We start from the raw sequence: 57,671 nt of genomic DNA, 5'->3' as shown, positions 1-57,671 counted from the left end.
TCGGCGCCGATGCTCTTGCCGTCCTCTTTCGCCAGGTGGCGGTTGGGGGCAAAACCTTCGAGACCGTAGGGCAACTGAACGATGGCGCCCTTGTCGTCCTTCTTCACAACGGTACCTTCGTGGATGGTGCCGATGGCAAAAGTATCTTCGAGGGCATTCCAGGGATCTTCTTCCAGTTGTTTGTGACCCAGTTGGAGTTTCCGGTTGTCCTTGTCGATCGACAGGATCACCACGTCGATGCGGTTACCCGTGCGGGTATACTCGCTGGGGTGGTTAAAGCGCTTCAGCCAGCTCAGGTCGCTGATGTGGATCATGCCACCGATACCGGGTTCCAGCTCCACGAATACGCCATAGGGGGTGATGTTCTTCACCATGCCGTTGTGACGGCTGCCCTGCGGGTATTTGATCTCGATCGTCGCCCAGGGATCTTCGCTGAGTTGCTTGATGGACAAGCTCATCTTGCGTTCGTCCTTGTTCAGCGTCACGATCTTCGCGCTGTGCTCGTCGCCCAGCTTGAAGAATTCCTTCGCATTGATGGGGTTGTTTGCCCAGGTGATCTCGGATACGTGCACCAGGCCTTCCACACCGGGGAGGATTTCCAGGAATGCACCGTAGTCTTCGATATTCACTACGCGGCCCTTGACGATTTCGCCTTCGCGGATGTGCTCAGGCAGCGTATCCCAGGGATGCGGGGTGAGTTGTTTGAGACCGAGGCTGATGCGCTTCTTCTCGTCGTCGAAGTCCAGGACCACCACGTTGAGCTTCTGGTCCAGTTTGAGGACTTCGCTCGGGTGAGAGATACGGCCCCAGCTGATATCGGTGATGTACAGGAGACCGTCCAGGCCACCGAGGTCCAGGAATGCCCCGAAATCGGTGATGTTTTTGATGGTCCCTTCGAGTACCTGTCCTTTTTCGAGTTTGCTGATGATCTCGGCGCGTTGTGCTTCGATATCGCTTTCGATAAGGGCTTTGTGGGAAACCACGGCGTTCTTGATCGCTTCGTTGATCTTAACGACCTTGAACTCCATCGTCTTGCCCACGAACTGGTCGTAGTCGGTGACGGGTTTGACGTCGATCTGCGAGCCCGGCAGGAAGGTTTCCATACCGTACACGTCGACGATCAGACCGCCCTTCGTTTTGGAAGTCACCACGCCGGTAACCACTTCGCCGGTGCGGTGCATTTCCACGATCTTTTCCCAGGCGCGGGTGATGCGGGCTTGTTTGCGGCTCAGGTGCAGGTGACCGTCCCGGTCTTCTTTTTCAACAACCATGACTTCCACGTCGTCCCCGATCTTCAGGTTCGACAGGTCACGGAATTCGTTGAGGGAAACCAGGCCGTCGCTTTTGAAACCGATGTTGATGACGACGTCCGTCTTGGTCATGCCTACCACGTTCCCGGTGATCATTTCACCGTCGTTGATGACCTTGAAGGTGCTGTCATACACGCCATCGTACCTTTGGCGATCTTCCTTAGGATAGGTCGACACGTTGCGTTTGTCGATGCTCCAGTCGAAATCGTCGTGTGCGGTATCGAACTGGGTCGGTACGGGTACTTTTTTTGTCGCTGTAGCCTCCTGGACGGGAGCCTCCTGTACATCAGCGTTTACGGGGTTTACAATTTGTTCTTCTGACATAAATTTTTATTTCGGACTGCAAAAGTACGAATAATTGGGGGAAAAAGAAAGGGCCCTTCCGGGCCGGGCAGGCGTTCGCCGTTCAAGGTACATTGTAAAAAAATGTAGCCGTTCTGAAGAATCAGAACGGCTTGTTGCAATCATAACCCTCAGCTAACATAATGATTAGCTAAAAAGTTGAAATAAGTTTACTAATCAGAGCCTTGACTGGGAAATTACCCCTGGAACATACATACGTATAAATACCTGGTTTGGATTTCGGGGAATAAAAAAAGTTCACCTATGGCTAAGTGGCTGCAAATCAGCGATGGCGCGGGCGGCCACGAAACCGCTTGTCCAGGCGTGTTGAAAATTATAGCCACCGGTGATGCCATCTACGTCCAGAATTTCTCCGGCAAAATACAGCCCCGGCACCCGCCGGCTTGCCATGGTCTGGGGATCTACCTCCGCCAGGCGGATGCCACCGCAGGTGACAAACTCTTCTTTAAAGGTGGTCTTCCCCTTTACCGTCAGCTCCAGCGCGCAAAGATGTCGGATAAACACGTTTTGGGCCGCTGCGGGCAGGTCTCCCCAGCGCATCCCGTCGGGTATCCCGCCCGACGCCGCCAGGAACTGCCAAAGCCGTTGCGGAAGCCCCCACAGGCTTCGTTTGGTCACCGCCTGGCTGCCCTGCTCTGCACGCATTTGCTGAAAAAGCGACCGTACCTCGTCCTGCGTATGGGCCGGCACCCAGTTGATCAACAATGTAAAGTCATACGCTTTGTCCGCCAGCTCGCGGGCACCCCAGGCACTCAGCCGCAGGACCGCCGGGCCGCTGCAACCCCAGTGCGTGATAAGGACGGGGCCGCGTTCCACGAGCTTGCTCCCCGCGATCTTCACTTGCGCATCCGGCACGCTGACGCCCATCAGCTCTGTAATGGGATGCCCCGGCATATTGAACGTAAACAGCGAGGGGAGCGGCGCCTCGATCGTGTGGCCGAGGGCCTCCAGCCAGGCAAACGACGCGGCCTTCGGATAGCCGCCGCATGCGATGAGGACGGCGTCGGCGTCCAGGGGGCCGCCGGAAGTGTCGAGAAGAAAGCGCCGGTCTTCGCGTCGCATCCCCCGCACCTCGCGGTTCAGCAGGATCTGCACGCCATACCGGTTCGCCTCGTGCACGAGGCAATCGACGATGGTTTCGGAGCGGTCGGACACGGGAAACATCCGCCCGTCGTCTTCCGTTTTCAGGGCGACGCCCCGCTCCCGAAACCACTCGATCGTATCTGAAGTAAAAAAATGAGCGAACGCCTTTTTGAGAAAGTTCCCGCCTCGCGGATAGCGGCGGATCATATCGGGAATGGAGAAACAGGCATGGGTGACATTACACCGGCCGCCCCCGGACACCCGGACCTTGGACAGCACCTTGGCGCTTTTTTCCAGGAGGACGACCTCCAGCCCCGGTGACAACCGGGCGGCGTTGACCGCCCCGAAAAAGCCCGCGGCGCCGCCGCCCACGACGACCAGGCGCTTATGAGAGACCGGCGCACCGCCGCTATGCGGTAACGGCCGCAGCATGCTGGTAATAAGCGGAAGCTAAGTGTGGATTCGCGGTTTCGGCCGCCTCGATCTTTGCAAAAGAAGACAGGACGTCCGCCTTGCCCCTGCGGACGCAGACGGTATGCTCGAAGTGGGCGGAGGGTTTGTTGTCCGCCGTAAGGACCGTCCAGCCGTCGTCGCTATACGTGACTTCCTTGACACCCAGGTTGATCATCGGCTCGATGGCGATCACCATCCCTTCTTTCAATTTTGCGCCCGTCCCGCGTTTCCCATAGTTGGGCACCTGGGGATCTTCGTGCAGCTGGCGGCCCACGCCGTGACCCACCAGCTCGCGGACAACGCCATACCCCCTTTGTTTTTCCGTATAATCCTGGATCGCAAAGGAAATATCTCCGACGCGGTTACCGACGTGGGCCTTTTCGATCCCTTTGTACAAAGACTGACGGGTGGCCGCCAGCAATTTCAGGATGGCTTCACCGGGGTCACCGATGGCAAATGTATAGGCGCTGTCGCCGTGAAAACCGTTTTTGTATACCCCCACATCCACCGATACGATGTCGCCATCCTTCAGCGGTATATCATTGGGAAAACCATGCACCACCGCGGCATTGACCGACATACAGGTGGCGAAGGGGAAACCCCGGTATCCTTTAAAGGAGGGTTTGGCGTCCTGGGAAAGTATAAACTGCTCTGCAATCTTGTCCAGCTCCAACGTCGTCACACCCGGGCGGATGGCTTTGGCCACCTCAGCAATCGCGTCTCCCACCAGCAAGGCGCTGACGCGGGCAAGGGCGATTTCGGGCTCCGATTTATAATGAATCATGCTTCAAAAAGTTAGGCCCGGAGGGTTACTCCGAGCCTGCAAATATCGTAAAAAATTTACTCTCCTTAAAATACACCGGTGGCACCGGTGGTCGTGGCCGTCGTGCGGCCCTGTATCCTGCCGGTCTTCATCAGGCCGTCGTACTGGCGCATCAGCAGGTGGGTTTCCACCATCTGCAGGGTGTCCAGGATAACCGCTACTTCGATCAGAAGGGAGGTTCCGCCGTAAAAGGTGGAAAACCCGGCCGTTACGTTCAGGTTCCGGGCAATACCGGGAAGGATCCCGACGATGGCCAGGAAAATGGCGCCGGGGAAAGTGATCCGGTCCATGATCGTACCGATATAGTCCGCGGTGGGTTGACCGGGTTTTACACCGGGGACAAAGCCGTTGTTGCGTTTGAGGTCGTCGGCCACCTGTTTAGGGTTGAAGATCAACGCCGTGTACAGGAAGGTAAACGCGATGACCAGGATGCTGTAGATCAGCATGTACCAGATATTCCCGTGGTCGTTGAATATCCGCGCGATCCCCGCGGTCGGCTGGAAGTTGGAGAGCAGACCGGGGATAAACATGATCGCCTGGGCGAAGATGATCGGCATCACACCGGAGCTGTTCACTTTCAGCGGCAGGAACTGGCGTGCGCCGCCGAACTGCCGGTTACCGATGATCTGTTTGGCATAGTTCACCGCGATCTTGCGGGTCCCTTGTACCAGGACGATCAGCGCCATGATGGTCAGGATCAGCAGGGCGATTTCGATCAGGAAGATCAGCAGACCGCCGCCGCCCCTCGTTTGCTTGCTCGCAAACTCCTGGGCCATGGAGGCCGGGAAACGGGCCATGATGCCCACCATGATGATGATGGACGTACCGTTCCCCAGACCCTTGTCGGTGATTTTTTCACCCAGCCACATCACGAACAGGGTACCCGCCGTCAGGAGGATCACCGTCGTAAAGGGGAAGAAAAAGGCGAAGGAAGGATAGATAGCACCCCCTGCAATCTGGGGGCTTTTCAGGTAGGCCACATAGGCACCGCCCTGGAACAGGGTCACGATGGCGGTGAGGTAACGGGTCCACTGGTTGATCTTTTTACGGCCGCTTTCCCCTTCCTTTTGGATCTTCTGGAACTGGGGCACCAGGATGGAGACCAGCTGCATGAAGATGGAAGCGGAGATATAGGGCATGATACCCAGGGCAAAAATAGATGCGTTGGAAAAGGCGCCCCCGGCAAACGAATCGAAGATACCGAGCATCCCCTTGCTGGCGTTCTGACTCAGACCGGCCAACCCTTTCGGGTCGATACCCGGCAACACGATGTAGGAACCTACCCGGAAAACAAGCAACAGCAGTAAGGTGAGGATGATCTTATCACGCAGCTCGTCAATACTCCAAATATTTTTCAGGTTCTGTATGAACTTCTTCACTGAGATGGAAATTTAAGACCAAAATAAAAAAGACGCTGGAGAGGGCGGTCACAGCGTCTAACAAATATCCGAAAATTATTTGACAATCTCCACCGTGCCGCCGGCCGCTTCGATCGAAGTTTTGGCCTTTTCGCTGACGGCATTCACCTTGAAGGTCAGCTTGGCGGACAGTTCCCCGTGACCCAGGACCTTCACCAGGTCGGTGCGGGTGACGAGACCGTTCATATAGAGATTCTCCAGGGAGAATTCTGTAATACCGTACTTTTCAACCAGTTGGTCGATCTGGCCGAGGTTGAAGACCTTGTATTCGACCCTATGGGGATTTTTGAAACCCCGCTTGGGCAAACGACGCTGGATCGGCATCTGGCCGCCTTCGTGCCCGGTCTTGTTCTGATAACCGGTGCGGGCCTGTTGACCTTTATTACCCTTCGTGGAGGTACCACCCTTGCCGGAGGCTTCCCCGCGACCTAAACGTTTTTCCTTGTGCGTAGCGCCTTCAGCAGGCTTCAGATTGTGCAGTTTCATCTTCTTGTGATTTTTAACTTACGGGGAATCACCCCTCGCTTTTTGAAAAATCGGCCGCGCGAAGCGCGCGCCGGCGGCCTTAGGCCAGTTCTTCCACCTTTACCAGGTGCGTTACCTTGCGGACCATACCCAGGATCTGGGGCGTGGCTTCCACTTCCTTAACGGAGTTCAGCTTGTTGAGGCCAAGGGCTTCGAGGGTCAGCTTCTGACGCTCAGGACGGTCGATGGCGCTCTTTACCAGCGTTATCTTAATTTTTTTCATACTCCAAGTTTAAATCCCAGGCCCGGGGGCCTCGGGGGTGGGTTTACCCGTTAAACACTTTTTTCAGCGCAATCGTACGCGTCTTGGCGACGTTTATCGGCTCACGCAGAAGGCTCAAGGCATGGAAAGTCGCCTTGACCACGTTGTGGGGGTTGGCAGAACCGAGAGACTTGGCCAGGACGTCGGTGATACCTGCGCTTTCCAGTACGGCGCGCATGGAACCCCCGGCGATCACACCGGTACCGTGGGCGGCCGGTTTGATCAGCACCTTGGCGGCGCCTTGCTTGGCCCACTGGTCGTGGGGGATCGTACCCTTCATCACGGGAACCTGGATCAGGTTCTTCTTGGCGTCTTCGATCCCTTTCGTAATGGCTTGCTGGACTTCCTTAGCCTTGCCCAAACCGTGTCCTACAACACCGTTTTCATTGCCGACCACTACCAGGGCGGAAAAGCTGAAAGAACGGCCACCTTTAGTCGTCTTGACGACCCGGTTGATGGCTACGACCTTCTCCTTCAGTTCCAGGTCACCGGCCTTGACTTTATTTAAGTTAACTTTTGCCATTTATAAGATTTTGCTGGTGTGTACAATTAAAAAGCAAGTCCGCCTTCACGAGCGCCTTCCGCGGCAGCCTTGACACGGCCGTGGTAGAGATTCCCACCGCGGTCGAAGATGCAGGCCTTTATCCCCAGTTCCACAGCCCTGCGACCGATGGAGGCACCGGCCAGCTTGGATTTCTCGGTCTTCGTTCCGCTTTGCCCCTTGATGTCCTTGTCCTTGGTGCTGGCAGCAGCCAGGGTCTGACCACTCAGATCGTCGATCAGCTGCAGGTACAGGTCGCTGTTGCTCCGGTAAACGGAGAGACGGGGCCGTTCTGCGGTGCCGGAGATCTTCTTGCGGATGCGGAACTTGATCTTTTGCTTCGTGGATAACTTCGAGTCCATGATATTCTATTTAGCCCCCCGATACTGCCGGGGGGCGATGATTCAAAATTTATTTACCAGCGGCCTTACCTGCCTTGCGACGGATAACTTCACCGACATACTTGACACCCTTACCCTTGTACGGTTCAGGTTTGCGCAGCGAGCGGAGCTTTGCAGCGACCTGGCCGATCAGTTGCTTATCGATGCCTTCCAGGGTGATCATGGGGTTTTGCCCTTTTTCAGTAGCCGTAGCCACCTTGATTTCCTTGGGAATCTCAAAAATGATATTGTGAGAGTACCCCAAAGACAGGTCCAGGAGGTTACCCTGGTTAGCGGCCTTGAAACCTACACCCACCAGTTCGAGCTTACGGGTATAGCCATCGGTAACACCTTTTACCATGTTGGCGACCAGGGCGCGGTACAGGCCGTGCAGGGCACGGTGCCGGATCTGGTCGGTGGGACGGGTGAACGTTACTTCCGCTTCGTTGACCGTAACCGTGATGTCGCGATCGATCGCTTCTTTCAGTTCACCTTTGGGGCCTTTTACCGTAATGCTATTGTCACCGCCCACGGTCAGCGTTACGCCTTTCGGAAGGGTGATCGGTTGTTTACCTATACGGGACATAATCTCTTTGGTTTTATGTAGTATGATTCAATGTATTCCGGACCGTTCAGCCTGTATAGGAGGGCTTAATGTATCCGGAACGTTTCTCTTTTCTAGTGGACGTAACAAAGGACTTCGCCGCCTACGTTCTGGGAGCGGGCATCCTTGTCGGTCATCACCCCTTTGGACGTGCTCAGGATGGCGATACCCAGTCCGTTTTTCACACGGGCGAAGTCGGCGGGTTTCGCGTACTGGCGAAGACCCGGACGGCTGACGCGCTCCATGGACGTAATGGCGGGCACTTTTGCCTGGTCGTACTTGAGGGCGATCTTGATGACGCCTTGTTTCTTGTCGTCTTCAAATTTATATTTCAGGATATACCCCTGGTTATAGAGGATCTCCGTCATGCGTTTCTTCAGGTTCGAGGCCGGGATCTCCACGATGCGGTGGTTGGCCATTTGGGCGTTCCTTATCCGGGTCAGGAAATCTGCTATAGGATCAGTTACCATTTTGTACAGGTGATTTGCAGTGAAAAAATATTACCAGCTCGCTTTCTTAACCCCGGGGATCTTCCCGGCCAGGGCCATCTCACGGAACATGATACGGGAAAGCCCAAAATAGCGGATATACCCGCGGGGGCGACCCGAAATCTGGCAACGGTTCTTCAGGCGAACGGGAGAAGCATTGCGGGGCAACTGGTCGAGCGCCTGGTAGTCACCGGCGGCCTTGAGGGCGGCGCGCTTTTCGGCGTAACGGGCAACCAATGCTTCACGCTTTCTTTGTCTGGCTTTTACTGATTCTTTGGCCATATTATGGTTTGTTTTGGGTGTGGTTCCCCGATGTGGGGCCTACATCCTGTTTACTGATTGTCTTTCTTAATGTTCTTGAAGGGGATACCCAGCTCTTTGAGGAGCTCGTAAGCCTCTTCGTTGTTGGCGGCAGTCGTCACGAATGTGATGTCCATACCGGTGATCTTGTTCACCTTGTCGATGTCGATTTCGGGGAAAATGATCTGCTCCTGGATACCCAGGGTATAGTTACCACGACCGTCGAAAGCCTTGTCGTTCACACCCTTAAAGTCACGAACGCGGGGCAGGGAGACGGCGATCAGGCGATCCAGGAATTCGTACATCCGCTCGCCGCGCAGCGTAACGCGGGCGCCGATGGGCATATTCTTACGGAGCTTGAAGTTGGAGATGTCCTTCTTCGAATAGGTAGGAACTGCTTTCTGACCGGTGATCATCGTCAGTTCTTCCACGGCTACGTCGACCAGCTTCTTGTCGGCAACGGCTCCGTTCACACCCCGGTTCAGGCAGATCTTTTCCAGCTTGGGGACCTGCATGGCGGACTTATAAGCGAACTTCTTCTGCAGGGCGGGCGCCACTTCGTCGCGGTATTTCGTCTGCAGCCTCGGTATATATTTAGTCTGGCTCATTATTTAATAACCCCCTCTGATTTTTTTGCAATGCGGACCAGTTTACCACTCTCGCGGCTGCGCTTTACTTTCGTCGGCGCACCTGCTTTGGCGTCCCAGAGCATTACGTTAGAAATATGGATCGGCGCTTCCTTCTTCACGATGCCGCCTTTGGTATTCTGTGCGGAAGGCTTCGTGTGCTTGGTCACGATGTTGACCCCTTCGACGACAACGCGGCCTTCCTCTACGAGGACTTCCAGCACCTGACGGGGCTTTTTGAGGTCCTTGTCGTCGCCGGTGATCACCACGACGGAGTCACCTTTTTTAATATTGTACTTAGGTTTGAATCTCTTTGTCATATACTATAAATTGTCAAAGGGGGTGCAAAGATACGATCTTTTACAGAACTTCCGGAGCCAGGGAAATGATTTTCATATACCCTTTGTCCCGCAGCTCACGGGCAACCGGCCCGAAAATACGGGTACCCCGGGGCTCGTCGGAATTGTTCAACAGGACCACCGCGTTGTCGTCAAAGCGGATATAGGACCCATCCTTGCGACGGAGCTTGTTCTTTGTCCGCACGATGACCGCTTTGGTCACCGTACCCTTCTTGATGCCACCGGAAGGGAGCGCGTCCTTTACCGTCACCACGATCTTATCGCCGATGTGGGCATAGTCCTGACCGGAGTTGCCTAATACGCGGATCACCAACACTTCCTTAGCGCCGCTGTTGTCAGCCACATTCAGTCTGCTTTCTTGCTGAATCATCTTAAATAATTTGCGGCTCCATGGAGCCTATGAACACATTGTAAAACAGCGGGACGTTCCTATTTGGCGCGTTCCACGACCTCCACGAGCCTCCACCGCTTGGTTTTGCTCAGGGGACGGGTTTCCATGATCCTGACAACGTCGCCAATTTGGCATTCGTTCTTGTCATCGTGGGCATGGAACTTGGTCGTCTTTTTAACGAACTTGCCATAGATGGGGTGCTTCACTTTCCGCTCCACCGCAACCGTGATGGTCTTGTCCATCTTGTTGCCGGCCACGACCCCGATCCTTGTCTTACGTAAATTTCTTTCAACCATTGTACAAATATTTATGGATTAGGAACCCTGTTCGCGCTGGGTCAAAACGGTTTTCAAACGAGCGATGTCCTTGCGCAATTCCCTTATGCTCATCGGGTTTTCCAGGGGTGAGATGGCATGGCCGAATTTCAGCTTCTTCAGCCGGAGCTCGTCCTCCTGGATCCGGGCTTTCAGATCCGTCGTTTCGACGTCTTTCAAGCCCTTTACAAATTCAACTTTCTTAGACATTGTATAAGTTTTAACTACCCTACGTAGTCGTGACGAACAACAAATTTGGTCAAGATCGGTAGCTTGTCCGCAGCGAGTTTGAAGGCTTCTTCCGCCACCTGACGGGATACGCCATCGCATTCGAACAGCATGCGTCCCGGTTCGACCACAGCAGCCCAGTATTCCGGGTTACCCTTACCCTTACCCATACGCACTTCGAGGGGCTTCTTGGTGATGGGTTTGTCAGGGAAAATGCGGATCCAAACGTTCCCTTCCCTTTTCATGTGACGGGTCAAGGCCTGGCGGGCAGACTCGATCTGACGATTGGTCAACCAGATCGGTTCGAGCGCCTTCAAACCGAAGGAACCGAAGGAAATCTCCGTACCGCGCTTGGCAACCTCGCGGATGCGGCCCTTCTGGGCTTTCCTATGTTTTGATCTTTTTGGCTGTAACATCTTATGCTTCTTTTATTTACTCTCGCCTTTCGGCGACGTACAGTTTATAATTGTTGTCTCGCGGGTTGGGAGCGATCAATGCCTGCGACCGCCGCCGCCTTGTTGGCCGCCGCTACGACCGCCACCTTGACCGCCGCTACGGCCGCCACCGTGACCACCGCCGCTGCGTCCACCACCGCCGCCGTGACCACCGCCACCGCGGTTATCGCGGTCGCCGCCACGGGGCCTGTCGCCACCGCCGTGCGGACGATCATGGAAGCCACCTTCCCTACGGTCGCGGCGATCGCTGACGTCGCTCTTGCCGCCGACGAAGTTCGGGTTCAGGTCGCGCTTGGCCAGTACTTCACCTTTACAGATCCATACCTTCACGCCGATCTTCCCGTATACGGTCAGGGCAAAGACGTTGGCATAGTCGATGTCCATACGCAGGGTATGCAGGGGCACCCGGCCTTGTTTGATTTCTTCCGTACGGGCGATTTCAGCACCACCCAGACGGCCGCTGACCTTGATCTTGATCCCCTCGGCACCCATGCGCAGGGCGCTGGCGATGGCCATCTTGATCGCGCGTTTATAGTTGATACGGTTCTCGATCTGCTTTGCGATCGTGTCACCGACGATGTTGGCGTCGAGCTCAGGGCGACGGATCTCCAGGATGTTGATCTGTACGTCTTCCTTCCCGGTCAGTTTCTTCAGCTCCTCTTTGATCCGGTCTACTTCATTACCGCCCTTTCCTATGATGATGCCGGGCTTGGAGGTATGGATCGTGATGATGAGTTTGTTGAGGGTACGCTCGATCACGATCTTGGCGATACCGCCCTTATTGATACGGGCATTCAGGTACGTCCTGATCTTGTTGTCTTCGATCAGCTTGGACGAAAAGTCCTTTTTGTTCCCGTACCAGTTAGACTCCCACCCGCGGATGATTCCTAACCTTGCACCAATAGGATTTGTTTTTTGCCCCATATACGGTTATTAGTTAAGTCGTTGATTAATTTTTGCTGTCTACTATGACGGTTACGTGATTGCTGCGTTTGCGGACGCGGTATCCACGGCCCTGGGGGGCGGGACGCATACGCTTCAGCACCCGCGCGCCGTCCACGAAGATGGTCTTTACGACCAGACCCGCATCAGCTGCGCTCTGCCCATTGTTCTTTTGCTCCCAGTTGCTGATGGCGGAACGTACGAGTTTGTTCAGCGGAGTAGCCGAATGCTGGGGATGATTTTCCAGCATGGCTATCGCCTTTTCGACGTCCATTCCCCGGATCTCGTCCGCCAGCAAGCGCATCTTGCGGGGCGAGGTGGGGTAATTCTTCAACTTAGCTACAGCTTCCATTATAAATAGTTTCTTCTTGTTATTACATTTTTTTGCTAGAGTGACCTTTGAAGTTACGCGTGGGGGCGAACTCACCCAATTTGTGACCGACCATGAATTCGGTAACATAAACCGGGATGAACTTGTTCCCGTTGTGTACCGCGAACGTATGCCCGACGAAATCGGGGGTGATCGTGGAACGGCGGGACCAGGTTTTGAGTACCCCTTTTTTTGCTTTTCCTTCGTTGATCGTAGACACCTTCTTTTCCAGCTTCTGATCTACGTAAGGACCCTTTTTAATTGAACGAGCCATATTGCTTGTTGGTTTGTTGATTTGCCGCGCTTCTCAGCACTGCCATTTTAACAATGGTTTATTTGTTTGCCAGTTTCTTACCGTTGCTGCGCGTGATGATCAGCTTATCGGAACCTTTCTGCTTGCGGGTCTTCAGACCTTTGGCGTACTTGCCGGTCCGGCTGCGCGGGTGACCGCCGCTGGACTTACCTTCACCACCACCCATCGGGTGATCGACAGGGTTCATCGCTACACCGCGGTTGCGGGGACGGATCCCCTTCCAGCGGTTGACACCGGCCTTACCGGCGGTTTCCAGGTTGTGGTCCCCGTTGGATACTACCCCTACGGTGGCGTAACACTGGATCAGTACCTTGCGGATTTCGCCGCTCGGCATTTTCAACACGGCATATTTATCTTCCTTTGACGTCAGCTGGGCGGAAGTACCGGCGCTGCGCACGATCTTCCCACCCTGGCCGGGCTGGAGTTCGATGTTGTGTACGTTGGTACCGAGGGGCATGGCCTTCAGTTGGAGGGCATTCCCGATCTCGGGCGCGATGGCGTCACCGCTCACGACGGTGGAACCGACCTGCAGGCCCTGGGGCGCGATGATATAGCGCTTTTCGCCGTCGACATAGTGCAACAGGGCGATAAAGGCGGTACGGTTCGGATCGTATTCGATGCTGGCAACCTTTGCCTCGATGCCCTTCTTATCCCGTTTGAAATCTACCTTACGGTACATCGTCTTGTTGCCACCACCGATGTAGCGCATGCTCCGGCGACCCTGTACGTTACGCCCGCCGGTACCGCTCTGGTGTTCCAGAAGGGACTTTTCAGGCTGGTCCGTCGTGATCTCCGCATAAGCGTTCCCGATCCTCCAACGAGTACCGGCCGTCATGGGTTTATATTTCTTCAGTGCCATTGTATCTTGTCTTTACTGTTGATAGATTGGGTTTACACGTTCGCGTACAGGTCGATGGTCTCCCCTTCTGCTACGGTGATGGTTGCCTTCTTGTAGGCGGGTTTGCGGCCGTTGATCACACCGGCTTTGGTGAACCGGCTCTTGTTCTTGCCCGGCACGACCAGCGTGTTTACGTCGGTTACCGTCACACCATAAAAGGTTTCCACTGCCTTTTTGATCTCCAGCTTATTGGCAGAGCGGTGTACGCGGAAGGCATAACGGCCCAGCTTTTCCGTTTGCTGGTTGACCTTTTCGGTCAGGATCGGCTTGATTAATACTTCTGCAAGTTTCATCTCTTACTCTTTTATGATGATTAAGCGCCTACTTTTTCTTCTTCACTAAAAACCTTGGCTGCGGATTCCGTCAGGACCAGGACCTCGGCGTTGACGATGTCGTAGGTATTGATGTCGCTCAGCACAGTGCTGGCGGCGTTCGGAATGTTCCTCAGGGACAGGTACAGCGTATCATTGTACTCCGGCAGGACGAACAGCGTCTTTTTATCGGCCACGTTCAGCTTCGACATGACGTCAAAGAACTGGCTGGTCTTGGGCTTGTCGAACTTCAGTTCTTCCACGATGACCAGGGCATTTTCTTTCACCTTGTGGGACAGGGCGGAGATCTTGGCCAGGTCCTTTACCTTACGGTTCAGCTTGAAGCTGTAGCTGTGCGGCTTGGGTCCGAAAACGGTACCACCACCCTTATAAAGCGGGTTGCGGATGTTCCCTTTACGCGAACCACCGGTACCCTTCTGGCGATGGAGCTTGCGGCTGGCCCCGTGCACTTCGGCGCGGGTCTTCACCTTGTGCGTCCCCTGGCGCTGTGCAGCCAGGTATTGCTTCACGGCGAGGTAGATCACGTGGTCGTTCGGTTCGGCACCGAATACTTCCTCGGGGAGTTCAACGGTGCGGCCGGTCTTCTGACCCTGCACATTCAATACGTCTACTTTTATATTCGCTGCCATATTACTTCTGAATTAAAACGATGGAACCATTGTGGCCGGGAATCGCGCCACCAATCAGGATATAATTCTTGTCGGTGAAGATCTTAACGACTTTAAGGCCCTTCAGCTTCACGCGATCACCGCCCATACGGCCGGCCATACGCATGCCTTTGAAGACCCTTGAGGGATAAGAAGAACCGCCCACGGAACCGGGGGCGCGCTGACGGTCGTGCTGACCGTGGGTGGCTTCGCCGACACCACCGAAACCGTGGCGTTTGACGACACCCTGGAAGCCTTTACCCTTGGAGGTACCGACCACATCGACCTTTTCGCCTTCAGCGAAAATGTCTACTGTAATAGCTTCACCGAGTTGTTTATCAATGGAAAAATCGCGGAATTCCTTTACAAAGGATTTGGGGGAGGTTTGGGCTTTGGCGAAGTGATTGATCTCCGCTTTGGTCGTGTTCTTTTCTTTCTTCTCGCCAAAAGCCAGCTGGAGGGCTTTGTAACCGTCGGACTCAGGCGTCTTGACCTGGGTAACGACACAGGGACCTGCTTCAATGATCGTACAGGCAACCTGTTTGCCGGTGGGATCGAAGATGCTGGTCATCCCGATTTTCTTGCCAATAATTCCTTTCATGCGTCTGCAGTTTGTGCCCTGCAAGGTATGGAGGACAGCCGGCCAGGAAATGCCAGGCTTCAATCCCTGTTTGCTGCCGACCTTTTCTCTAGTTTTCCCATCGGGGAAGCGGAAGTACCGGCAGTAAACAAACCCTGAAAGGCTTGTTTATATTTTAATATCTTGAATCCAGCGCTCCTTTGGTCTCCGCCGCCGGCGGTGATTTGGGAGATGGAGTATTATAAAGAACTTTTTACCGTCAGGCCTTGATCTCGACGTCAACCCCGGAAGGCAGGTCGAGCTTGGACAGCGCATCTACCGTACGCGAAGAGGAAGTGTAGATGTCCAGGAGGCGTTTGTGGGTAGCCAGCTGGAACTGCTCACGGCTCTTCTTGTTTACGTGCGGGGAACGCAGTACCGTGAAGATCTTCTTCTTCGTCGGCAGGGGAATGGGCCCCGTTACTACCGCACCCGTGCTACGCACCGTCTTTACGATCTTCTCAGCGGACTTGTCCACCAGATTGTGATCGTAGGATTGCAATTTTATTCTGATTCTCTGAGACATATCCGGTTTTCCCAATTTATGAATTGGGAGTGCAAAGGTAGCAGGGAGAAACCGATTTTACAAGGATTTCGGGAGTTATTTTAAAAAAAAAGCAGCCCGGGTCTGGTGTCCCGGGCTGCCGTTGTTCTAATAGTTGTGTTGTTGCGGGGTCCTACCGGCGCCAGTGGCCCGGAACCCAGTAGTGACCGCGACGCTCGTGCTCCCAGTGACCGGGAACCCAGGCATGATAACGGTCGGGGGGGATGGCCCAATACCCCGGGTGGTGGACATAGGCGCCGTTGGTCCAAACCCATTCACTTTCAACCCATACGTGACGGGGTGACGGACAGGGCGGGTGGACATAAACGGGCACGACGGGTTGAACGCTCACATAAAACCGTTGGGCGTCTGCCTTATGGGCGGCACCAAAAGCCAACCCCAGGGCAAGGAACGATAGTAGGATGATTTTCTTCGATTTCATAAAGCTGGTTTTGTAGTAGGACCATCACCCGGTCCCCAGGTTAAGCCGGGCCGCCGACATTTAACATAAAAAAGACCGCCCTTTTGGGGCGGCCTGTATATAAAAACCATACGATATCCTTTAGTCAGCCTTCACTTTACCCTTCACCTTGGCAACCACTTCCTCGGCGATATTGTTCGGCGCCGGGGCGTAGTGATGGAATTCCATGGTGGAAGAAGCACGGCCGCTGGACAGGGAACGCAGTTGGGTAACATACCCGAACATTTCGCTCAGGGGCACCTTAGCCTTGATCACCTGGAGGTTTCCGCGGCTGTCCATGCCTTCCAGCAAACCACGGCGGCGGTTCAGGTCACCCGTTACGTCACCCATGTACTGGTCGGGGGTTAACACTTCGACACGCATGATGGGCTCCAGCAGAACGGGTTTTGCCTTACGGCCGGCCTCGCGGAAGCCACCCTTTGCACAAAGTTCGAAAGACATCGAGTCGGAGTCGACCGCGTGGAAGCTACCGTCGAATACACGGACCTTCATATTTTCCAGCGGGAAGCTGGCCAGCACGCCGGTACCCATAGAGACTTCGAAGCCTTTCTGGATGGCGGGGACGAATTCGCGGGGAATCGAACCACCAAACAGGTCGTTGACGAACTGGTAGTGCTGGCCCGGGTTTTCCTTCAGCCATTCTTCGTCGGCGGGGCCGATGGCAAATTGGATGTCGGCGAACTTACCACGGCCACCGGTTTGTTTCTTGAGGACCTCGCGGTGCTCGACCGTCTGGGTAAAGGCCTCTTTATAGGCAACCTGGGGGGCACCCTGGTTGACTTCTACCTTGAACTCGCGCTTCATACGGTCCAGGATGATCTCCAGGTGGAGCTCACCCATCCCGCGGAGGATGGTCTGACCGGTTTCCTCATCGGTATTGACACGAAGCGTGGGGTCTTCTTCCACCAGTTTGGCGATGGCCATACCCATCTTGTCCACGTCGGCCTGCGTTTTGGGCTCGACCGCAATCGCGATCACCGGCTCGGGGATGAACATGTTTTCCAACGCAATCGGGTGCTTCTCGTCGCAAAGCGTGTCCCCGGTCTTGATATCCTTGAAACCAACCGCAGCCCCGATGTCACCGGCTTCGATGAAGTCGATGGGGTTTTGCTTGTTGGCAAACATTTTCATGATACGGCTGATGCGTTCGTTCTTACCGCTGCGCACATTCAGGACGTAGCTGCCGGCATCCAGGTGACCGGAATAACACCGGAAGAACGCCAAACGGCCCACGAAGGGGTCGGTCATGATCTTGAAGGCGAGGGCGGCAAAGGGTTCCTTTGCATCCGGCTTGCGGATCTCGGCTTCGCCGGTATCGGGGTTGGTTCCTTCGACCGCGTCGATGTCCACCGGGGAAGGCAGGTAACGGCAAACCGCGTCGAGGGCGGTTTGCACTCCTTTATTCTTAAAGGAAGAGCCGCACATCATCGGGACGATGCTCAGGTCGACGCACGCTTTGCGGATGGCCTCGTGTACTTCGTCATCGGAGATGGAATTGGGATCTTCGAAGAACTTTTCCAGCAACTTGTCGTCGTATTCAGCTACAGCTTCGATCAGGTGACCACGCCATTCCTGGGCTTCTTCCAGCATGTCGGCGGGGATCTCGATCTCTTCGAAGGTCATCCCTTCCGTAGCCATATCCCAAATGATCCCCTTCATGCGGATCAGGTCGACGACACCCTTGAAATCATCTTCTGCCCCGATAGGGAGCTGCAGGGGAACCGCTTTGGCACCCAGCATTTCCTTCACCTGGCGGACGACCATCAGGAAGTCGGCGCCGGAACGGTCCATCTTGTTGACGAAGCCGATCCGGGGAACCTTATAGCGGTTGGCCTGGCGCCAAACGGTTTCGGACTGAGGCTCAACCCCGTCTACCGCGGAGAAAAGGGCGATCAGACCGTCCAGGACGCGCATGGAACGCTCCACCTCGATGGTGAAGTCCACGTGGCCCGGGGTATCGATGATATTGAAGTAGTATTTTTTGGTATTGGCGTCGGCCTTCCCCTTGTTCGTCGGGAAATTCCATTGGCAGCTTACGGCGGCGGAAGTGATGGTGATCCCGCGTTCTTTCTCCTGTTCCATCCAGTCGGTCGTGGCAGCACCGTCATGTACTTCCCCGATTTTGTGGATCATACCTGTATACCGCAGGATACGCTCCGTAGTTGTGGTCTTACCGGCATCGATGTGGGCCGCGATACCAAAGTTTCTCTGAAATTTTAAGTCTGCCATGACAGATTGGTTATTATTAATTGTATGATTTAGAATGACTTCGCCTTAAACACAGGCGTACGGGCGATTTGGTGCGCAAAGGTAAAGAAAAAAACCAAAAATCCCCTCTTTGCGGAGGGGACCTTCGGACAGTTATGTAAAAAAGGAATTAGCCAGGTTAGATACGGAAGTGGGAGAATGCCTTGTTGGCGTCGGCCATACGGTGCGTGTCTTCCTTCTTCTTGAAGGCGGCACCTTCACCCTTGCTGGCGGCTACGATTTCGCCGGCCAGTTTTTCCGCCATGCTTTTCCCGTTTCTTTCCCGGGCATAGCGGATCAACCACTTCATGCTCAGGGAAATTTTACGGTCGGGACGCACTTCGGTCGGGATCTGGAAGGTAGCCCCGCCGATACGACGGCTGCGTACTTCGACGCTGGGGGTTACATTGGCCAGCGCGCGGCGCCAGATTTCATACCCGTCCTCGTTGGTCGTTTTGGCCACCCGGTCAACGGCGTCGTAAAAAATAGTCAGGGCGACGCTCTTTTTGCCTTGCCACATCAGGTTGTTGACGAACCGGGTAACCAGTTTGTCGTTAAACCGCGGATCCGGAGCGAGGGGTAACTTCTTGGCTTGTGCTTTCCTCATTGCTATTAGGAAATTATAATAATTTGATAATGATTACTTCTTCTTGGCAGGAGCGGCAGGAGCACCCTTCTTAGGCAGCTTCGTACCGTACTTGGAACGGCTCTGCTTCCTGTCCTTTACACCCGCAGTATCCAGGGCACCGCGGACAATGTGGTAACGTACACCCGGCAAATCCTTCACACGACCTCCGCGCACCAGGACAATGGAGTGCTCCTGGAGGTTGTGGCCTTCACCCGGAATGTAGGCGATGACTTCCACTTTGTTGGTCAAACGTACTTTCGCTACTTTACGAAGCGCGGAGTTCGGCTTTTTAGGCGTGGTGGTGTACACACGGGTACAAACTCCCCGGCGCTGGGGACAGTTACTCAGGGCCCTGGACTTGCTTTTGGCCCTGATGATTTCTCTACCTTTTCTTACTAACTGTTGTATCGTAGGCATTTTGTCCTTGTAAATTTAGGACGGCAAAGGTAAGCACTAATCCTTAATACCCAAAATTGTCGCCACCTTTTTTTGATACCTCAAAGAATTTCCCTCTAAAAAACCCATTGGCTATCGCCCCTTATCTCCTACCATAAGGCCTGACAGCCCTCGAAGCGGGGTGGAGGGTGTCTATTTAGCCCTTTTCCTCAGCCGATCTTAACGACTGCGAGCCCTTTTAGCTGCTGAGGAAAAGGGCTAAATAGACACCCTCCACCCCGCGCGCGGCGCGATCTGGCCTTTGGTCGGGGATTTGAGGATCGGTATGAGGAATAAAAATAAAAAGGGCGGCCCCTGGAAAGGGGCCGCCGTGTCAAGAACTGCTGATTAACCAATTCTACTACCTACACACTATATATTAAAAACCAACTTGCAGACAATTCAACCATTCGCCCCGCGAAAATTATTTGCGCAACACGGAAAATTCTGTCCGGCGATTGACCTGGCGGCCGGCGGGGTTGTCCTTGCCGTTGATCTTTTCGGGGGCGATCGGGCAGCACTTGCCGTACCCCTTCCAGGTCAGACGGGCGGGGTCTATCCCCTTGGATATCAGGTAATCTACGCATGCTTTGGCGCGGCGGTCGGAGAGGTTGAGGTTGTATTTTTCCCCACCGATACCGTCTGTGTGGGCGCCCATTTCGATGGCCATGGTCGGATTTTCGTCGAGGATGGTGACGAGGGTGTCGAGCACCAGGGCGGATTCGGGCCGGAGCGTGGCCTTGTTGTAGTCATAAAAGATATTTTGAAGCACGATGGGCCGGTTGGGCTCATAGTGCCGCAAACAGACTTCCTTGTCTACCAGCGTGTCCACGGGGACCATGTCGTCCGCGTGCACCCGGAGGCTTTTGGAAAAATAATTATCCTTTTCCATCACCACCTTGAAGTTTCCGGGATCGTCGAGGTCGAAGCCATACGTTCCGGAAGCGTCCAGGGTCACCTGTCCGACCACTTTCCCGGCGGTCGTGTCTATCAGGGACACCTTGGCCCCGTCCAGGGGTTGATGGGTTTCGCAGTCGACCACGGCCCCGCTGATCCGTTTGCCGCGACGGGTGACCTTAAACACCTCCAGACAGCAGTTGGAAGCCCTGTCCGAGCTTACATAGGCTTCCTTGAACAATTTCCCCCCGGCACGGGCGCTGGTGAAATAAATGTCGTCTTTGGGCGAATTGAGGGGGGCCCCCAGGTTGACGGGGGTACTCAAGTTGGACAGGTCGCCGAGGCTTTGGAAAAGATCAAAGTTCCCCATCCCCACCCTGCCGTTGGTGCTGAAGACCAGGGTCCGGGAGAAGGCGTCGTAATAGGGGGCCTCTTCGTCCCCCGCGGTATTGATCCCCGGACCGAGGTTCACCGGGGTGCCCGGGACACCATTGTTGTCCAGGCTGGCGTACCAAAGGTCGAAGCCCCCCGATCCGCCCGGCCGGTCCGAGGCAAAAAGCAGGACCTTCCCGTCGGTGCTGACCGCGGGCTGCATGTTCGAAAACCCTGCGGGAGCGTCCACCACAGGCTGGGGCGCCGTCCAGGCGGTCCCGGACCGCACGGATTTATAAATACCGGCTGTTTTTCGCCCATCCTTACCCACCGACCACTGGGTCAGATAAAGGGTAAGACCGTCCGGTGTAAGTGCGGACACGCCTTGCTCCATGCTTTGACCGGGCAGGTCGAGGCGTTGGGCCTGGGCGGTATCCGTGCCGGCGGTATAGAGGTGATTGATATACGGGCTTTTGCCCCCAGCGGCCTTGAGCGTCGGTACCGAAGAACGGGAAGACGTAAACATCAGCGCGTTCCCCCACCAGACGGGGGCATAGTTGGCCCCGCCCACGTTGACGTCCCCGCCCATTTTCAACACGGTAAAGGGCGAGTTGGTCCGCCGGGCTTCCTGGGACGCAAACTGGCAGTCTGCGATCTCCTTGTCGGCGGACGCCTGGATGTCGTCCTGGGTGGTGTAGGCGGAACGGAACTGCTGGAACTGCGACAGGGCTTCGTCAAACCGGCCCTGCGCCCGCAAACAGACGGCGTACCAATACCGGGCAAGGGGATAGGTGGTGCTGAACTGGGTGGCTTGCTCATACCATTTCGAGGCGCTGACAAAGTCATTGTAGTGCCGGTAAGACTCAGCCAGGTGATAGACAAGGTCCTCGTACTGGTGCATCCGGCTTGTCTTGGACGGGTGTTTGTTGACGTCCGTCGCATAGGGGAAAAATCCGGGTTGCGCGTACGGCTTGTTGTCGAGGGCCTTGACGTAATACTGAGCCGCCGAATAGTAGTCCTGTCTGGCGTAGAATACGTCGGCCGTCCGTTTATAGTCCGCCACGAACTGAGCGTGCACGCCGGAGGCCGTAAGCAGGACCGCAAGCAGGGAATACGTTTGTCGTTTCATGGTCGGTCAATTTATAATCTTGGGCAAAAAAAGTGTTCCTTCGGAAAAACCCGTTTCTTGTGCGCCGTATACGACAGCGACAGTTCGAATGCATTGCTGCCGCTGGCCAGGCGGGTCAGGTTGGACGCGTTGGCGTCGTAGCTGATACCGACCGTAATGTCCTGGTAGCGGAAGCCAAGGTAAGGGACGATGGCGTCGTTGACGCGGTAGTCGAGTCCCAGCATCAGGTCGCTGATGTCGGTGATCACCATCTGGGCGTAGGCCCCGAACATCGTTTCGTCGGCGTTCCCCTGCCGCATGTAAATGGCGTTCGGGGTGATGCTGAGTTCGTCGGAGAGGACGATGCGCGCCCCCCCGTGGACCGTATAGCGCATGGGCAGGTGATAATTGTTGGTCGCCAGGAAGGGGTCGCTGGGTTGCGTGAGGTGCGCCACGGACGCCCCTACAAAGGTGTTGACCCTGTGCGCGGGGTTCCCGTCGTACAACAAGGCCCCGAAGTTGGCGTCGAAAACGCTGGAGGACGTCCGGGTGATCGTCTCATTGGACGGGGCGTTGGGGTCATAACCGGTCAGCGGGTTGTACTGGCTGCCCCACTGGAATTTGGACGGATCGAACTTGCGATTGAGTATGCCGGCCTGGATCCCCAGGGTCAGGTGGGTCATTTGCCGGGCGCCGAACTTGACCCCAGTATAGGCCACGGACGCATACCCGTTGAAGTAATTGTAGCCCGCGTCACCGGCCGATTGGTTGAGCAGGTTGACCCCGATATTGATGTTTTTGTCGGTCACCCACTCCGCCGACAGCCCTGCCGTCGTAAAGGGATTGGTGATATTGTTCCACTGGTTACGGTAGTTGAGGTTGACCCGCATGTCGCCGTCGATCACACCCGTCATGGCCGGATTGAGATACAACGGGTACGCATAATACTGGGAAAAATGAGGATCGACCTGGGCAAACGAACGCCCGAGAAACAGGAGGCAAGCGGCGGTTAAAAATAGGTTGCGCATATCAATGAGTTTATGGATCATTATCGAATCAGGGTGACGGAACCTTTTTTGGTGACGGTCGTTCCATCTTGCATGACCGCCTGTAACACGTACACATACACGCCCACGGGTTGTTTCTGGCCGCCCATCGTGCCGTCCCAGCCGGTGTTGATCGAGCGCGACTCGAAGACTTCTTGTCCCCACTGGTTGTAAACCCGGAACACCATGGTCGCGATGGCGTTGCTGTATACATAGAGGATGTCGTTGACGCCATCCCCGTTCGGGCTAAAGACGTTCGGTACGAAAATGTTATCCCCCAGCGGGTTATCGCTCACACCGGCCGCGCGGGCGGAAGCCGTGCTGGTCTGACAGGGGGCGGCGCCCAGGGCTTTCACTTCGCAGGTGACCGATTCGTTGGGTGCCAGGTTGTTGACCGTTTCCGTCGTGCCGGTGATGCCCGACGAAGGCGCCACGAAGGTGACCCCGCTGTCCAGGCTCACCTGGTAAGCCACGGCCCCGGCAACGGGCGTCCACTGGAAGGTGACAGAAGTAGGCGTCCTGGTCTGGACGGTCACCGTGGGGGCCGCCAGGGGCTGTAGCTGGGTCAGGGCGATCGAGGTCCGCGTCGAGCCGCTGGTACACCCCTGGGCGGTAACGGCAGACACGTAGAAGGTCGTATCGGAGGTCAGCGGGCCCGTTGTATACGTGTTGCCCGTGGCGACCGGCGTGCCTCCCGATGCGCTGGCATACCAATCAAAGGTGGCTCCGGCGGTGGTCGAGGATGCGGTCAATATCGCATCATCCCCCGCACACACGCCCGTGGAGGAAGCCGACACCGTCGGGGTAGCGGCCGGTGCGGCGATGGATACGGTGGCGGGCGTCCGGGAAGCGCTGGGACAACCGCTTGACTCCGATTCCACAAAGTATTCGGTCGAGGCGGTGACGTCACTCAGGTTGTATACGGTACCGGTGAATACGGGCGACCCGCCCGAAGCAGCGGTATACCAATCATACGTATCCCCGCTCACCGGGTTGGAGACCTGCAAGCTGACATTCCCCCCCTGACAGACCTGGGCACCCGAGGTCACGAGGGACGGGGCGGTGGGCAACGGCACGACCGTCAGGACTGCCTGCGACCTGGACGCGCTGACGCACGCCCCCGAAGAGGCGCTGGAGGCGACGTAGAACGTATCGCTGGACAGCGGCCCATTCAGGGTATACACCGCACCGGTAAATACAAGGTTCCCACCCGTGGGCGCGTCGTACCAGTTGTAGGTCAGACCACCCTGCGGATTGGATACCACGAACTGGGCGGGTTGCCCGCTACAGTCGTCCACCTGCGACGCCACGAGTTGGGGGGGCGTCAGGTTGTTGGACACGGTAGCAACGACCATGGTAAGACCGGGGCTCGTACACGCCCCTGCATTGGCGGCCCCTACATAATAATCGGTCGTGGTGGCCAGGACCGGGGACGTAAAGGTGGACCCAGTACCCAGGACCGCACCGCCGGACGAGCTCCCGTACCAGCTATAGGTAACGCCTGCCTGCGGATTACTTACAGAGAAGCTGGCGGTATTGCCCGGGCAAACCGTGATCGCCGGGGTTTGCACGGCGGGATTGCCGGGCGTGGGATCGACCGTCACGGTGGCCACGGCATCCGAAGCGCTGGTACAGCCGCCGCTGGTGGCGGCGGAGACATAGTACGTGCCGGAAGCCGTGTCATCCGCAATGATATAATTGGTCCCGGTAAACAAGGGCGTGGCCGACGTAGGCGAGCTCAACCAGGTATACACAAGACCCGCCTGGGGACTTTGTACCTGGAGGCTTACATTCCCCCCGGCGCAAAGCTGCACCGCGGAATTGACAAGGGCCGGTGTCGACGGCTGGGTAACGATGGTGACGGCATCCTGGGTTCTCGACGCACTCGTACAACCCAGCAACCCATTGACGGCCGCCACATAGTAGGTCGTACCGCTGGTCAGGTCGGGGGTGACGAACGGGTTTCCCTGGAAGACCAGGTTGCCCCCGGTGGATGCGTCATACCAGTTGTACACGGTTCCTCCTTGTGGGTTCTGTACCTGGAGCGTGGCGTGGCCGCCCGAACAAATCGCCACGGGAGAGGTCGTAACGGTCGGCGCGGGCGGGACCTGGGTGACGTTGGCGTTGACGGCCGTCCGGGAGGATCCCGTACATCCTGCGGCGTTGGCCGCCTGGATATAGTACGTCGCCGACGCGCTGAGCGCGGGCGTTGTATAGCTGGTGCCCGTGGCCAGGAGCGTACCGCCCGAGGGGGCGTCATACCATGTGTAGGTAACACCGCTCTGGGGCGACGTGATGGTAAAGGTCGCCGTACCGCCCGCGCACAGGGCCACGCTGGTCGCCTGGAGCTGGGGTGCGGAAGGTATGGAATCGACCGCGATGGCCACCGGGGTCCGGGTACCGGCGCTACAGCCGCCTGCCGAAGCCGCCTGTACATAGACGGTTTCCGGAGCGGTAGCCGACGCGATGGTATAGGAGGCCCCGGTAAAGAGCAGGTTTCCACCGGCGGCGGCGTCAAACCACTGGTAAACGACGCCGGTTTGCGGATTGCTGACGGAAGCCGTGGCCGGCTGGCCGCTGCACACCGTCACCGTGGACGCCGTCACCGCCGGTGTGCCGGGTACGGCACTCACGCTGATCGTCACCGCGGTGCGGGCGGAAGGAGCGGTGCACTGGGACGCGCTGTTGACCGCCTCGACATAGTAAGTGACACCGGACGTCAGGACGGGGGTCACAAAAGTATTGCCTGTAAAGACGGGCGTTCCTCCACTGAGCACGGTGTACCAGTGGTAGACCACGCCGGTCTGCGGTTGCGACACTTTCAGGGTCACGGCCTGACCGGAACAGATTGTCGTGTCGGCAGGAGCGACCGCCGGTGTCTGGGGCGCCAGGCCCACGATCACCGATACGCTGTCCCTGGTGCTGCTGGTACAGGTACCGTTGGTGGTACCGGCAAAGTAGGCTTTACCCGATGTCAGCGCGGGGGTGGTAAAGACGTTTCCTGTGGCCAGCAGGCTTCCGCCGCTGGCGCTGTCAAACCACTGCACGGTGGCACCGCCGGTGGCCGTGGCCTGGAGGACGGCGGTCTGCCCGCTGCAAATCGTATCGGGATTTGGTGCGACACTGGGCACCACCGGTGCGGAGACCACGCTGACGGTCACCGGCACACGGTTCGTGTTGGCGCAACTGTCGGACTTCCGCAAGGCTTCCGCATAGTACGTCGTCGTGGCGGTCAGGGCCGGGGTGACGAGCGTATCCCCCGCACTGATGGCCACCCCGCCGGTGGGTGTGCTAAACCATTCTACCGCCGCGTTGACAGAGGTCGTAGCGATCAGGGTCGCCTTTGTACCGGAGCAGATCGTCAGGTTTTTGTTGGCGACAACCGGCGCGGACACCTGGTCGGTGGCGTAGTAAATATTGACCCCGGTCAGGGCGGACACGAGACCCGCGTTCAGCGTGACGGTCACCCGGTCATACGGGCTCTTGGGTGCAAAGCTGATCACCGCATGACCGCTCGACCCCAGGAGATTTACTGAAATAAGCGAGCTGTTGAGCGCCGTCGCGTCGTTGTTGGCCGTGCTTCCATCGGCAGTGGACACCTGGATGGCCCCCAGTACTGCCGCGGACAAGCCCGTGCCGGAAGCGGACAGTTCTATCTGAATACTGTCGCCGGGTTGGCTGACCTCGGGGAAAATAAGGGTCTGCGACACCGAACCGGCCACACTGGCGCCGATGCTCAGGGTCGAGAAAGTGGTGGTATCCGCGTCAACGGCGCCGCCCGGGTTGGTCACCGAGCAACCGATGCAAAGCCCGCTCACCTGGTTGGTTTGCTGGTTCGCGATCCCACAGGAAAGGTTGATCCCGGGGATAACGGTAATGGTGACGGCGGTCCGGGTTGTAGACGTACAACCGCTGGTCCCCACGGATTCCACATAATAGGTGACGGTGCTGGTCAGGGCCGGTGTTACATATGTAGCACCCGTAAATACCGGGCTTCCGCCCGTGGCCGTGGTATACCAGTTAAAGGTCGCGCCGGTCGTCGTGGAGCTGGCGCTCAGCGTGGCGGTGTTGCCCGCATTAACCGTAGCCGACGCGGGGTTGACATTGACCGTGGGCGCCGCGGGCCGGGGGTTCACCAGCACCGTGGCCGTTGCCCGGGCCGGGCTGGCGCAGGCGCCGGCCACCGAAGAGACATAGTAGGTCGCGCTGCTGTCGAGCACCGGCGTCGTAAAGGTGGCGCCGGTGAAGACAGCGGTATCGGCGGTTGCGGAGGTATACCAATTGAACTGAACACCCGGGGTGGTCGAGGTGGCGACAAGCTGTACGCTACCCCCCGCACAAATAGTATCATTTGCCGGAGTGACGGTTGGCGTCGCGGGCGATGCCACCACATTGGCTACGACCGTCGTCCTGGACGCGCTGGTACACCCTGTGGGGCTCACGACGCCCGCGTAATAGGTTTTAGTACTGTCGAGCGCGGGCGTGACCAGCGTATCCCCGGTAAAGACGGGCGTGCCGCCGCTGGCCGTCGTATACCATTTGACCGTGTCGCCCGCAGGAGCGCTGGCGATGAGGGTGGCGGTGCTGCCCGTACAGACCGATACGCTGTTGTGGGCAACGGTGGGCGCCACCGGGGGAGCCGGCACGTTTACCACGGCCTGTGTTCTTTCGGGATTGACGCACCCATTCACTGTGGCCGTGCTCTGCACATAATAAACGGTCGTATCGGTGAGTACCGGTGTCTGGAAGGAGGCGCCCGTAAAGACCGGGGTTCCGCCGCCGGCCGTCGTATACCAGTTGAAGATCGCGTCCGGAGGCGCAATAGCGGTCAGGGTAGCCTGGGAACCCGAACAGACGGTGACCGTATCCGCCAGGAGGGTCGGCGAGGGTTTGGTGCTGGCGGCGTAGTCGATGTTGATGCTGGTCAGTACACCCGCGAGGCCGGCGTTGAGCTGTACCTGTACCCGGTCATAGGCGCTCTTGGGTGCAAAGGAGATGATCGCCGAATCACCGCTTCCTGAAAAAAGGTTGGCGGTGATCAGCGCGGAATTGCCCACCGTTTGCTGGTCGTTGTTCGAATTGTTGCCGTTGAACGTGGTGACCTGTATGGACCCCAGGAGCCCAAGACTCAGGTTCGTCCCCGGTGCCACGAATTTGATGCTGATGGTATCCCCTGCGTCCGCGGTGAAGGGGAAAATCAGGGTTTGCTGGGCATTCCCCCCCAACAGACCCAGGGTCACGTTGAGGGTTGACCCCGTTACGGCGTTGCCGTCCACCGCCAGTGCTTCGTTGCTCACCGAACAACCGACACAAAGGCCGTTCACCGCCGTCGTTTCTGAAGTCGCCGAGCCGCAAGGCACGGCGGGGCCATTCCCCGACAGGACGGTTACCGTCGCGGCGGTGCGGACCGAAGCCGCACACCCTGTCGTCGTATTGACCGCCACCACATAATAGGTGGTCGTGGCGGTGGGCGATACGGTATAGCTGGGCCCGGTAAAGACCGGCGTTCCACCGGTGGCCTGGGTATACCAGTTGAACTGGACACCCGTGGTGGTGGAGCTGGCCGTCAGGGTGGCCGACTGACCGGCGCTGATCGTCGTGGAAGAGGGATTCACCACCGCCGTGACCGGCGTGGGATTGACCTTTACCGTATCCTGGCTCCGCGTAGCGCTGACACAACCTGCCGAGGAAGCCTCCGCATAATAAATGGTCGTTGCGCTCAGGGCCGGGGTGGTAAAGGCGGCCCCGGAATCCAGGGCGGTACCGCCGGTGGCGGCGGCATACCATTTCACCGTCACCCCTGCCGGAACCGTGGCCGACAAGGTCGCCGAATCCCCGCTACAGATCGTCACAGAGGGCGTTGTCAGACCGGGGGCCGGGGGCGGTGTATTGATGTCCACCGTCACAGCGGTCCGGACGGCATTGGCGCAACCAAACTGCGACGACTCCAGGTAATAGGTGGTATTGGTGGTGATCACCGGCGTCACATACGTCGAACCGGTGGCCAGCGCCGTCCCTCCGGTAGCGGTATTGTACCAGTTGAAGGTGGCGCCGCTGGGCCCGGTCGCTTTTAACGTATCCGAAGAAGGACCGCAGTTGACCAGAAGGGTGCTGGCGGCCGTGGGCCGGGGCACCAGGGCCGCGGCGTCATAGACATCCAGGTTGGTCAGGGCGCTGACCACGCCATTGATGGACACCAGCACTTGATTGAACGTGTTCGCCGACGGCAGGATGACCCGGAAACGCCCGGTATTCCCCGTGCCCAGCAGTTCGAGGCGGACAACGGTGTCGGCCAGGTTCTGGGCGTCGTTGTTCGACGTTCCGTTGAGATAGGTCGTGACCTGTACGCCGCCCAGAAGGTTGGCCGAAAGGGTCGCGCCCGGAATCTGCAGATCCAGGATGATGCTGTCCCCCGCGGGATACGTGTTGGGGAAGCCCAGCAACTGGCCGACATAGCCCAGGGCACCCACTGTCGAGACGATGGTCGAGGCCGTGCTCGGATCACCGTCCACCGCCAGGTTTCCGTTATTGACGGTACACAGGAGACAGACGCCGCTGATGATGGGGCTTTGCTGGGTATTCGCGAGGCCGCAGGTAATATTGTTAGGGGTCAATACGTTGACCGTGACCCTGGTCCGGCTGGTGCTGGTGCAACCCTGGTTAGATACCGCCCCGACATAGTAGCTCGTGGGGGCATAGATCGCGGGGGTGGTAAAGCTGGATCCGGTGGCGACCAGGTCCCCGCCGGTGGGGGCGTCGTACCAATTGTAGGTAAGGGTGGGATCGGGCGAGCTGACCGAGAAGGTGGCCGTCTGGCCCTGGTTGACCGTCACCGAGCTGGAGCCCGTAATCTGGACGGAGTCCGGGGTTGGGTTGACCGTGAGGACGGCCGTTGCCCTGGACGCACTGGCGCAACCCGTGGTGGCCGACACGGCTTCCAGGTAATAGTTCTGGGTGGCGGTGGCGGCGGGCGTGGTAAAACTTGTCCCCGTCGCCACGGGCGTTCCACCGGTGGACACCGTATACCAGTTATAGGTGGTGCCCGCCTGCGGGCTTTGTACCATAAAGGTGGCGGGGTTGCCCGAACAAACCGTCACGGCCGCATTGACCAGCGAAGGCGTGGCCGGGAGCGGGTTGACCACGACCGTCACGGCCGTCCGGGTGGCGCTGGCGCAGGAACCGAGGTCCGCTTCCACATAATAGGTCGTCGTAGACGCCGGTGTTACCTGGAAACTGTTCCCCGTAAAAACGGCCGTGCCACCGGTCGCCTGCGTATACCAATTAAAGGTCGTCCCCGTGATGCTGTCCGAGGCCGTCAGGGTAACCGTATTACCGGCGCAGACCGTAACCGAGTCCCCGCCCGATAACGTGGACGCGGGCACGATCGTCTTGTCCCTAAACGCATAGTAAAGGCGGAAGCCTGAGAGGGCGCCTACCAAAGAAGAATTCAGGCTGATGCGAACCCGGTCGAAGGCGGCGGTGGGCCGCACGACGATGTTGGCCCGCGTCGTATCGGTGCTTAACAATTCGAGGTTGTTGGTCGTCACGTTGGTGACGTCGTTGTTGGCCGTCGACCCGTTGTAAGTTTGGATCGTAACGCCGCCCAACAGGGCTGCCGTCAACAACGAACCGTTATTGCCGATCCCAATGACCAGGGAATCGCAACCAAGATCCGGGTTGACGCTGGGGAAGATCAGGTCCTGGTAAACGTTCACGCCCAACAACCCCACCGTGATGTTAAAGGTGGAATAGTCGTTGAGGTTGGCGTTGTTTACAGGATTGGAAGGATTACTGACCCCGCAGAGGAGACAGATACCGTTCACACCATTGTCCTGTGACGTTGCATAAACCCTTTGAGCACGGGTAGTCAGAGGCGCAGTCAAAAGGGTACAGGCGAGCAAGATGACGGGCAAAAGGGCTTTGTAAGCGAAGCGCCTTTTGCTTGGCTCAGAGCCGAAGTAACCAAGCATAGGTATTATTTTGGTTTGCAGTGATACGTTTTCTGAGGCAACTCATAATATAGGGTCAGAATAAGGTTGGATTGCTATCTATTGTGGTTTGGCTTATCGCGAACGAAAATAGGGCGTCGATATTTTGTGAAGAAGGAGCAGTTCATTCACCTTGCGGGAATTCATTCATTTTATTCATTCAAAAAAATATATTCACTTTGTTAAATTTTTGCTATATTGGAGTCGTACTCTATAGAAAAACCCTTCCTCACTGACCTTATCTTCACTGTAAGAGCCTTACAAGCCATTTACCTGTTTTGTACAATGCCTTATCTGCGTTGGGAAACCTTTTATGCCCAAGGAAACCCAATTATTAACCAGATCAAGTATTAGGACTATGAGGCTCGCACCCATGAAAGCCATCCAGCAGTTGCAGCTGGAGGTTTTGCAGAAATTCAACGCGACACAATTACAACCAAGCGATTGTAAGGATCTCTCCGTAGTGGTCAGGGACGCCACCGGGAAGATCGTTAGTGAAACCACTATCAAACGTTTTTTTGGGTTTGCCGCCCAGACGTTCAACTTTTCGGTGTACACCCTGAACGCCCTTTCGGAATACGCAGGGTTCCAAAATTGGGAATTTTTCCTTGAACACTACCGGCAACAACAATCCCCCCAAAAGGAATTCCACCCCAAATGGAAAGAGGTGAAGTCCAAGACCGGCAAGATCTCCTTTTACACCGCGGAAGCCATCAAAAACAACTGCGGTATGGAGTTCGCCCGGACGACCGTCCGGACCGACGTCATCCCTTTCCGTCACTTCCTGGAATCCGACGCCGCGGTATCGGTCATCCTGGGCCCCGGCGGCAGCGGAAAATCCATCAGCCTCGTCCAGGCGGTAGAGTCGTTCTGGCTTAATGAATCCTGTCTTTGCCCCAACGACATCTGCCTGTTCGTCCACCTGCACCAGCTCAACACCCTCGTCAACCGGGGTTTTTCGATGGAAGACTGGCTGGACAACCAGTTGAACCTCGGCGGGGGCGAGAACATCCTGGATTATTTCGAAGCCAATGCCACAGAGAAGGACGGCCGCTTTGTCCTGCTGGTGGATGGGATCGATGAAAAAGTCATTGCCGCCGACAAACTCAGGATCATCTATGCCAAGCTGATGGACCTGGTTTTCTCCAGGGCCCGCACACCCTGGCTGAAAGTCATCTTAGCCGCCCGGCCGGAAGCCTGGAACGCACTCTATACACCGCTGGGTATCCACGGCTCGGCCACCTGGCCCCCACCCCAGGAAGAGCGGGTGGAGCAACCCGAATCGGTACAGGTATTTGCCCTCCCGCCGTTATCGCCCCCCGAAGTGGGCGAGGTCCTGAGAAACCATGGTCTTCCCGACGAGACGGTCGCTACCTTATCGGACGCCTTTATCCGCCTCCTGGAATTCCCGCCTTTCCTTCAACTGACATGTTCGCTCATGGACACGCCGGCCTTCCCGCTTATCCACGAAGAGTCGCTCATCCATCGCGTCATCGGCCACTATATACGCGGTAAGGTCATGAACAGCCCGGACTACGGGCTGAAGATGGCCATCCTCCGCAGGATCATGGACGACACCCAGAACCTGAAGATGAAGATCCCACCTGGCCAGGTGCGGTTGTTCAGCGGCGACATGCGCGTCCAGGAAGCCTACCGGAAACTCTTGACCGACCACGTGCTCGAAGAAGACAACCACGAGGGGCAGCGGTCCATCCCCGTCAAAAGGGTCCACTTCCACAACGAATACGTCGCCCGCTTTTTTATCGCTACTTTTTGCCTGTCCTCCCACAACGGCGAACTCACCCCGGAGCTTTTTCAGGACCTGCTGTCCGGGGGTACGTACTGCCCCGACCAGACGGGTGTCCTTCAATGGGTACTGCTCTACGCCATCGATCAGGGCGCCTATGATGCCATAGGCCGGTTGTTCTGCCAGGTCGTGCCCCTTTCCCGGAAAGCGCTCCTGTTTGAATTCCTCCTGGTGCAGCCCTCCACGGATGAACGCTATACGCGGCTGCTCCAGCAACTGCTGGAAGATGCCGCGTTCAAGGCCTATTTCCTCCGGAACTTCCTTTGTTATGAAGCGCAGGGCAACCGGAAGGGTTTCTTATACAAACCCCTGATGCGGATCCTCACCAGGGACGACGACCGGGCGGCTGTCGCCTGCGCCTACTTCCTGACGGCGCTGCACCAGCTCGACGGCGCGACCATCGATACACAGGTCGCCCTGCTCCGGTCCATGGCTCCCCCCCTGAACAGGGAAGGGAGCGCACTACAACCATCCGAGCTGTGTCTTTTTATCTATCAATGCCTGATGGGAAAAACACCCGATCCGCTTACCCGGAGCAAGATCGACCAGTTCGAAGAATACATGGTCCTTTCGGACCATACCATTCTTTCCTTAAAGGACGAGCTGAACGTGTACCTGCTCATCACCTGCGCCCTCCTGCTCGGGGAATATAAACACCTGGAAAGGGTGACGGAATATATTTTTGCGGAAATCCCCTCCCTGAAGATGCGGTCCCACGACCCCTTCCGTTTGCTGGCACTGGTGGTCAAAGCACGGTTTTATCTTTATGAAGAAGACGATGAGGCCTATACCCGTTGCCTCTCCCACGTCGAAAATGTGCTCCGCTCCGAGTCACCGGTCGACGGCGCGCGGATCGTCTCCATGTGTCTCTACCAGGTAAAGACCGTACGGCTTTTGATGAACGGCCAATACGACAAGATGCTGGAATCCGTGCACCATATCCAGTCCCTGGCCAAACCGGCCCGGTTCAACCTCATGGACCATTGGTGCTACCAGATGGAATCAACCGCATACCTGGCCTTGCGCAAACAAAAGCTCTCCATGCTTGCGGAGCAGGAGGCTGACAAAATCCGGCAGAGGTTTCCCTTTCATATACTGCCCCCTCTTGAATTCCAAGGGCAGTCGGAAGACGTCAGTGTTAAACGGGCCATTAATCACTAAACCGGCCTTTAGTCATTCAGCCATCCAGAGCGGGCATGGACAATAAGTTCAGGGCCCGCTCTATTTTTTTCTTTTTTTCCTTACCTTTGCATGACCTCCCGGACTTTCGGAAACCCAGCCCGTCCGCTGGTCGCGTAACACTTATTTATCATCAGAATTGCCGCCAGATCTTCCCTCGAAGATGTGGTTGCTTATTTATTTTTTTATGTCAAAATTCATCTTCGTTACCGGTGGGGTAACTTCGTCTTTGGGTAAAGGTATCGTTGCCGCTTCGCTGGCCAAACTCTTACAAGCCAGGGGAGTCACGGCTACCATCCAGAAATTCGACCCGTATATCAACGTCGACCCCGGGACCCTCAACCCCTACGAACACGGAGAATGTTATGTGACCGAAGACGGAGCGGAAACCGACCTCGACCTCGGACACTACGAACGCTTTTTGAACATCTATACCTCCCAGGCCAACAATGTGACCACGGGCCGCATTTACCAGACCGTCATTAATAAAGAAAGAGAAGGTTCTTATTTAGGAAAAACCGTGCAGGTCATCCCGCACATCACCGACGAAATCAAACGCCGGATGCTCCTGCTGGGTTCGGAAGGCAAGTACGACGTCGTCATTACCGAAATAGGCGGCACCGTGGGGGACATCGAATCCCTTCCTTTTATAGAGGCCGTCCGTCAGCTCCAGTGGGAATTGCCGGAAGACGACTGTCTCGTCATCCACCTGACCCTGATCCCTTACCTCAAGGCCGCCAAGGAGCTCAAGACAAAACCGACGCAGCACAGCGTGAAAATGCTCAGCGAGAACGGCGTACATCCCGACATTCTCGTCTGCCGCACCGAAGAACCCCTTTCCACCGATATCCGCCGCAAGATCGCGCAGTTCTGTAACGTCAAGACAGAGGCCGTCATCGAATCCGCGGACGCCGCCACCATCTATGAAGTCCCCCTGATGATGATGCGCGAAAAGCTAGACCTGATCGCCCTCAAAAGCCTCAACATACAATCCTACGGCGAACCCGACCTCTCCCGCTGGAAGGAATTCCTGGACAAGCTCAAATACCCCAAGTCCAAGGTCACCATCGGTCTGATCGGGAAATACATCGAGCTCCAGGACGCCTACAAATCCATCCTGGAGGCCTTTGTCCACGGCGGCGCCATGAACGAATGCAAGGTGCAGATCCAGAATGTGCACAGCGAGTTCATCACCGACGACAACGTGGCTGAAAAACTGTCCAACCTGGACGGTCTGCTGGTGGCCCCCGGCTTTGGCCACCGCGGGACGGAAGGCAAGATCAGCGCCATCAAATATGCACGGGAAAAAGGACTGCCCTTCTTTGGTATCTGCCTGGGTATGCAAATGGCCACGGTCGAATTTGCCCGGGACGTCCTTGGCTTGAAGGACGCCCACTCCACGGAAATGACCGCCGATACCCCCCACCCCGTCATCGACATGATGGAGGAGCAAAAAAAGATCACCGCCAAGGGGGGCACCATGCGGCTCGGCTCCTACCCCTGCCTCATCGAACCCAACACCCTGGCCCACAAGATCTACGGAGAAAGCCTGATCCACGAACGCCACCGCCACCGCTACGAGTTCAACAACGACTACCTGGAACGCTTCCAGGCCGCCGGCATGGTTGCTTCCGGGAAAAACCCGGATTCCGGTCTTGTCGAGATCATGGAGTTCCCCAACCACCCCTTTTTCATTGGTGTTCAGTTCCATCCCGAGCTAAAAAGCACCGTGGAACGCCCCCACCCCCTGTTCGTCCACTTCGTAGCGGCCGCCAAGGCCTTTAACGAGCGGCTGAATGCGGTCAAAAACCCGCTTTTGCAGAGTGAATTGATCTAAAGGCCGCAAAGAAGCGGCCGTTCCGGCCACTTGTCTTACCTTCGCGGCTCAATTGACGCACTTTTTTATGGGAAATGGTTTTGATAGAAATACCATCATCGGTACCGCACTCCTGGTCGTGCTCCTGATCGGCTACATCTTTATTGCCCAGCGCGAACAGGGAAATCTGCAAAAACAGCAACAGCATATAAAGGATTCGCTGGCGTTGCACCCTGCGACGCCTGCCGTGAACACCACCGCCGGGCGCGCGGATTCGCTACACCTGGACAGCCTTCTGAGGAGCACCACCGCCGGTTCTTTTTCCGCCGGTGTTGCGGGTTCCGAGCAAACATCCATCCTTGAAAACGACCTCGTCCGGATCACCTTTAGCAACCGGGGCGGCCAGCCAAAGATCGTAGAACTCAAAAAGTACAAGCGCTTCGATGGGACGCCGCTATACCTGGTCGCCGACGGCGGTCAGGAATTCTCCTACCTGATCCAGACCGGCTCCAACGCTGCCGCCACCAAGGATCTCTTTTTCTCGACCACCGGCGTCCAGCAGGAAGGCGGTAACCAGGTCCTCCGTTACACCCTCAAGGATTCCCTCGGCCACGCCGTCCAACATGAATATGTCCTGCAGCCCAACCAGTACATGCTGCAGCTCAATATCCGGATCGACGGAGCCCTGCAACTCCTGCCCCAAAATGCCTTGAACGCTACCTGGTCTTTTACCGCCCAACCGCAGGAACGCGACGTCACCTACGAAAAGCGGACCACCGCCCTGTCCTATTACGACCAGGACGGCTACGACTATAAGACGCTGTCCAGCACCGGGGATAAAAACCTGGAAAATGTAACCTGGATCGGTACGAAACAACGCTTCTTCAACAACACCCTGATCTCCAAGGACAACAAGATGGGCGCTTCCCTCCATTGGGAAGCCAACAGCGACAGCCTTCATGACCTGGTCAAAACCACGGCCGGTCTTCAGATCAAGCTGCCGCCTTCCGCCGGTACGGCCATCATCCCCCTGGAATGGTACATGGGCCCCAACGAATACCACCTCCTGAAGACCTACGGTCTTCACCTGGAGGAAAACGTACAGATGGGTAACGGTATTTATGCGTTTGTCAAGTACCTCAACCGCTGGATCGTCATCCCCGTGTTCGACTTTTTCCACGGCTTTGTCTCCAACTTCGGGATCGTCATCCTTCTGCTGACGTTCTTTATCCGTCTCGTGATCTCTCCCCTCACCTATTCAAGCTACCTCAGCGGCGCGAAAATGCGCGTCCTGCGGCCGGAAATCGACGAACTCAAAAAGAAATACAAGGACGACCAGCAAGCCTTTGGCGTGGAGCAAATGAAGCTCTTCCGGACCGCGGGCGTCAACCCCCTGGGTGGTTGTATCCCCGCCTTGCTACAGATCCCCATCTTCTTTGCCCTGTATAGTTTCTTCAACAGCAATATCGCCCTGAGGGGGCAGTCCTTCCTGTGGTCCCACGACCTGTCCACCTACGATTCGATCTTCAACTTCGGTTTCAAGATCCCGTTCTACGGTGACCACGTCAGCCTGTTTACCCTTACCGCCATCGTCAGCAGCTTCCTCATCCAGATCTGGAACATGAACATGACCCCGGATCAGAACAACCCGATGATGAAGTACATGCCTTACATCTTCCCCGTTGTGCTGCTGGGCGTCTTCAACGGTCTGCCCGCCGGTCTGACCTGGTACTACACGGTGTCCAACGTCATCACCCTTGCCATCCAGCTCGTCATCCAGAAGTTCATCATCGACGAGAAAAAGATCCACGCCCAGCTCCAGGAAAACAAGAAAAAGCCAAAGGCCAAATCCAAATGGGCGGAGCGGCTGGAACAAATCCAGGAGACCCAGAAGAAGGTCCAGGATATGAAGGACAAGACGCAAAAGCGCTAGGCCTTGTCCGCGGACAAGGCCATACAGGGAACGGCGGTCCTGGCCGCCCTGACCGCGGGGCTGCTCGCGCTGGCGCTGCTCGCGGGGGCGCCGCTCCGGGCCCAAAACGCGGGTTCCGCTTCGCGCGCCGACACGACGCACCTCCACCCCGATACCACAAAGGTCCCCCCGGTTCGCATGATGACCGAGGGGACCATTACGTATAAGCTCGTCTCCGACGGCGCTTCGAAAGACGAAGCCGCTATCCTTGCGGCTGCTTCGTTCACCCTCCAGCTAAAAGGGTCCAGGACCCGGACCGACTTTGCGGGGAGCCTCGGCTCCACCAGCACCATTTACAGCAGCCTGACCCACGCGGGTGCCCTGCTCCAGGAATACGGGCAGCAAAAGATCCTGATCCGGATGGGCAAGGAAGACTTCGACGATCTGGGGAAACCCTATAAGATGACCTATACCTACACGGGAGACACGGCGACCATCGCGGGTTATCCCTGCAAAAAGGTGATCGGCCGCACGCCGGCCGGGGATACCCTCCTGATCTGGTACACCCCGGAACTCCTGCCCCAAAACAAGGAATACAGCTATCGTTTTACCCCTTTGCCGGGCCTGCCGTTGTCGTACGAAGGCCGCATGGGGCCGTCGAAGGTGACCTACCAGGCGGTAAAAATATCACTGGACCCGGTGCCCAGCACAAAATTCGACATCCCCAAGACGGGATACCGGGAAATGTCCTATACGGAAAGTAAGAAATTGCATTAATGCAGGACCCGCTCGGGCGTCCTGAATTTCGTCAGCAGCATCGGCTGTTTGTACGGGTAAATGTAGATGGTATTACCCTTCTGATAGGTCATGAGCGAGTGCACGTTCATGATGGTCTGGTCCTGGCTCGGTGTGGGTACCGTAAAGTCGCCGGTGAACTGGAGACCCGGCTGCAAACCGGTCTTGAGGGACAACTGGAGGGCAGCCGTCGATTTGAGGTTGGAAAAAGGAAATACGAGGGGCGTATCCTTATGTACATCCCGCTTTTTATCACCGCCGGTACCCGTGTAATGGTAGGACGTGGCATGCAAGGCGGTAGCCGCCAGGAGCAACATCCCCATCATAGCCGTTAGCCGTATGGATTTTTTACGGAACATATACTGCAAATTTACAATTTTTTTAGCAAGTCGTGCACTTTTTTTTAACGCACCTTTTACGATTCGCCGATTATTTACCCGGTTTTACCGGACCAGTTGTCGCATCAGATGGGAAGCCCTTCATATATAATTAACGCAGATAGGTAAAAATTGTTGGGTGAAGGCCGGCTATTTTTATCAAAATAACTTAACTTACGGTAACCACATTGTATGAGAGACCACTCCTTTAGACAGGACCGTGAAGAGCTGAAAGAATTACTGAGGCAGTACGAAAATATGAAGGCGGGCAGGCGCCATTCCTTTCTCGAAGAAGAATCTTTCGAACGCATCATCGACTATTTTGACGACCGCAACGAGCTGGTCCAGGCCATGCAGGCCGCGGAGCTGGCGATGGAGCAATACCCCTATTCCTCCGTCCTTATGGTCAAAAAGGCGGACCTCATGATCGCCTCCCGGCGCTACCGGGAAGCACTGGAACTCCTCGACCAGGCGGAAGTGATGGACAGTGGGGACATCAATATTTACATCCTGAAAACGGACGCCTACCTGGCCCTCGACCTGCAAGCCAAGGCGGTGGAGGTCCTGGAATCAGCCATCATCCAGTTCGAGGACGACGAGCGCATAGAACTGTTGTTCGAGCTGGCCGATGTCTATGACGACTACGAAGAATTTGACAAGGTCTTCGACTGTCTCAAACTCATCCTGGAAGCGGACGCCAACAACGAGGAAGCCCTTTATAAAATATGCTTTTGGACGGACTTTACCGGCCGCAACGAAGAAAGCATCCGGGTCCACCAGCGGATCCTGGAGGAATTCCCCTACAACGAGCTGGCCTGGTTCAACCTGGCCGCGGCCTACCAGGGATTGAAGCTATACGAAAAAGCCATCGATGCCTATCAATATGCCATCACCATCGATGAAAAGTTCGACTTCGCCTACCGGAACATGGCCGACGCCTTTATCCGTCTCCACCGTTACAAGGAAGCCATAGAGCCCCTGGAGAAGGTGATCGAGCTGTCCAGACCGGAAGACGTCATCTACGAGGCCCTGGGGCACTGTTACGACAAGCTCCGCAACTACGCTCAGGCGCGTTTCTACTACAAAAAGGCCTCCCACCTCAACCCCGAAGACAGCAAGCTGTACTATAAGATCGCCTGCACCTATATCAACGAAGGTCAGACCGAGAGCGCCGTCAAGCAACTGCAAAACGCCCTGCGGTTACAACCCCTCCAACCCGAGTTCAACCTCGCGATGGGAGAGTGCATGGTCGAGCTGGGCCGTTACCAGGACGCCATCGAATATTTCGGCAACGTCATCCGGGCCAAATCTAAAAGCATCAAAGGCTGGAGCGCGCTCCTGGAATGCCTGATGAAAGGGAACCTGCTGGACGAGGCCGAGGAATACGCCCAGACCGCCTACGAGGAAACCGGCAGCAAACCCGTTTTCCTGTTTTACAAAACCGCGATCCTTTTTGCACAAGGCAAAAGCAAGGAGGCCCTGAACCTCCTGGAAGTCGCCATGGAAAAGGCCCCCAAACTGATCCGCAAGCTTATCGACCTGAGTCCCCGTCTCCTCCAGCACCAGCAGGTGGTGGACATCATTGCGCGCTACAAGCGCAATAAGTCGATTTAAAGCGCACGCTCACCCATTTTAACGTTTGCACCCGCCCGTAATTGGCTCCCCCTCCCTATATTTGCGCGCGTGGCACGCCAGCTGCGTGTCACTGCGAACATCAAAAGCCCACCTCGATCAATGAATTTTAACCTTACGCAGATGCCCGACCGGCAGCAAAAGCCCCGGTCCTCCGGCATCACCATGGTGATGGACAAGGGCCTGAGCATACAGGAAGCCAAGAACTTCATGAGCATCGCCCACCCCCATGTGGACATCCTCAAGCTGGGTTTCGGCACCTCCTATGTCACCCCTAACCTGCGGGAAAAGATCGAAGTCTACCGCTCCTACAACATCCCCGTTTATTTCGGGGGCACCCTTTTCGAAGCCTTCCTGATCCGCGGCCAGTTCCAGGATTTTGTCCGCATCCTGCAGGACTACGGCATCGGCCACGTGGAGGTCAGTGATGGATCCGTCACGATCCCCCACGCCGAGAAGTGCGGTTATATCGAAAAACTGACCAAATACGCAACCGTCCTCAGCGAGGTCGGAAGCAAGGACGCCACCCACATCATCCCGCCCTATAAGTGGATCGAGCTGATGCGCGCGGAACTGGGCGCCGGCGCCTCCTATGTCATTGCCGAGGCCAGGGAATCCGGGAACGTGGGCATCTACCGCGGCTCCGGGGAAGTCCGGGAAGGGCTGGTCCAGGAAATCCTCACCCAGATCCCCGGTGAACAGATCATCTGGGAAGCCCCCCAAAAGGCCCAACAGCTTTATTTCCTGGAACTGCTTGGGTGCAACGTCAACCTCGGCAACATCGCCCCCAGCGAAGTCATCGCCCTGGAGGCCATGCGCATCGGTCTCAGGGGAGACACCTTCCACCTCTACCTGAACAAATCGGAAGCATAATGCGTCTCTTCGGGCTCATCGGCTATCCCCTCGGGCACTCCTTCTCCAAGAAGTATTTTACCCAAAAATTCCAGGACGAAGGCATCACCGACTGCCGGTACGAGCTCTTCCCCATTCCGGTGATCACCGACCTACCCGGACTTCTGGCTTCGCAGCCCGACCTCTGCGGTCTCAATGTCACCATTCCCTACAAGGAACAGGTCCTCCCCTATCTTTTTGATCCCGGTCAGGCCGCGCTTGTCGGCGCCTGCAACTGTATTGTTGTCCGGGACGGCAGGCTTTATGGCTATAACACCGACGTCGCCGGGTTCCGCGAATCCTTCCGGCCGGGGCTCCGGCCGTTTGACCGGCATGCGCTTATCCTGGGCACCGGGGGCGCATCCAAGGCGGCGGCGTTCGCCCTCGCGGAGTTGGGGATCGGGTATCGCCATGTGTCGCGTAGTGGCGCGGTGGGCGCTGGCGCGGCGGTGGGCGGCGCGAGCGCCGCGACCCCGGGCGGCCCTTTCGGCCCCGAAGGCCCCACCCTCCGCTATGACGAAGTGACCCCTGCCCTCCTGGAGACCTACACGGTCCTCATCAACTGCAGCCCCGTCGGCACCTTCCCCCACGTGGACGAAGCGCCCGCGCTGCCTTATGCGGCTTTATCCGCCAGGCACTACCTGTTCGATCTCGTCTATAATCCGGAAAAAACGCGCTTCCTGGCGGAAGGCGAGGCCCGTGGAGCGGTCATCCGCAATGGGTACGACATGCTGCGCATCCAGGCGGAAGAGGGCTGGGCCATCTGGAACCGCGAGCGGTAAGCCCGGCCGGTTCCATGCGGCCGCGGGCCGCGCTACCCCAGCGCCTCCACCTGCGCTGCGAATGCCGCGGGCACGCCAACAGGCTTGCGGGCCGTATAATCAAAACAAATCATCCCCGTCTTGGCCTCCGCAATGCGGTGCGTGCGGCCGTCCCGCACGGTTTCTACAGCATAGTAGAGCTCAAAACCCACTCGGTTGAATTCGGCGGCCCGGATGTGAATAGTCCAGACATCGCCGTAAAATGACTCCCCTTTGAAGGAGAGGATCGCGTCGCTCATGATCAAACCCACCCCCGCCACGTCCAACTCGGTATATCCCCATTGACCCAGGTACCGCATACGCGCTTCGTGCAGCATCCCCAACACCGCGTCGTTGCCGACGTGCCCCCCATAGTTCAGGTCCGTGATGCGCACGGGAATCTGCGTGGTAAAATGAAAGGTTGAAGGCAGGTCAATCTTTACCCTGGCCATGCGGTATGCTTTTTAGAAAAGTGATCAATTGGTCCAACGCCTTTTTACGGTGGCTAAAGCGGCTCTTCCCTTCCATGTCCATCTCTGCAAAAGCAAGTTCGGATCCATCCGGAACAAAAACCGGGTCATATCCAAAACCACCGGTGCCCCGGGGTTCCCGGAGGATCCGTCCGGGACAGATCCCTTCGAAACAATATTCCCGCCCGTCCATGACGAGAGCCATCACCGTCCGGAACCGGGCGGCGCGATCGGGGTTGTCCCCCAGCCGGGTCAGCAACTTCCGGATGTTGGCGTCTGTAGAGCGGTCTTCCCCGGCATACCGCGCGCTCTTCACACCGGGTTCGCCCTGGAGTGCAAAAACCTCCAGCCCCGTGTCCTCTCCAAAGGCCGGTTGACCCGTCAGGAGTGCTACGGTTCTTGCTTTTTCCAGCGCATTGGCCTCCAGCGTGGGATGAGGTTCGGGGATGTCGATGTCCAGGCTGGCTTCCTTCATGGTTTCCAGGCTAAACGCCGCCCCAAGGGCCGCGCGGACTTCATCCGTCTTGTGGACGTTATTCGTGGCAAAAATCAAATGGATCATCTTTGGAACATACTTTTCAGACAAGCCCACAAACGGCCCTTGAGGGTCCGTTCTCCGGCAATCGTCGCCAGCGCGTCGGCAGCGAGGTAGGTCCGGTTCCCGTGAGGCTGTACCTGGTAGGCAGGGAAAAGCATGGGCAATCCCAGTTCTTCTATCCCTACCCCGAAAAGGATCACCTGGGTACTGCCGAGCTCAGCCGCAATGGCCTCCGGCGTCCGGGCTTCATTTTCCAGGTTGACCAGGGCCACCGAGGCCATGGACAGCTTGCACGCCTCCAAAACGCTCAGCAGGAACTGAAAGGCCTTTTCCTCCAGAAACACCGCGGAGGTGTCGCGGACCAGGATCAGGATGTGTTGTTCGTTCTCTCCCAGGTACTTGAGGGGCGCGGGTGTCGCGGGCGTGGCCCCGCCCGAAGCCGCTGGCGCGGCAGAAACCTGCGCAGGCACGCCCTCCCTCTCCGGCCGCCGCGCACGGGGCCGCGCCCCGGGAACGACCACGAGCGATTTTGCATACCACTGCGCTACTTGAGAAGGAGACAAAGTGAGCCTGTCCAGGTCCATGAACGCGCTTTTTTTTGTAGGTTTGTAGCAAATTTAGTGATATGGAGGCTGTCATAGATATAAAAGTCATCAAGACAGAAAAAAGCAAGCTCCCCGGGACTTCCCTGGAGAATCTTCCGTTTGGCAAAGTCTTTACGGATCACATGCTGGAGGTGGAATACAAGGACGGTCAATGGCAACAGCCGGTGATTAAACCGTTTGGCCCGATCTCCATGCTGCCGACCAACGCAACCCTCCATTACGGACAAACGATCTTCGAAGGGATAAAGGCGTACCGCACCGTGAGCGGCGAACCCTATATCTTCCGCCCGTTTGATAACTTCCATCGCTTTAATATTTCCGCGGCCCGCATGATGATGCCGGAGATCCCGGAAGAACTCTTTATCGAAGGCATGCGCAAGCTGGTCGAAGTGGACCTGGACTGGATCCCCAACAAGCCCGACCACTCGCTGTACATCCGTCCGTTTATGTTTGCGACGGACGAAGCGATCGGCGTAAGGCCCTCGTCGACGTATTCTTTTTACATCCTGCTGAGCCCTACCGGGCCGTACTATAGCAAGCCCTGCCGCATATACGTGGAAGAGAAATACACCCGCGCGGCACCAGGCGGTATCGGCTTTGCCAAATCGGGCGGCAACTATGCCTCCAGCCTCCTGGCCTTTGCCGAAGCGCAGGCCAAGGGTTTCGATCAGGTCCTCTGGACGGACGCGTTCGAGCACAAGTATGTGCAGGAGATGGGCACCATGAACGTCTTCTTTATCATCGGTAATACCGCTATCACCCCGAACCTCGAAGGGTCGATCCTCGAAGGCGTCACGCGTTCGACCGTGATCACGCTGTTGCAGGAACAAGGCCTGAAGGTGGAAGAACGCCCCCTGCACATCGACGAGATCATCGCCGCACACAAGGCAGGGACGCTGAAGGAAGCCTTCGGTACGGGTACCGCGGCCACGATCACGCCCATCAAAGAGCTCAACTACAAAGGCTACGAGATGCTCCTCGACACGGACAAGTGGACGATCTCACCGGAAGTAAAACGCCGGCTGGACGCGATCCGCGAGGGCCGCGAGGCCGACGTCCACCAGTGGATGTTCCCCGTGAAGGGCTAAGGTTTCAGAATTTTCACATAACTCGCGACGATCCCCTTGATCAGCGACGAGCTGAACCCCTGGTGTTCCATCTCGTTGAGTCCGGCGATGGTGCACCCCTTCGGGGTAGTTACCTTGTCGATCTCCTGCTCGGGGTGACGACCCGTGCGGATAAGCAGCTCGGCGGCCCCGAGGGCGGTTTGTGCGGCGATGAGGCTGGCAGTCTGGGCGTCGAAACCGATCTCAATTCCTCCTTGTATGTTGGCGCGGATAAACCGCAGGGCATAGGCAATGCCGCAGGCGCCGAGCACGGTGGAGGCGTCCATCAGTTTTTCATCGATGGTCACGGTCCGGCCGACGGTGTCGAAAAGGGACTGGACATACTGGACGTCGGCGGGGCCGGCGTTGGTGTGGCTGAGACAGGTCATGCTTTCCTGGATCGCGATGGCGGTATTGGGCATGGCGCGGAACAGGGGGAGGGTTTTACCGGCAGCCTGCTGGAGCTCTTCCATCCAGACACCGGTCACGACGGAGATCAACACGTGCTGGGTTTCGGAGAGCACGGGGCTGAGTTCCCGGAGGATGTCGCGGACGTTGTAGGGTTTGACGGCGAGGATTACGGTGCGCGCCTGGCGGACCGCTTCCTGGTTGTCGCTCATGACGACGACGCCCTGTGCGGCGAGGTCTGATAAAAGCTGGGTGTTGCGACGGGTGACGATGATGTCGGCAGCAGGCATGAAACCGCTCTTGACGACGCCTTCCGCGATGGCGCGGCCGAGGTTGCCGCCGCCGATGATGGCAAGTTTGTTGGACATAAAAACCTTATGATGGGGCCGCAGGAGCGGCCATTAATAATATTTCCCGGGCGCCAGGTAGTGGCGCACATAATCGTCGATGCCCTCTTCGAGGGAATAAAACGGCTCGCTATACCCCGCCTCCCGAAGCTTGGACATATTCGCCTCCGTGAAGTACTGGTACTTATCGCGGATGTCGACGGGCATGTCGATAAAGCGAATATTCGGCGCGAGGTCGAGCCCCGCAAAGGTCGCGGCGGCGAGGTCGTAGAAAGACCGGGCCTTACCGGTCCCGAGGTTGTACAACCCGCTGGCGGGCCGGTGGTCCATCAACCACACGCAGACCTTCAGGAGGTCCTTGACATAGACGAAGTCGCGGAGCTGCTGGCCGTCGGCAAAATCGGGGCGGTGGGAGCGGAACAGGGCGACCTCGCCCTTGGCGCGGATTTGGTTGACCGAATGGAAGATGACGCTGGCCATGCGCGCCTTGTGGTATTCGTTGGGGCCGTACACGTTAAAAAACTTCAATCCGGCCCAGAAGGGGGGCTGGACCGGGTTGTGCAGGGCCCATTTGTCGAATTCGTTTTTCGACACGCCGTAGGCGTTGAGGGGTTGCAGCTTGAAGGGCGTCTCGTGGTCGTCGTTGTAACCAAACTCACCGGCGCCGTAGGTGGCGGCGGAAGAGGCATAGACGAGCGGGACGGAGGAAGATGCGCAATAGTTCCAGACCTTTTGGGAAAATTCGACGTTCAACCGCTGGTGGATGCTGTAGTCGAACTCGGTGGTGTCGGTGCGGGCGCCGATATGGAAAAAGAAATCCACCGCGGGCCGCTCCGTACGCAACCAGTCGAAAAAGGCATCCCGCTCGACACGCGCCTCGAAAACCTTTCCTTCCAGGTTCGGCACCTTGTCGGCACGGGAGAAATCGTCGACGATGATGATCCGCCGGTACCCCCATTCATTGAGCAATCCGACCAGGGCGCTTCCGATAAACCCGGCGGCCCCGGTGACGATGATCTGTGCGTTTGGTGTCATGGGCGATTAGTTCTGCAAAAAGCTTTCAATAGCGGTATCGTAGCGTTGTTTCCAGGTGTCGATCATCCCCCAGTCTTCGCCCTGTACACGGACAAGGCCGTCGGTGACCTCACCCAGCTTTTCGAAGGGGATGCCGGCGGCGGCGGCCGCGGTTTCCAGGGCGGCAACACCCTGGCGGCTTACCGTGACGACGACGCGGCCCTGGGCCTCACCCAGCCAGAACGCGTCGGGGCGGATGGTCTCGCCGGTCTGGACCTTGAAACCGAGCCCGCGGGCAAACCCTTTCTCCAGCAAGGTAACCACCAGGCCGCCTTCGCTGACGTCGTGGGCGGAGCGGACTTTTTTCCCCCGGACCAGGCTCAGGACAAAGGACTGAAGGGCCTTTTCCTCTTCCAGGTCGAAGAAGGGCGCGGGCGAATGTTCGACCCCGACGATCTTATGGAGGTATTCGGAGGACCCGAAGTCTTCCCGGCTTTTACCGACCAGGTAGACCAGGTCGCCGGCGGCTTTGAAGTCGAGGGTCATGCGGTCGGAAAAATGTTCCAGCAACCCGACCATGCCGATCGTGGGCGTGGGGTAAACGGGACCGTCCGGGGACTGGTTGTAAAAGCTGACGTTCCCGCCGGTGACGGGGGTGTCGAAAGCCAGACAGGCGGCACCCATGCCCTTGATGGCGTGTACGAACTGGAAGTAGACTTCCGGGTCGTAAGGATTGCCAAAGTTCAGGCAGTTGGTAATGGCCAGGGGATGCCCGCCGCTGCACACGATGTTGCGGGCGGCTTCCGCCACGGCGATCATGCCGCCCTTGAAGGGATCGGCGTATACATAGCGGCTGTTGCAGTCGGTGGTCACGGCGAGGGCCTTATCGGTACCCTTAACCAGGACGATCGCGGCATCGCTGGGGGCATTGGTAGAGGCGTTGCCCGTACCCACCATGCTGTCGTATTGGGTATAGATCCAGCGCTTCGAGGCGATCCCCGGGAGGCGGACCAGTTGCTCCGCCACAGCACGCAGGCTGGCGGGCTGGGGCACCGAGGCGGGATCGAAAGCGGCGATGGTTTTCAAATACGCGGGTTCGCGGTATTCGCGGTCGTATTGGGGAGCGCCGCCGCCAAGGACAAGGCTTTCGGCGGGAAGATCGGCTTCGAGCACGCCTTCCTTATAAAATTTCAAACGGCCGTCACCGGTCACTTCACCAATCTGGGAACAAGGCAGGTCCCATTTTTCAAAGATGCGGAGGACTTCCGCCTCCTTCCCTTTGTCCATAACAATGAGCATGCGCTCCTGGCTTTCAGAAAGCAGGAGCTCCCAGGCCTTCATATTTTTTTGACGCGTGGGCACCTTGTCGAGGTCGATGCGCATACCCACGCCACCCTTGGCGCTCATTTCGGAGGTGGAACAGATGATCCCCGCGGCACCCATGTCCTGCATGCCGACCACGCCCCCGTGGTCGATCACTTCCAGACAGGCCTCCAGGAGTTTTTTCTCCTGGAAGGGGTCGCCGACCTGTACCGCCGGCAGTTGTTCGGCGCTTTGCTCGGTGATATCGGCGGAAGCAAAAGCCGCACCGCCCATCCCATCCTTTCCGGTGGCGGAACCCACGATAAAGACGGGATTGCCGATGCCTTCGGCCGTCGCGCTGATGGTCTTACCCACGCGTACCACCCCGACGCTCATCGCGTTCACCAGCGGATTGGTGTGGTAACATTCTTCGAAATACACTTCCCCGCCCACGGTGGGTACGCCAAAACAGTTCCCGTAGTGACCGATCCCATGAACGATCCCGGCCATCAGGGCCTGGGTCTTCTCCTCGGCGAGGTCACCGAAGCGAAGGGAATTCAAAGCGGCAATGGGACGGGCACCCATCGTAAAAATATCGCGGTGGATGCCCCCCACGCCGGTAGCGGCCCCCTGAAAAGGCTCGATGGCCGACGGGTGGTTGTGGGATTCGATCTTAAAGACGACGGCATCACCGTCACCTATATCCACCAGGCCGGCGTTTTCTTCCCCGGCCTTGACCAGCAGACGAGACCCGTCACGGGGAAGCGTCTTGAGCCATTTGATGGAATTCTTATAGCTGCAGTGCTCGCTCCACATCACGGAGTAAGCGCTGAGTTCCGTAAAATTGGGGGTTCTGCCCAGGATGCCTTTGATGGCTTCAAATTCTTCGGGCCTGATGCCCAGCTTTTCTGCGACTGCGATGGTAGTATCCATGAGACTTTGAAAGAGTGGAAGCGCAAAGTTACGAAGAGACGCCCAAGATTCCTATCTTCGGGCCATGGGCCATCCCAAACGTAAGCTCCCACTTCCTTTATCCTGGATCGCCGGTCTGCTGGCTGTAAAACTTATCTGGGCCCTAGGCTACACTTATCTTTATTTTTCCCTATATCCAAAGTCTTCCGATGCGTGGGGATTCTTTGACCAAAGCCGCCAGCTGGCCTACCTGATCCACACCCCCTCCGACTTTTTCAACCTGGCCTTACCCTTCCATGGACCATGGACGGATATCTTCCACTATCATTTCTGGAACAACCTCAAACAAAACCTGTTTGTGTTGATCCTGCTCGGGATGAACCTGGTCACGATGCACAACCCGTTTGTGGATACGGTGGTCTATGCCCTCCTGACCTTTACCGGCTGGGTCCGGTTTCTCCGGCTGCTCACCAGCCTTTACCCGGGGCTGGATCCCTGGTGGTATTGCGTGCCGTTTCTGTTGCCGACCTTTCTGTTTTGCTATAGCGGGCTTCACCCGGATGGGCTTGTCTTTGCGCTCCTGGGGTGGATCGCGCTGGATGCCTACCGGCTGTTCGTCGAAGGGGGCCGCGACGGGCGCGCCATAGCCCGGCTGATCGCCCTGATCCTGCTCCTGGCGATCCTCAAAGCCTTCCTGGTGGTCCTGTTGCTCATCCTGGCCGCCGCCTGGTGGCTGTTCTATAAAAAAAGGCAAAACGGCTGGCGCTGGCTGGGTGGGCTGACCCTTCTCTTTTTTATGGCGACCCTCCCCGAACAGGTCACCGTCCAGCACCAGTACCTCCAGCTCCCTTACGGGCATTTTCTCCCGGTCCTACCGCTCAGCGCGTCCTGGTCGGGTTATGTGGCGCGCCTCCCCGCCGCGGCCTGGAATGCTTTTTTCCGGCCGGCCCCCTGGGACATGGCCAACGCCTTTTATATCCCCTGTGGCCTGGAAGTCTGGGCCCTTTGGGCGATCTGGACGTTGGGCAGGATAAAACGGGTCCGGACAACCTTTTACACAGACAGCTGGCTGTTCATGACCCTTGCCTTCTGGCTCCTCATCGGGCTGACCATCCCCATCCTCAGCGCGCTCATCCGGTACCGCAGCCTGATGTTCCCTTTTGTGTTGGCATTCAGCTTATTACCACTGTTACATCGCAAAGGCGACCCCGTATGGGGAAAAAAAACAATATCTCATTAGCGTCCAAAAAAATTGTTTTTTTGTTAAGTTTAAAGTTCTTTTGCCAACTAAAATTTCCACTCGATGTCCTCTTTACGATTCAAAGCTATCGACAAGCTCACTGCTGACCGGGTGGAGGGTAACGCACCCTCTTCCTCGAAGATTACTGCCATTTTCAATGAAAATGTATTTACCCTCAAGACCGCCAGGGAGTTCCTGAGCGACGAAGGGTATAAGAGTCTGGCCGCTTCCATCAAGAGCGGTAAGAGGATCGACCGGAACATGGCCAACCAGATCGCAGCGGGTCTTCGTCAATGGGCCGAATCCAAAGGGGTCACGCACTTTACGCACTGGTTCCAACCCCTGACCGGGGCGACGGCCGAAAAACACGATTCCTTTTTCACGCTGAAAAGCGACGGCTCCGCCCTGGAAGAATTTGACGGCGCCGCCCTCATCCAGCAGGAGCCGGATGCCTCCTCTTTCCCCTCCGGCGGTCTGCGCGCCACCTTCGAAGCCCGCGGCTATACCGCCTGGGACCCTTCCTCCCCCGCCTTTGTCATCGAAACCGGGGAAGGCAGAACCCTTTGTATCCCGACGATTTTCGTCTCCTATACCGGGGAGTCCCTGGACTATAAGGCGCCCCTGCTGAAAGCCCTGGACGCCCTGAACCGCTCCGCCGTGGAAGTCTGCAACTACTTCGACCGCAACGTCACCAAGGTGACCGCCACCCTCGGCTGGGAGCAGGAATACTTCCTCATCGACGCGGCCCTGGCCAACGCCCGGCCCGACCTGACGATGACCGGACGCACTGTGTTTGGGCACGCCCCCGCCAAGGGTCAGCAGTTGGAAGACCACTATTTCGGGTCCATCCCCGAACGCGCCTATTCATTTATGCGTGACTTCGAAACCGAGTGCTACAAGCTGGGGGTTCCCCTGCGCACCCGTCACAACGAAGTGGCCCCCTCCCAGTTCGAATGCGCCCCTATCTTCGAGGAAGTCAACCTGGCCGTCGACCACAACATCCTGATGATGGACGTCATGAGCCGCGTCGCCAACCGGCACGGCCTGGTCGTGCTGCTCCACGAAAAACCCTTTGCCGGGATCAACGGTTCGGGCAAGCACAACAACTGGAGCATGGCCACCGACACCGGTGTCAACCTCCTGGCGCCCGGCAAAACGCCGAAGACCAACCTCATGTTCCTGACCTTTTTCGTCAACACGATCAAGGCGGTTCATGACCACGCCGACCTCATGCGCGCGGCCATTGCGTCGGCCGGCAACGACCACCGCCTGGGTGCTAACGAAGCACCGCCCGCCATCATCTCTATCTTTATCGGGAAGTACCTCACCGAAGTCCTGACCGAGGTAGAAAGCCGGGTGGGCAAAAAGTTCAGCGAGCAGGACGAGATCATGCTCAAGCTCGACATCCACAAGACGATCCCCGAACTGCTTCTGGACAACACCGACCGCAACCGGACCTCTCCTTTTGCCTTCACCGGTAACAAGTTCGAGTTCCGCGCCGTGGGTTCCTCCGCCAACTGTGCCAATGCCATGATTACGCTCAACACCATCATGGCCGACACCCTGGCGCATTTTAAAAAGGAAGTCGACGCCCTCATCGAAAAAGGCGAGAAAAAAGAGGTGGCCATCATGCAGGTCATCCAGCAATACATCGTGTCGGCCAAAAAAGTGCTTTTTGAAGGCGATGGTTACAGCGAAGAGTGGGAAAAAGAAGCCCATCGCCGCGGTCTGCCCAACGTAAAGACCACGCCCCTGGCCCTCGACGCCTTTATCACGTCTAAGGCCAAACACCTTTTCGAGACCCACCACGTGTACAACCACCTGGAGCTTGAAGCGCGTCACGAGATCGCCCTGGAAGACTATATCAAAAAAGTACAGATCGAAGGCCGCGTCATCGGGGACCTGGCCACCAACCACATCCTCCCCACGGCCTTTACCTATCAAAATACGCTGATCCAGAACATCAAAGGCCTGAAGGAAATCGGGCTCCCCGAGTCCACCTACAAGGCGCAGCTGGAAGTACTGAAAGAAATCTCCGAGCACATCAATGTGGTGCGCGCCAAGGTCGAGGAAATGACCGAAGCCCGCAAGGAAGCCAACGCCATCGCCGAAAGCCGTGCCCGCGCCATCGCCTACTGCGACAAGGTAAAGCCCTTTTTTGACGAGATCCGCTACCACGTCGACAAGCTGGAAATGATCGTGGACGACCGGTTGTGGGAATTGCCGAAATACCGCGAAATGCTGTTCCTGCGCTAGAACGCGCTTTGAAGAAATAGAAAAAGCCCCGCTCCGCATACGGAGGGGGCTTTTTTATATATACCCGTACCAGATCAACCTTTGAAAAAAGCCCAGCCCTGGCAAGGGGCTGGGCAACAACTTACTTAGTGGCAAAAAAGTATTCGGAACCTATATAGTAGATCCCTGACGGTGATATTTTCGCTGCCTGACCCCCGGGCTAAAAATTCAGATTTCAGCATCGAGTTTAGTATAAGTAAACATTTAGTAACAATTCCTTAAACTTTTTTCCACCCTGGCTGACGCTGGGGAAGATACCTTTACAGATGCGCCCCCACGAAATCCTCCGCCGGAAGATGCAGCAGGCTTCGCCGCTGACGGTGTTGCTGCTCAGCAGTATATCGGCTTTTTGCATCTACGTCTGCACCTATAGTTTCCGGAAAAGTTTTGCCGCCGCCACCTTTGAGGGGCAGGTCTTCTGGGGGATGGACTACAAGGTCCTGCTCGTCATTGCCCAGGTTTTAGGATATGCCACGAGCAAGTTCATCGGGATCAAATTTATTTCCGAGGTCCGCCCCGAAAAACGTCCCGTTTATATCATCGGGTTGCTGAGTTTTGCCTGGTTTTGTCTCTTGGGGCTCGCCTTGGTCCCCGCGCCCTGGGGCATCGTTTGTATGTTTGCCAACGGTCTCCCGCTGGGGTTGATCTGGGGGCTTGTGTACAGCTACCTGGAAGGCCGGAGGGCCACCGAAATCATGGCGACAATCCTCAGCGCATCCCTGATCTTTTCGGCCGGGGTCGTCAAAGGGATCGGCCGGATGATGGTGGTGGACTGGCACATGCCCGAGCATTGGATGCCGTTTGCCGTAGGGGCGGTCTTTTTTGTGCCGATGCTCGTTTTCGTGGCTTTGCTGAGCGTCACCCCCGAGCCCACCCCGGAGGACAAAGCCGCCCGCTCCGAAAGAACCCAGATGTTTGCCGAGGACAGGAGGGCATTTCTCCGGAGCTTTTGGCCCGGGTTCCTGTTCAACCTGGGGTTGTACATCACCCTGACCGCCATGCGGGACCTCCGGGATAATTTCGAGGTCGAAATATGGCAGGGATTGTATGGTCACCCGGTGGCGCCCTCCGTCTATGCCCAGATCGACACCCCCGTGTCCATCGCCGTTCTTTTGTGCGTGGGCGCCCTGGTCTATATCCGGAGCAACCGCCAGGCCTTCCGGCTCTCGCACCTGCTGATCGTGCTGGGCTTCCTGTCGATCGGGGCGGGTTCCTACCTCTTCTATATCCATGCCATCACGCCCTTTGTCCTGATGTACTTTGCGGCCTTCGGCCTATACCTCGCCTACATCCCCTACCAGGTCATTTTCTTCGAACGCCTGATCGCGGTATTCCGGATCAAGGGGAACATCGGTTTCCTGATCTATGCCGCCGACTCCATCGGCTACGCCGGGAGCGTGGGGGTGCTGTTGTATAAAGAGTTTGGGAAACACGCCCTTAGCTGGGGGTCGTTCTTCACGTGGTCGCTGACCGTGGTGGCGATCATCGGGCTCGGGTGCATCGGGTTGTCTTATCGCTACTTCACGCAGAAGATGCGCGGCGAGGCGCCGCCCCAACCCGCCGGGGGCCTGGCAGCGGCCTAGCGCCCGAACAACGCGGTAATACTTTCTTCGGCGTACCCCGCCGCCGACGTCATCCCCTTCCCGCCTATGGCGGTCCGGATATGGATACACCCCTCCAGGTCCTCCTCGACGATGTCCCGTTCCTTGTGCTGCGGATAAAAGCCCGCCCATACCCGGTCCAGGTTGCGGACGTCAAACGAAACGATCCGGGACGCCTCGCGGAGCATCAGCTCGTTGATGTGGCTGTTGATGGAAAAACCCAGGTCGTCCGCCTCCATGGCCCCCGCATACTCGTGCGAGTCACCGATGATGATGCTGCCGTCGTCCGCCTGTTTGAAAAGGATATGAATCCCCCATTGTTTGAGCTCCCGGAGGTGTTCCGGCACGGAGAGCCCGGCAAAAGAAGGACATTGTTCAAAAGATTCGTAGCGGCGGATCGTCAGACCCGTCAGGACGTTGCCGTGAAGCGCTACCGAAGGCATGGGCCTGGTCCGCATCATCTGGAGTTTGCTGACCACGATGCCACTGCGCTCAAACAACTGTGGGAACAGCAGCTTAAATTCTCCGCCGTTGCACACAATTGCTTTAGCGGCAAAGATCGTTTCCCCCGCGTTCGTTACCACGGCGACCCCGTCCCCGCTGGGCCGGCAGTCCACTGCGGTGGTCAGCGTACGGTACGTAAACCTGGGGAACGACTCCTGCATAAAATCGAGCAGCCGGTAGATCATGGCTTCCGGTGCCACGCTGACTTCTTCGGGGAAAAAAAGCCCTTCCCGGCAATACCCGGCTTGCAGCGCGGGCCAGCGTTCCAGGCAGGCCGCGGGGCTCAGCATCGAAACGGGATACGCGCGGCCGGTCATGACCTCGTGCAGCTCGTGTAAGAGCTGTTGTTCCTCCGGGTCCGACGCGATATACACCGTCCCGCCGGGGCGTACGGTAATGTCCGCGCGTTCCTGGATAAACCGGTACCATTCGAGGCTGCGGCGGCCGTAGTCGAACCAGCGGCCGGCCATCCCGCTCGGGACCACCTGGCCAAAATTGCGGACGGTGGCCTGTACCGGGTAGCGGTCTTTTTCCAGGAGGGTCACCGACAAGCCCCGCCTCAAGGCATGAAAAGCATGAAACGTACCCAGTACCCCGGCGCCAACGACGAGGAGGTCATGTTTATCAGGCATAAACTTAATTGACGCTTTCGAGGATAGGGATGAGTTCCTCCATGTGGTCGATGATATGGGTCGGGTGGTATTTCCGCAACTCCTCCCGGGTAAAGGCACCCGTGGTCACCCCTATGGAGAACAAACAACCCGCGTTGAGCCCTTCGTTGATGTCCACCTCGGTATCCCCGATCTTGACGACTTGACGGGGGTCCGAAATACCGGCCTCGTCCATCATCTTTTGGATCATAAAGGGTGCGGGACGCCCGGAGGGAACCTCGTCGCTCGCAACAATATAGTCGACTTTGCCTTCCTTTTCCCACCCCAGACGGTCGACGATCGCGGTGGCGATGTCTTTTGAAAAACCCGTATCCAGGCCGATTTTGACACCCTTTTCTTTCAGGTAGGAGAAGACCCTGTCCACACCCGGCAGGGGTTCGACACCCTGGCCGGTTTTGTAATAGTTGATCATCAGCTCCACAAAACGGTCGTGGATCGAATGGATGAGCCCCTCGCTGATCTTCGCGGGGTTGGGTTCGTATTTGTCCAACAGCATACGAATGGCCACCGGCTTTTTATACCCCATCAGGGGGTTTACTTCTTCTTTGGCGATGGTATACCCATGCTCCCCCATAGCCTGGGCAAAAGCAATGGCGACATTTCCCCCGTCCAGCACCGTGGTACCGGCAATATCGAATACGACCAATTGTACCTTATTCATGGCACAAATGTATAGTATAATTAAACTTTTGGACCTTAAAAAGATGTTATTTCTCCATGAAAAAGTAGACGACGAGCATGAGGGCATCGTCCTCCCCCACATTTTTGGGGTTGTGGGGTTCCCGGGCATCGAAGTAGATGGAGTCACCAGGTCCGAGCATGTATTTTTTGTCGCCTATAGTATACTCCACTTCCCCGGAGATGACGTATTTGTATTCGAAGGCGTCCGTACGAACGGGGGCCCGCCGGGAATTTTTTTGCAACCGGAGCAGGACAATGTCGATGTGCCGGTCCTGGACGTGGGTGGCCATGATGCGCTGGTAGACGAACCCGCGGGCGTTTTCCTTTTGAAACTCCTGGTAATCCTGCTTTTTGCGGACCACCACCTTATCCTCTTCCCCGTTTTCCCCTTGCAGCTCGTCAAAAAAGGCATTCAGATCGATGTTCAGGGAGCGGATGATGCTCAGCAACACCGTGAGGGAAGGGACGGTCCGGTTGTTCTCGATCTGGGAAATAAAACCCTTGGTAACCCCCGCTTTGTCTGCAAGCTCCTGGATGGTGATGTGGCGTTCCTTGCGTTTTTCCTTGATCTTGTTGCTGATCTGGAGAATGACGTCTTTTTGCATGGCAAAATAAAAGTAACAAAAAAGCCGGCTCCAAAGGGCCGGCTTTTGTTAATTCGCTAATGACGGGTGCGCCCGGGGCGCTATTGCAACACGAAAGTTTCCAGGAATTTGGTCGTAAAGTTTCCTTTCCGGAAGTCTTCGTTCCGCATGAGCTGCTGGTGGAACGGTATGGTTGTCTTGACGCCCTCGATGACGTATTCGCTGAGCGCGCGGCTCATGGTGTCGATCGCCTCTTCCCGGGTCCGGGCCACGGCGATGATCTTCCCGATCATGGAGTCGTAGTAAGGAGGGATGACATACCCGGCATAGATGTGGGAATCCACACGCACCCCGTGCCCGCCCGGCTGGTGCAGGACGGTAATCTTGCCGGGGGACGGACGGAAGTCGTTGTAGGGATCTTCCGCGTTGATCCGGCATTCGATGGCGTGCATTTCGGGGATATAGTTGCGCCCGCTGATGGGTACACCGGCCGCGATCTTGATCTGTTCCTTGATCAGGTCGTAGTTGATGACTTCCTCGGTCACGCAGTGCTCCACCTGGATCCGCGTGTTCATCTCCATGAAGTAGAAGTTGCGGTGTTTGTCCACGAGGAATTCGATGGTGCCCACGCTCTCGTAGTTGATGGCGGAAGCCGCCTTGATGGCTGCCTCCCCCATTTTCTCCCGGAGCTCCGGTGTCATGAACGGGGAAGGGGATTCCTCCACCAGTTTCTGGTGGCGGCGCTGGATGGAACAGTCGCGCTCGCTAAGGTGACACACCTTGCCGTACTGGTCGCCGGCAACCTGGATTTCGATATGCCGGGGTTCTTCCACGAACTTCTCCATGTAGATCCCGTCGTTCTTAAACGAAGCCAGGGCCTCGGCCTTGGCCGTATTGTACGCCCTTTCGAGCTCACTGTCTTCCCATACGACGCGCATCCCTTTACCACCGCCGCCGGCGGTAGCCTTGATGATCACCGGGTAGCCCATGTCGTGTGCAATGGACCTGGCCTGATCAAGGCTCTCCAGGAGACCGTCGCTCCCGGGGATGACCGGCACGCCGGCCTTGATCATGGTTTCTTTGGCGGTGATCTTATCCCCCATCGACCGGATCATCGCCGGGGTGGGTCCGATAAATTTGATCCCGTGTTCCGTACAGATCTCTGCAAAACGGGCGTTTTCCGCCAGGAATCCGTACCCCGGATGAACGGCGTCCGCATTGGTGATCTCCGCGGCGGCCATCAGGCGGGTGATGTTCAAATAGGAGTCGGAGCTGGCAGGTTTTCCTATACACACGGCCTCGTCCGCAAAACGGACGTGCAAACTATCTTTATCCGCGGTGGAATATACGGCTACGGTCTTAATGCCCATTTCCCGGCACGTCCTGATGACCCG

General features: G+C 57.0%; 54 protein-coding genes (2 of these 54 running past the window's edge). 11 read left to right on the top strand and 43 right to left on the bottom strand.

Features of this window, described 5'->3' with window-relative positions:
• The 32 genes from rpsA to EDB95_RS08365 all read right to left on the bottom strand — a co-directional run.
• Positions 1-1,634 carry the 5' portion of a 30S ribosomal protein S1 gene (rpsA, locus tag EDB95_RS08520; protein WP_133992601.1) on the bottom strand. 262 nt of this gene lie to the left of the window's left edge, so 1,634 of the gene's 1,896 nt are visible here — the first part of the coding sequence; it begins with the start codon at positions 1,632-1,634; its stop codon lies beyond the left edge, outside the window.
• A gap of 276 nt (positions 1,635-1,910) precedes the next feature.
• Positions 1,911-3,188 carry a BaiN/RdsA family NAD(P)/FAD-dependent oxidoreductase gene (locus EDB95_RS08515; protein ID WP_133992599.1) on the bottom strand — a complete coding sequence of 426 codons (1,278 nt, stop codon included), beginning with the start codon at positions 3,186-3,188 and terminating at the stop codon, positions 1,911-1,913.
• A complete protein-coding gene (gene map, locus EDB95_RS08510) occupies positions 3,166-3,993 on the bottom strand; it encodes a type I methionyl aminopeptidase (protein ID WP_133992598.1) in 828 nt (275 codons plus the stop codon). The genes EDB95_RS08515 and map overlap by 23 nt, the downstream gene beginning before the upstream one ends.
• Positions 3,994-4,058: 65 nt before the next feature.
• Positions 4,059-5,411: a preprotein translocase subunit SecY gene (gene secY / locus EDB95_RS08505; RefSeq protein WP_133992596.1), complete on the bottom strand. Its 1,353-nt coding sequence runs from the start codon at positions 5,409-5,411 to the stop codon at positions 4,059-4,061.
• Positions 5,412-5,486: 75 nt separating this feature from the next.
• Positions 5,487-5,936: a 50S ribosomal protein L15 gene (gene rplO, locus EDB95_RS08500; RefSeq protein ID WP_133992594.1), complete on the bottom strand. Its 450-nt coding sequence runs from the start codon at positions 5,934-5,936 to the stop codon at positions 5,487-5,489.
• 79 nt (positions 5,937-6,015) lie between these two features.
• Positions 6,016-6,198 (bottom strand): 50S ribosomal protein L30, encoded by a 183-nt coding sequence (gene rpmD, locus EDB95_RS08495; protein ID WP_133992592.1) that lies wholly within the window; start codon positions 6,196-6,198, stop codon positions 6,016-6,018.
• A 43-nt stretch (positions 6,199-6,241) separates the two neighbouring features.
• Positions 6,242-6,760 (bottom strand): 30S ribosomal protein S5, encoded by a 519-nt coding sequence (gene rpsE, locus EDB95_RS08490; protein ID WP_133992590.1) that lies wholly within the window; start codon positions 6,758-6,760, stop codon positions 6,242-6,244.
• Between the two features lie 26 nt (positions 6,761-6,786).
• Positions 6,787-7,140 (bottom strand): 50S ribosomal protein L18, encoded by a 354-nt coding sequence (rplR, locus tag EDB95_RS08485; RefSeq protein WP_133992588.1) that lies wholly within the window; start codon positions 7,138-7,140, stop codon positions 6,787-6,789.
• A 49-nt stretch (positions 7,141-7,189) separates the two neighbouring features.
• Positions 7,190-7,744 carry a 50S ribosomal protein L6 gene (gene rplF / locus EDB95_RS08480; protein ID WP_133992587.1) on the bottom strand — a complete coding sequence of 185 codons (555 nt, stop codon included), beginning with the start codon at positions 7,742-7,744 and terminating at the stop codon, positions 7,190-7,192.
• A gap of 92 nt (positions 7,745-7,836) precedes the next feature.
• Positions 7,837-8,232: a 30S ribosomal protein S8 gene (gene rpsH, locus EDB95_RS08475; RefSeq protein ID WP_133992585.1), complete on the bottom strand. Its 396-nt coding sequence runs from the start codon at positions 8,230-8,232 to the stop codon at positions 7,837-7,839.
• Between the two features lie 30 nt (positions 8,233-8,262).
• Positions 8,263-8,532, bottom strand: coding sequence for a 30S ribosomal protein S14 (rpsN, locus tag EDB95_RS08470; RefSeq protein ID WP_133992583.1), 270 nt, complete (start codon positions 8,530-8,532; stop codon positions 8,263-8,265).
• A 50-nt stretch (positions 8,533-8,582) separates the two neighbouring features.
• Positions 8,583-9,158, bottom strand: coding sequence for a 50S ribosomal protein L5 (rplE, locus tag EDB95_RS08465; protein WP_246073567.1), 576 nt, complete (start codon positions 9,156-9,158; stop codon positions 8,583-8,585).
• Positions 9,158-9,496, bottom strand: coding sequence for a 50S ribosomal protein L24 (rplX, locus tag EDB95_RS08460; protein WP_133992581.1), 339 nt, complete (start codon positions 9,494-9,496; stop codon positions 9,158-9,160). The genes rplE and rplX overlap by 1 nt, the downstream gene beginning before the upstream one ends.
• A 40-nt stretch (positions 9,497-9,536) precedes the next feature.
• Positions 9,537-9,905, bottom strand: coding sequence for a 50S ribosomal protein L14 (gene rplN / locus EDB95_RS08455; RefSeq protein WP_133992579.1), 369 nt, complete (start codon positions 9,903-9,905; stop codon positions 9,537-9,539).
• A 59-nt stretch (positions 9,906-9,964) separates the two neighbouring features.
• A complete protein-coding gene (rpsQ, locus tag EDB95_RS08450) occupies positions 9,965-10,222 on the bottom strand; it encodes a 30S ribosomal protein S17 (RefSeq protein WP_133992577.1) in 258 nt (85 codons plus the stop codon).
• Positions 10,223-10,240: 18 nt separating this feature from the next.
• Complete coding sequence (gene rpmC, locus EDB95_RS08445) at positions 10,241-10,450, bottom strand: 50S ribosomal protein L29 (RefSeq protein ID WP_133992575.1); 210 nt, start codon at positions 10,448-10,450, stop codon at positions 10,241-10,243.
• Between the two features lie 14 nt (positions 10,451-10,464).
• Positions 10,465-10,884, bottom strand: a complete 420-nt coding sequence (rplP, locus tag EDB95_RS08440) for a 50S ribosomal protein L16 (protein ID WP_133992573.1) — start codon at positions 10,882-10,884, stop codon at positions 10,465-10,467.
• Between the two features lie 75 nt (positions 10,885-10,959).
• Entirely contained in the window at positions 10,960-11,847 is an 888-nt protein-coding gene (gene rpsC / locus EDB95_RS08435; RefSeq protein ID WP_133992571.1) for a 30S ribosomal protein S3, read from the bottom strand.
• Positions 11,848-11,872: 25 nt separating this feature from the next.
• Positions 11,873-12,217 carry a 50S ribosomal protein L22 gene (gene rplV, locus EDB95_RS08430; RefSeq protein ID WP_133992569.1) on the bottom strand — a complete coding sequence of 115 codons (345 nt, stop codon included), beginning with the start codon at positions 12,215-12,217 and terminating at the stop codon, positions 11,873-11,875.
• Positions 12,218-12,239: 22 nt separating this feature from the next.
• The gene (gene rpsS, locus EDB95_RS08425; RefSeq protein WP_133992567.1) at positions 12,240-12,509 is read right to left on the bottom strand and encodes a 30S ribosomal protein S19; all 270 of its coding nucleotides are present in this window, start codon (positions 12,507-12,509) and stop codon (positions 12,240-12,242) included.
• 58 nt (positions 12,510-12,567) lie between these two features.
• Positions 12,568-13,407 carry a 50S ribosomal protein L2 gene (gene rplB, locus EDB95_RS08420; protein WP_133992565.1) on the bottom strand — a complete coding sequence of 280 codons (840 nt, stop codon included), beginning with the start codon at positions 13,405-13,407 and terminating at the stop codon, positions 12,568-12,570.
• A 32-nt stretch (positions 13,408-13,439) separates the two neighbouring features.
• On the bottom strand, positions 13,440-13,739 hold the full coding sequence (gene rplW / locus EDB95_RS08415) for a 50S ribosomal protein L23 (RefSeq protein WP_133992563.1): 300 nt from the start codon (positions 13,737-13,739) through the stop codon (positions 13,440-13,442).
• Positions 13,740-13,759: 20 nt separating this feature from the next.
• Complete coding sequence (gene rplD, locus EDB95_RS08410; RefSeq protein ID WP_246073565.1) at positions 13,760-14,407, bottom strand: 50S ribosomal protein L4; 648 nt, start codon at positions 14,405-14,407, stop codon at positions 13,760-13,762.
• Between the two features lies 1 nt (position 14,408).
• Positions 14,409-15,026, bottom strand: a complete 618-nt coding sequence (gene rplC / locus EDB95_RS08405) for a 50S ribosomal protein L3 (RefSeq protein ID WP_133992561.1) — start codon at positions 15,024-15,026, stop codon at positions 14,409-14,411.
• 238 nt (positions 15,027-15,264) lie between these two features.
• Complete coding sequence (rpsJ, locus tag EDB95_RS08400; protein ID WP_133992559.1) at positions 15,265-15,570, bottom strand: 30S ribosomal protein S10; 306 nt, start codon at positions 15,568-15,570, stop codon at positions 15,265-15,267.
• 151 nt (positions 15,571-15,721) lie between these two features.
• Entirely contained in the window at positions 15,722-16,030 is a 309-nt protein-coding gene (locus EDB95_RS08395; protein ID WP_133992557.1) for a YXWGXW repeat-containing protein, read from the bottom strand.
• A 120-nt stretch (positions 16,031-16,150) separates the two neighbouring features.
• Positions 16,151-18,298: an elongation factor G gene (fusA, locus tag EDB95_RS08390; protein WP_133992555.1), complete on the bottom strand. Its 2,148-nt coding sequence runs from the start codon at positions 18,296-18,298 to the stop codon at positions 16,151-16,153.
• Positions 18,299-18,455: 157 nt separating this feature from the next.
• Complete coding sequence (gene rpsG / locus EDB95_RS08385; protein ID WP_133992553.1) at positions 18,456-18,923, bottom strand: 30S ribosomal protein S7; 468 nt, start codon at positions 18,921-18,923, stop codon at positions 18,456-18,458.
• Between the two features lie 33 nt (positions 18,924-18,956).
• A complete protein-coding gene (rpsL, locus tag EDB95_RS08380; protein WP_133992551.1) occupies positions 18,957-19,361 on the bottom strand; it encodes a 30S ribosomal protein S12 in 405 nt (134 codons plus the stop codon).
• 442 nt (positions 19,362-19,803) lie between these two features.
• Entirely contained in the window at positions 19,804-21,777 is a 1,974-nt protein-coding gene (locus EDB95_RS08375; protein ID WP_133992549.1) for an OmpA family protein, read from the bottom strand.
• An 11-nt stretch (positions 21,778-21,788) separates the two neighbouring features.
• Positions 21,789-22,784: a PorP/SprF family type IX secretion system membrane protein gene (locus EDB95_RS08370; protein WP_133992547.1), complete on the bottom strand. Its 996-nt coding sequence runs from the start codon at positions 22,782-22,784 to the stop codon at positions 21,789-21,791.
• A gap of 20 nt (positions 22,785-22,804) precedes the next feature.
• Positions 22,805-30,772, bottom strand: coding sequence for a gliding motility-associated C-terminal domain-containing protein (locus EDB95_RS08365; RefSeq protein ID WP_133992545.1), 7,968 nt, complete (start codon positions 30,770-30,772; stop codon positions 22,805-22,807).
• A gap of 376 nt (positions 30,773-31,148) precedes the next feature.
• Here EDB95_RS08365 and EDB95_RS08360 point away from each other — a divergent pair, with 376 nt between their 5' ends.
• The 4 genes from EDB95_RS08360 to EDB95_RS08345 all read left to right on the top strand — a co-directional run bounded on the left by EDB95_RS08360 (position 31,149) and on the right by EDB95_RS08345 (position 38,281).
• Positions 31,149-33,758, top strand: a complete 2,610-nt coding sequence (locus EDB95_RS08360; protein ID WP_133992543.1) for a hypothetical protein — start codon at positions 31,149-31,151, stop codon at positions 33,756-33,758.
• Positions 33,759-33,963: 205 nt separating this feature from the next.
• Positions 33,964-35,613 (top strand): CTP synthase, encoded by a 1,650-nt coding sequence (locus EDB95_RS08355; RefSeq protein ID WP_133992542.1) that lies wholly within the window; start codon positions 33,964-33,966, stop codon positions 35,611-35,613.
• A 67-nt stretch (positions 35,614-35,680) separates the two neighbouring features.
• Positions 35,681-37,525: a membrane protein insertase YidC gene (gene yidC / locus EDB95_RS08350; protein WP_133992540.1), complete on the top strand. Its 1,845-nt coding sequence runs from the start codon at positions 35,681-35,683 to the stop codon at positions 37,523-37,525.
• A gap of 3 nt (positions 37,526-37,528) precedes the next feature.
• A complete protein-coding gene (locus EDB95_RS08345) occupies positions 37,529-38,281 on the top strand; it encodes a hypothetical protein (protein WP_133992538.1) in 753 nt (250 codons plus the stop codon).
• On the opposite strand, the gene EDB95_RS08340 is transcribed toward EDB95_RS08345, so the two are convergent.
• On the bottom strand, positions 38,278-38,658 hold the full coding sequence (locus tag EDB95_RS08340) for a hypothetical protein (RefSeq protein WP_133992536.1): 381 nt from the start codon (positions 38,656-38,658) through the stop codon (positions 38,278-38,280). The two genes, EDB95_RS08345 and EDB95_RS08340, sit on opposite strands and share 4 nt — an antisense overlap.
• 210 nt (positions 38,659-38,868) lie before the next feature.
• On the opposite strand from EDB95_RS08340, the gene EDB95_RS08335 reads away from it, so the two are divergent.
• From EDB95_RS08335 to EDB95_RS08325, 3 genes are all read left to right on the top strand, one after another.
• Positions 38,869-40,290: a tetratricopeptide repeat protein gene (locus tag EDB95_RS08335; protein WP_133992534.1), complete on the top strand. Its 1,422-nt coding sequence runs from the start codon at positions 38,869-38,871 to the stop codon at positions 40,288-40,290.
• Positions 40,291-40,410: 120 nt separating this feature from the next.
• Positions 40,411-41,181 carry a phosphosulfolactate synthase gene (locus EDB95_RS08330; protein ID WP_133992532.1) on the top strand — a complete coding sequence of 257 codons (771 nt, stop codon included), beginning with the start codon at positions 40,411-40,413 and terminating at the stop codon, positions 41,179-41,181.
• Complete coding sequence (locus EDB95_RS08325; RefSeq protein WP_133992530.1) at positions 41,181-41,981, top strand: shikimate dehydrogenase family protein; 801 nt, start codon at positions 41,181-41,183, stop codon at positions 41,979-41,981. The genes EDB95_RS08330 and EDB95_RS08325 overlap by 1 nt, the downstream gene beginning before the upstream one ends.
• Positions 41,982-42,013: 32 nt before the next feature.
• Here EDB95_RS08325 and EDB95_RS08320 read toward each other — a convergent pair whose 3' ends face one another.
• Genes EDB95_RS08320 through EDB95_RS08310 form a run of 3 tightly spaced genes read right to left on the bottom strand, consistent with a single transcriptional unit; the run spans position 42,014 to position 43,591 of the window.
• Entirely contained in the window at positions 42,014-42,451 is a 438-nt protein-coding gene (locus EDB95_RS08320) for an acyl-CoA thioesterase (protein WP_133992528.1), read from the bottom strand.
• Positions 42,432-43,031 carry an RdgB/HAM1 family non-canonical purine NTP pyrophosphatase gene (gene rdgB / locus EDB95_RS08315; RefSeq protein ID WP_162852520.1) on the bottom strand — a complete coding sequence of 200 codons (600 nt, stop codon included), beginning with the start codon at positions 43,029-43,031 and terminating at the stop codon, positions 42,432-42,434. The genes EDB95_RS08320 and rdgB overlap by 20 nt, the downstream gene beginning before the upstream one ends.
• Positions 43,028-43,591, bottom strand: a complete 564-nt coding sequence (locus EDB95_RS08310) for a hypothetical protein (protein WP_133992526.1) — start codon at positions 43,589-43,591, stop codon at positions 43,028-43,030. The genes rdgB and EDB95_RS08310 overlap by 4 nt, the downstream gene beginning before the upstream one ends.
• Positions 43,592-43,632: 41 nt before the next feature.
• Here EDB95_RS08310 and EDB95_RS08305 point away from each other — a divergent pair, with 41 nt between their 5' ends.
• Positions 43,633-44,700, top strand: a complete 1,068-nt coding sequence (locus EDB95_RS08305; protein ID WP_133992524.1) for a branched-chain amino acid aminotransferase — start codon at positions 43,633-43,635, stop codon at positions 44,698-44,700.
• Here the strand turns inward: EDB95_RS08305 and proC are convergent.
• The 3 genes from proC to purL are packed head-to-tail and all read right to left on the bottom strand — an operon-like array spanning position 44,697 to position 48,722.
• On the bottom strand, positions 44,697-45,494 hold the full coding sequence (proC, locus tag EDB95_RS08300; protein ID WP_133992522.1) for a pyrroline-5-carboxylate reductase: 798 nt from the start codon (positions 45,492-45,494) through the stop codon (positions 44,697-44,699). The two genes, EDB95_RS08305 and proC, sit on opposite strands and share 4 nt — an antisense overlap.
• Before the next feature lie 33 nt (positions 45,495-45,527).
• Positions 45,528-46,508, bottom strand: coding sequence for an ADP-glyceromanno-heptose 6-epimerase (rfaD, locus tag EDB95_RS08295; protein ID WP_133992520.1), 981 nt, complete (start codon positions 46,506-46,508; stop codon positions 45,528-45,530).
• Positions 46,509-46,514: 6 nt separating this feature from the next.
• Positions 46,515-48,722, bottom strand: coding sequence for a phosphoribosylformylglycinamidine synthase subunit PurL (gene purL / locus EDB95_RS08290; RefSeq protein WP_133992518.1), 2,208 nt, complete (start codon positions 48,720-48,722; stop codon positions 46,515-46,517).
• Between the two features lie 64 nt (positions 48,723-48,786).
• Here purL and EDB95_RS08285 point away from each other — a divergent pair, with 64 nt between their 5' ends.
• From EDB95_RS08285 to EDB95_RS08275, 3 genes are all read left to right on the top strand, one after another.
• Positions 48,787-49,941, top strand: coding sequence for a hypothetical protein (locus EDB95_RS08285; RefSeq protein ID WP_133992516.1), 1,155 nt, complete (start codon positions 48,787-48,789; stop codon positions 49,939-49,941).
• 63 nt (positions 49,942-50,004) lie between these two features.
• A complete protein-coding gene (locus EDB95_RS08280; protein WP_133992514.1) occupies positions 50,005-52,197 on the top strand; it encodes a glutamine synthetase III family protein in 2,193 nt (730 codons plus the stop codon).
• A 305-nt stretch (positions 52,198-52,502) separates the two neighbouring features.
• Positions 52,503-53,819, top strand: coding sequence for a DUF5690 family protein (locus EDB95_RS08275; protein ID WP_133992511.1), 1,317 nt, complete (start codon positions 52,503-52,505; stop codon positions 53,817-53,819).
• Here the strand turns inward: EDB95_RS08275 and EDB95_RS08270 are convergent.
• From EDB95_RS08270 to accC, 4 genes are all read right to left on the bottom strand, one after another.
• Complete coding sequence (locus tag EDB95_RS08270; RefSeq protein WP_133992509.1) at positions 53,816-54,973, bottom strand: TIGR03364 family FAD-dependent oxidoreductase; 1,158 nt, start codon at positions 54,971-54,973, stop codon at positions 53,816-53,818. The two genes, EDB95_RS08275 and EDB95_RS08270, sit on opposite strands and share 4 nt — an antisense overlap.
• 4 nt (positions 54,974-54,977) lie before the next feature.
• Positions 54,978-55,673 carry an HAD-IA family hydrolase gene (locus EDB95_RS08265; protein WP_133992507.1) on the bottom strand — a complete coding sequence of 232 codons (696 nt, stop codon included), beginning with the start codon at positions 55,671-55,673 and terminating at the stop codon, positions 54,978-54,980.
• A gap of 46 nt (positions 55,674-55,719) precedes the next feature.
• The gene (locus tag EDB95_RS08260) at positions 55,720-56,298 is read right to left on the bottom strand and encodes a helix-turn-helix domain-containing protein (RefSeq protein ID WP_133992505.1); all 579 of its coding nucleotides are present in this window, start codon (positions 56,296-56,298) and stop codon (positions 55,720-55,722) included.
• 80 nt (positions 56,299-56,378) lie between these two features.
• Positions 56,379-57,671, bottom strand: the 3' portion of a protein-coding gene (accC, locus tag EDB95_RS08255; RefSeq protein ID WP_246073563.1) for an acetyl-CoA carboxylase biotin carboxylase subunit. It continues 114 nt past the right edge of the window; only the last 1,293 of its 1,407 coding nucleotides appear in the window; the start codon falls outside the window, past its right edge — the gene reads right to left on this strand; the stop codon is at positions 56,379-56,381.

Origin of the sequence: Dinghuibacter silviterrae, assembly GCF_004366355.1 — a bacterium.
In the GTDB taxonomy this organism is placed as follows: Bacteria; Bacteroidota; Bacteroidia; order Chitinophagales; family Chitinophagaceae; genus Dinghuibacter; species Dinghuibacter silviterrae.
The sequence above is the reverse complement of the archived record's forward strand: the minus strand, read 5'-3'. Positions and strand labels throughout refer to the sequence as shown.

Coding starts and splice junctions, on each gene's coding strand:
- EDB95_RS08515 (WP_133992599.1), bottom strand. CDS start 3,188: ATGCTGCGGCCGTTACCGCATAGCGGCGGTGCGCCGGTCTCTCATAAG.
- map (WP_133992598.1), bottom strand. CDS start 3,993: ATGATTCATTATAAATCGGAGCCCGAAATCGCCCTTGCCCGCGTCAGC.
- rplO (WP_133992594.1), bottom strand. CDS start 5,936: ATGAAACTGCACAATCTGAAGCCTGCTGAAGGCGCTACGCACAAGGAA.
- rpmD (WP_133992592.1), bottom strand. CDS start 6,198: ATGAAAAAAATTAAGATAACGCTGGTAAAGAGCGCCATCGACCGTCCT.
- rpsE (WP_133992590.1), bottom strand. CDS start 6,760: ATGGCAAAAGTTAACTTAAATAAAGTCAAGGCCGGTGACCTGGAACTG.
- rplR (WP_133992588.1), bottom strand. CDS start 7,140: ATGGACTCGAAGTTATCCACGAAGCAAAAGATCAAGTTCCGCATCCGC.
- rplF (WP_133992587.1), bottom strand. CDS start 7,744: ATGTCCCGTATAGGTAAACAACCGATCACCCTTCCGAAAGGCGTAACG.
- rpsH (WP_133992585.1), bottom strand. CDS start 8,232: ATGGTAACTGATCCTATAGCAGATTTCCTGACCCGGATAAGGAACGCC.
- rpsN (WP_133992583.1), bottom strand. CDS start 8,532: ATGGCCAAAGAATCAGTAAAAGCCAGACAAAGAAAGCGTGAAGCATTG.
- rplE (WP_246073567.1), bottom strand. CDS start 9,158: ATGAGCCAGACTAAATATATACCGAGGCTGCAGACGAAATACCGCGAC.
- rplX (WP_133992581.1), bottom strand. CDS start 9,496: ATGACAAAGAGATTCAAACCTAAGTACAATATTAAAAAAGGTGACTCC.
- rplN (WP_133992579.1), bottom strand. CDS start 9,905: ATGATTCAGCAAGAAAGCAGACTGAATGTGGCTGACAACAGCGGCGCT.
- rpsQ (WP_133992577.1), bottom strand. CDS start 10,222: ATGGTTGAAAGAAATTTACGTAAGACAAGGATCGGGGTCGTGGCCGGC.
- rpmC (WP_133992575.1), bottom strand. CDS start 10,450: ATGTCTAAGAAAGTTGAATTTGTAAAGGGCTTGAAAGACGTCGAAACG.
- rplP (WP_133992573.1), bottom strand. CDS start 10,884: ATGTTACAGCCAAAAAGATCAAAACATAGGAAAGCCCAGAAGGGCCGC.
- rpsC (WP_133992571.1), bottom strand. CDS start 11,847: ATGGGGCAAAAAACAAATCCTATTGGTGCAAGGTTAGGAATCATCCGC.
- rplV (WP_133992569.1), bottom strand. CDS start 12,217: ATGGAAGCTGTAGCTAAGTTGAAGAATTACCCCACCTCGCCCCGCAAG.
- rpsS (WP_133992567.1), bottom strand. CDS start 12,509: ATGGCTCGTTCAATTAAAAAGGGTCCTTACGTAGATCAGAAGCTGGAA.
- rplB (WP_133992565.1), bottom strand. CDS start 13,407: ATGGCACTGAAGAAATATAAACCCATGACGGCCGGTACTCGTTGGAGG.
- rplW (WP_133992563.1), bottom strand. CDS start 13,739: ATGAAACTTGCAGAAGTATTAATCAAGCCGATCCTGACCGAAAAGGTC.
- rplD (WP_246073565.1), bottom strand. CDS start 14,407: ATGGCAGCGAATATAAAAGTAGACGTATTGAATGTGCAGGGTCAGAAG.
- rplC (WP_133992561.1), bottom strand. CDS start 15,026: ATGAAAGGAATTATTGGCAAGAAAATCGGGATGACCAGCATCTTCGAT.
- rpsJ (WP_133992559.1), bottom strand. CDS start 15,570: ATGTCTCAGAGAATCAGAATAAAATTGCAATCCTACGATCACAATCTG.
- EDB95_RS08395 (WP_133992557.1), bottom strand. CDS start 16,030: ATGAAATCGAAGAAAATCATCCTACTATCGTTCCTTGCCCTGGGGTTG.
- fusA (WP_133992555.1), bottom strand. CDS start 18,298: ATGGCAGACTTAAAATTTCAGAGAAACTTTGGTATCGCGGCCCACATC.
- rpsG (WP_133992553.1), bottom strand. CDS start 18,923: ATGAGGAAAGCACAAGCCAAGAAGTTACCCCTCGCTCCGGATCCGCGG.
- rpsL (WP_133992551.1), bottom strand. CDS start 19,361: ATGCCTACGATACAACAGTTAGTAAGAAAAGGTAGAGAAATCATCAGG.
- EDB95_RS08375 (WP_133992549.1), bottom strand. CDS start 21,777: ATGAAACGACAAACGTATTCCCTGCTTGCGGTCCTGCTTACGGCCTCC.
- EDB95_RS08370 (WP_133992547.1), bottom strand. CDS start 22,784: ATGCGCAACCTATTTTTAACCGCCGCTTGCCTCCTGTTTCTCGGGCGT.
- EDB95_RS08365 (WP_133992545.1), bottom strand. CDS start 30,772: ATGCTTGGTTACTTCGGCTCTGAGCCAAGCAAAAGGCGCTTCGCTTAC.
- EDB95_RS08360 (WP_133992543.1), top strand. CDS start 31,149: ATGAGGCTCGCACCCATGAAAGCCATCCAGCAGTTGCAGCTGGAGGTT.
- EDB95_RS08355 (WP_133992542.1), top strand. CDS start 33,964: ATGTCAAAATTCATCTTCGTTACCGGTGGGGTAACTTCGTCTTTGGGT.
- yidC (WP_133992540.1), top strand. CDS start 35,681: ATGGGAAATGGTTTTGATAGAAATACCATCATCGGTACCGCACTCCTG.
- EDB95_RS08340 (WP_133992536.1), bottom strand. CDS start 38,658: ATGTTCCGTAAAAAATCCATACGGCTAACGGCTATGATGGGGATGTTG.
- EDB95_RS08335 (WP_133992534.1), top strand. CDS start 38,869: ATGAGAGACCACTCCTTTAGACAGGACCGTGAAGAGCTGAAAGAATTA.
- EDB95_RS08330 (WP_133992532.1), top strand. CDS start 40,411: ATGAATTTTAACCTTACGCAGATGCCCGACCGGCAGCAAAAGCCCCGG.
- EDB95_RS08325 (WP_133992530.1), top strand. CDS start 41,181: ATGCGTCTCTTCGGGCTCATCGGCTATCCCCTCGGGCACTCCTTCTCC.
- EDB95_RS08320 (WP_133992528.1), bottom strand. CDS start 42,451: ATGGCCAGGGTAAAGATTGACCTGCCTTCAACCTTTCATTTTACCACG.
- rdgB (WP_162852520.1), bottom strand. CDS start 43,031: ATGATCCATTTGATTTTTGCCACGAATAACGTCCACAAGACGGATGAA.
- EDB95_RS08310 (WP_133992526.1), bottom strand. CDS start 43,591: ATGGACCTGGACAGGCTCACTTTGTCTCCTTCTCAAGTAGCGCAGTGG.
- EDB95_RS08305 (WP_133992524.1), top strand. CDS start 43,633: ATGGAGGCTGTCATAGATATAAAAGTCATCAAGACAGAAAAAAGCAAG.
- proC (WP_133992522.1), bottom strand. CDS start 45,494: ATGTCCAACAAACTTGCCATCATCGGCGGCGGCAACCTCGGCCGCGCC.
- rfaD (WP_133992520.1), bottom strand. CDS start 46,508: ATGACACCAAACGCACAGATCATCGTCACCGGGGCCGCCGGGTTTATC.
- purL (WP_133992518.1), bottom strand. CDS start 48,722: ATGGATACTACCATCGCAGTCGCAGAAAAGCTGGGCATCAGGCCCGAA.
- EDB95_RS08285 (WP_133992516.1), top strand. CDS start 48,787: ATGGGCCATCCCAAACGTAAGCTCCCACTTCCTTTATCCTGGATCGCC.
- EDB95_RS08280 (WP_133992514.1), top strand. CDS start 50,005: ATGTCCTCTTTACGATTCAAAGCTATCGACAAGCTCACTGCTGACCGG.
- EDB95_RS08275 (WP_133992511.1), top strand. CDS start 52,503: ATGCGCCCCCACGAAATCCTCCGCCGGAAGATGCAGCAGGCTTCGCCG.
- EDB95_RS08270 (WP_133992509.1), bottom strand. CDS start 54,973: ATGCCTGATAAACATGACCTCCTCGTCGTTGGCGCCGGGGTACTGGGT.
- EDB95_RS08265 (WP_133992507.1), bottom strand. CDS start 55,673: ATGAATAAGGTACAATTGGTCGTATTCGATATTGCCGGTACCACGGTG.
- EDB95_RS08260 (WP_133992505.1), bottom strand. CDS start 56,298: ATGCAAAAAGACGTCATTCTCCAGATCAGCAACAAGATCAAGGAAAAA.